The sequence below is a fragment of the Fibrobacter sp. UWEL genome, assembly GCF_900142535.1.
Classification (GTDB): Bacteria; Fibrobacterota; Fibrobacteria; order Fibrobacterales; family Fibrobacteraceae; genus Fibrobacter.
The window spans coordinates 57672-109563 of sequence record NZ_FRBE01000013.1 but is presented as its reverse complement, the minus strand read 5'-3'; the positions used below and the strand labels follow the sequence as shown (position 1 = coordinate 109563).

Below are 51892 nucleotides of genomic sequence, written 5' to 3'. Positions count from 1 at the left end.
TCAGCCTAAAGCACCGCGTACACTTGCCAAAAGCAGGATGACGAACTAACTTTGAATTAAATCACCCGAGCGGACATATTGCCTGAAAATTGCCGGATTTCCAGAAGGAGAAACAAGCAAAAAAAACAAGCAAAAAAAAACAATTTTTTTAGAACAACATACATATTCAAAGCGCCAATTGATTATTCACAACGGTAGAGAAAAACCTTCAATTTTTTTTCTTCCAACAGAAGTGAGTCAATTTTGGGCAATGGGAAATCTCCATCATCAATGACTAAATGCGAAATTTCATTTAACCCACACAAGAATTTCACTCTTGACATTAGTGAATCCCTGTCCAGCAATTTTAAAATTACAGCATTTCGTCCATGTTCTGGATAGACGTTTAAATAATAGGCAGAAGCAGAGTCATCAACACCATAATACAATTTCTGGATTCTCCGATCAACTTCATATTTCTGTCCCTTAACCAAAATACTACCGACATCGTATTGTGTATCATAATACGCACCCGTCAAAAAAGATATTCGTGGTAAATCACGACCATAGCCATTAACAAAATAAAGCATTTTACCACGATTCTCTATATATGGGAAAGGAGGTTGTTCAACAAATTGATTCATTACTTTTTCGTTTTGAAAATCAGAAATGGTTCTACAATCATACGAGAAGATCGTAAATACAATCATGAGTATAATTAAACCATATTGTAAAAATAATTTCTTTTTTGTTATAGATGGTACAAACAATGTCAAAAAACAAACCATTAACAAATAGGGAACCGCAACAGGATCTCTCGGAAAAAAAGATTTGGTATACAAACTAATAGCAATACCAAATAGAGATATTCCCAATACCCAAAAGTCTTTTTTTAAATCTAAAATAAGTAACATTACGCCAACACCAGCAGAGGCGCATAATAAGGATTGTGACCAAAAAGAATAATTTGAAAAGAACGATTGGAAAAGCCCTGAAGGAAGGTTTCTTATCACAACCAGAGCCGCTACAGTTAAAACAATCATCAAAATGACGAGTATTTTCACAAGGATTGTTTCATATTTCTTTATGCACAAAACATAGAGAAATCCAATCAAGAACAAAGAGGTTATAAAGAAACAATCAATCCATAAAAAGGGGATCGTTATACAACATATTATCTCATACGCTGTCAAAGAAACTTGTTTTTTTATCTTTTGACAATAAACATTAAACAAAAAAACACTTTGAAGCAGGAAAGAGACTATACTGCACAACCAAACAACCCTGTACGTTTGAACTTGAAACAGCAAGATATGTCCAGTCAATAAAGACATCCCAAACCAATAAGCAGCAATGGAAACTGCAACACAAGAATATTGAGCAAACTGTCTAAGTGCAGTATTCTTTTCCAACTGTTTCGTAAACAACACCATTACCACAAGATGGCCCAACACAACAATCAAACTTTGGGTCATATATTTAGCAACAGTCGTCACTGGATACCACGTAATAGGGAATGGCGCGAAAGGTTCTTTCCCAATTAGAATCGTAAACGGGAACAAAATAGAACCAATAACAATTGGCAACTTAAATTTCGGAAAATAAAATAGAATCCAAACAGGGATTCCCCAGCCAGCCGTTAGTGGATGAATTAAAAAACCTGAAAATAAAACCGCAAAAGACGTCCATTTGCGCTTTGAAAGTATAAGTCCAACACCAAGCATACCCAAAGCAGCAGAAAGCATTCTCGCCACAGGGAATGCTTCAATCGTTTTCATGGACCATAACATTTCTGTACGATCTTCTCCAAACGAAAATAAGCTTATAAACAGTAACGTCAATATAAATGAAATGTTTTTCGCATGAACTAGATTAGTCCACTTATCAACAAGATAAGCAATAGAGAACGCAGTCAAAGCATGTATCAAAACGCAAAAAACAAAAGAAGCCTGTCCTATCGGAAGTATCTTAATAAAGCAAACATATATTGCAGAAAAAAGACTAAATGAGTCCTGATTTCCAAACATAAACGCAGGATCTCCGATAAAACGTTCTGGAGATATCCGATTTAGCGCCTGGAGAGCGTATAAGATATTATCCTGTGCAAAACCCTCATATCGATTTGCACAGAAGAAAAATACAACCGCAATTAAATACTTTATTTTATCCATAATGAATTAAAAAAGGGCCCGCCCTTGGGCGAGTCCCTTTAAAACAACCTCAACAAAATTACTTGCCGATGTTTGCAAAGTTCGGAGTAAGCGGGCTGCAAGTAGAAGTTGCAGAAGCATCCTTATAACCAGCAGCATACACAATCGGATTACCGGTAGATGCGCTAGTCTTGTTTTCAGCAACAGTGATAACCCAGTTTTCACCAGACTGGCAATCATTCAGCTTAGCTGCGTTAGTAGCAGACCAACCCTGAGTAGCAACAAGTCCCTTGAGAGCAGTAGTAGCCTTGCCTTCAAAACCGTCAGTGTAGCTAAAGTTGTTAGACTTAGGCATGGTGTAACCAATCATGTTCCAGTTACCGATATAGGTACCAGCTTCAGCAACGTATGCGTCCTGCAGCTTGACATAGGTACCAGCGGCGGTGCCGATTTCAGATGCCTTGGACTTTGCGATCATGCCGAACAGCTTAGGAACTGCAACAGCGGCCAGGATGCCCATGATAACGATCACGACCATCAATTCAATAAGGGTAAAACCTTGCTTCTTCATAGTGTACTCCTTGTTTTTGTGACACATTCTTTTGAGATTCACAGCTCTTGAAGCGTTAGTGTTTCAGAGTTGTTTACTCTCGTTTACATTGATAAATATATCTCTTTTTTCACAGAAGTCAATAGATTTGTCAGACTTTTGTCAAACTTTTGTCAGATTTTTCACTAGTTTTTGGAATGATTACAAAATCCTAGTCCCTGACACCTACTGATCTATACAAAAAGTGGTGTATTCACCGTTTTTGATGGTTTCATATATACATAATTTTTTACAAAGGAACGAATTTCCCTAAAAAAAATTACAATTTTCTTATTCCAAGTGAGAATATGCACAATTCGGTACCCTTCGGCAAGCTCAGGGTCCCTGGATTATCTAGATTTCGCACCGGTGTATGGATATATAAAAAAGGTAGGTGTTATGATTAGGATTCGTTCTTTGGCAGCTTTGTCTGCTCTTTCTATTGTGGCGGGGGCCGCGAATGCAGCGACTGTTGCAGTAGATCCGGCCGCCACACAACAGACTGTGGAAGGTTTCGGCGGCGGTAGCGTTTATTATCAGGGCTGGATTACCGGCATGAAGGACGACGCGGTTCGCGAAGCCATGTTCGATACGGCCTTTACGGGCCTGAATTTGTCCCTGCTCCGCGTGGGTAACTGGCTCCAGGCCGACACAGCGGCGGTAAGCGCAGACGATATCGCCATTGTGTCCGCAGGCAAGAAGCGCCTGGGTTCCCACATGAAGATTGAGATGTCTAGCTGGAGCGCTCCGGGCAGCCTGAAGGGCAGCGGCAGCGTCAATGGTAGCGACGGCACCAAGCCCGGCGACAACTCCCTGAAAAAGGTCAACGGACAGTACGTCTACAATGAATTTGCATCCTGGTGGAAGAAGAGCTACGAGGCTTATTCCGCAGCTGGTATCGTTCCGGATTTTATTTCCATTCAGAACGAACCGGATATGAACGCCAGCTACGAAGAAACGCTCTTCGATCCTACAGAATCGGATACTTCTGCTGGTTATGCCGAAGCTCTAAACGCCGTGTATTCTCAGATGAGCACGCTGGCTAACAAGCCTAAGATTCTGGGCCCGGAACCTCTGGGCATTGGCTACAATAACTTCCAGAAGTACGCCAAGGCACTGGACGTCAATAAGCTGGACGGCTACGCCTACCATCTTTATCACGCAGGCAACGGCAACGATAATTCCGGCAACAACTATCTGAAGCCGGAAAACTTCCGTTCCGCCATGAAGTCCATCGGTACTAATTATGGTACCAAGCCTATTATCATGACTGAATTCTGCAACATGCTGGACAAGACCCGCGAAGCAGACATGGTGGGTCTGGCTCATATTATGCAGGTTGGCTTTACCGACGGTAAGCTGTCTGGCTATATCGCCTGGGAACTGTTCTGGGGCGGCAAGATTGGTCAGATGATTGGCGTTTGCGCAGAAGGCTGGGGCGGCTGTAAGGCTGACGAATTCTACGTGAATCCGGAATACCACGCCATGCGTCACTACTCCAAGTTCGTGAACCCGGGTTGGAAGGTGGTTACTTCCGCTGTTGACGACACAACTCTGAAGGCAGTCGCATTTACCAGCGCTACAGGCGATTCCATTTCTGTGGTGGTGATTAACACTAGCGAAACCGCTATTAAGCTGGATAATCCGGCCATTGCCGGTATGGGCATTGTTACCGCCGTTCAGTCTAAGGAAAACGGCTTCAAGAGCAAGCCTGTCACCATTTCTGACTGCACCATGCTTCCCGCACGTTCCGTAACCACCCTGGTTTACCAGAAGGGCGCTCCCGCTGCAGTTGCCGCTAGCTGCGTCGACGAAACCACCGACCCCAACTATGTGGAACCTGTGGTAACCGCAACTGAAGATATCGTTATCGCAGACTTTACCACCGCAGGTAACGCAGCAGACTGGCGCAAGGGCAACAAGCTCCTCCAGGATGTGACTTACGAAACTACCGCTCTGGATGGCATGGCCGCCTACATGAAGATTCCTACTGCAGGTTGCAAGCAGGGCGATTCTGACGATTGCCCGTGGCAGAGCCAGCTATTTGACCTCGACGAATCTCAGGCCAAGGCTCTGGAATCCTGCACCGAACTGGTGTTCACCATGCGCAGTATGGACGACTCCAAGGCAGCCTACATCAACATCGGTGGCGCTAATGGCGGCAGCTGGGTAGACTACAAGTATGGTAATACCGCAGCAGCAGGCAAGTGGATCGAAACCACCGTCCCTCTGGATAACGAAGGCGACAACGGCTCTACCGCTCTTACCTTCAACAGCAATAGCGAAGGCTTCATGATTGCAAAGATCGTTGCAACGGGCTGTAAGTCCACCGCAATCCACGCCGCACGTTACTTCAACACCAACGACAGCCACATGATCGCCCAGGTCTTCGACCTGAACGGCAACCTGGTATGGACCGGCCTCAAGGGCCAGGCTCTGGACGTCGACGGCACCCTCCGCCTCAACATCCGCCAAGGCGCATACATCATCAAGACCAAGCTGGGCGCAGCCAAGGCCATCAAGAAGTAACTAGAACGTCATCCTGAAAAAATGTCATCCTGAGCGAAGCACCAAAGGTGCGAAGTAAATGTCATCCTGAGCGAAGCACCAAAGGTGCGAAGTAAATGTCATCCTGAGCGAAGCACCAAAGGTGCGAAGTCGAAGGATCTTTTCAGGATCGGCATATACGAAAAGTCCTCGGATTCAAATCCGAGGACTTTTTCATTCAAAACAATTTGGGCGGTTTAAATATATTGCGTTATTATTTTTTCTTTGGAGGATTTCTGTAGATTTTAGCAAGATTTCCATCCTTATCCAAGATACCTGCTCCGACTAATCTTTCGAAAGCAGCTTCCTTAGTTTTTTCCATATTTTCAAGAGCCTGTTCGGATATAGCAATCGGGTCAATAATCATAGGACCTCCGAGGATGGATTTTGAATTCATCCTCAAAAATATAATGTTCCACAAGCAATGTCAAGACTAAGCCTTCTCCGTTAGAATATGAATTCCTTACCGAAGTAGAAGCTATGACTGACTAGAGAGCCATTCTGATAGCCGCCAAAGAATCCAGAGGGATGGGTGTAGGTAAATTTTGTGGAGCTAATAAACCCATCTTCTCCACCCGAATAATAATCATCCAGCTGTACTACAAAATTTCCATATTCTCCATTGCGGCCAAGGTGAGAACCAATCCAAAGAGAGGCGCCCAAGGAATGTCCTGATTTTGCATCCGGCGAACTGGCAATCACATGATCCGTACGTTCTAGGTTACGACGCATTCGGTAATATTCACCACCTTCTTGATACCACTGCAGCCCTCCCGCAAGACCAATAATCAAATAAGACCCAGGATTAAAATCAAGGCCAAACATCAATCGTTCTTGAAGAGCCCACGTAGAATAACTATCTCGCCCTTCTGGAGTTTCAAGCCATTCTCTGTACCGTTCGCTATCAGAGCGTTCTTTTTCAGTACAATTTGATGTTGAACAAGAAAAACCGCTATATCCACGGAAAGCGCCCATAGCGAAGTTCATAAATACGGGCGAGAAAAAGCCGCCTAAGTGAAAAGTTGAACTAATATCGCCACCACCAATATCAATATCCTTGATATTATCCATTGCCCCACCGGTATGACCGTAATATCCAGAACCCGAAACCGCAAAATGGGGTTTTTCGTCTTCGGCGTTGGGTCGATGTTGCAACGGGGCAGGCATTAAAGATATTCCCACAGAACGAGTTCTCGGAAAACATCCCGTAAGTACAACGGAAGCAAAGACAGCCATACAAGCTGTTAAAACTAACTTTTTCATATAAACTCCTAGAAAAACCACCTACAAACTAATTTATATAACAAAAAAAACAAGGAAAAAGCCCTCCCCCTATGCATTTTGCAAACTATAGTTGACACGGAGGGAAGGTTTTTCCTAAAAAAGCTATTCTAAGGTAATGCTATCAACCAGACAGCGTTCCCCTGCATTTGATCCACGAAGTACAAACCTCGATGCGGAAATTCCATTATCCGGAGTAAAATTCGTGTTCACAATGCTTTTTAGCGGGATAATTTTCTCAACAAATCCGCCAAAAGCATCTCCATTGGCAAGGTTTACAGCGCCTTTCACGTAGGAATCAAAATACACCTTCGTGGCGCCACAAGTTCCAGGCCAATACAGAACCTTGACATTCTTAAACCGGGAAAGATTCTTTGTCCCACCAAAATCATAGAAGACAAAGTCCCCAATATTCTTGAATTTCAGATCCTGGCCACTTCCTTGAGCATCACTATAAAACTCCACAGAAGCATTTTCGCCAGCAGTCCTTACAGAAACCTTATTGTTGGGATAAATTACAGGATTTGTAATGTATTCCACGTTCTGCTTGGCCATAGTCGCATACACAAGACGAGGCTTCATCACATCCACAGCAGAGCCGCTAGAATTCAGCACCAGGCGAAACCAGCGATAATTGGTAAGGGAGCCCTTGGTTTCCGGCATGGTCCAGCGAAGGGTATGAGCAGCCCCATCCATAGGCACCGTAATTTCCTGCATTTGGATTTGGCCTGTTCCCGCCTTAGTGGTAGTCAGGAGCAGTTCTGCCTTCATCCACCCACTTGCAGATTTTCCAGCCTTAATATCCACTTCAAAAGTGGAACCTTCCTGGATCTTTCCTCCATTATCAAAGACAGCCACTTTATGCCAGCCCGCCGGAACCTTAAAGCGAACAGAATCCTTCGATTCCGTAGCCTTTTCATTATAATCATAACGGGCAAAGGCAAATTTGCGACGTTGCACCACGCCGCTATTTTGGATAAGAGCAGGCATTTTCATAATATCCATACAACTTGCAGTCGGATCAAACACCCCAGAGAATCTCGAATTACGATAGCTTTTACTTGTTACATCATAATCCCTCTTAGCGACTTCACAGAGAATTCGCCACACGTCTGTCTGCATGCCTCGCAAGACATTCAAATCTTGCTGATCGCCCACGCCAGGCATTTCAATATGACGTCCGCTCATCGCTTCATTATAGCGAGGATGGGTCGGATCCACTGCATAGGCCGCATTTGCGGAACTTCGATTTCCCGGCGCTTCAAAAGGGAATCCCTGATGACTTTCCTTAAACGAGCAAGGAACGCCAATAGAAAGTTCCCCGCCGCAAAGCATATCCATTGCACTGGTAGTAGGAATAAAGGTACTATTCGCTTGATACAGAGCATCCTTTTCCCAGGAACCCGTAAAACTTATATTTATCGGGTTACCCCACACATCAAAAAGTTTGACCTTCATATCATTGGGAATTGACGAAACAAAGCCTTCCCTTAAGCTAGAATACATTGTTTTCGCAAAAGGATAAGTACTCCCCTGAATAAAATCATATTCAGTAGAACCAATAATATTCCTCGAAGAATTAAGGGAATCAAAAACGTAAATGCGATTACGAGCAATTTCTTCTTTTGCAAAGTCAGGAGAAGAAAAAGAACTTACCGTACGTCCAAAAACAGCAGTTAGTTTTGTTGCCGTGCGATGCAACTCAAAATATTTCTTTTTATGAGACGGAGAGGCTCCCTTCATTTGGCCCTGAGAAATCAAAACGGAGGGAAATCCCTTGTAATTGGCAGCATTACGATACTTTCCAAAAAGGAATCGCTGGCTCGATTGATCCGCAGAGTAGAAGTCCTTTGTAGAACCATCATCCGCTCCAGAGGGCTGATACAACAGCAATTCACTTGCGCCAGGCCCCCCAATCAATTCATTAAACTTTTCAGCATCATCTGAATGAGCTGCCCAGAAATTAATGGTATAATGCAAACCCTTAGGTATAATAGCGCCCTGATGAGGAGAATCCAGAGACGTATACAAAGTAATAGGCGCGGACCCCGCAGGTCTGGAAATATCGTATAAATAAGAACCGTAGCGGCCTAAGATACCGCCCTGGCTAATTCCCATAACGATAAAGCCATCCTCCGCCTTATCCCTAAATCCAAAATAAGGATTATCATTCATGAACTGGAGCAGACTCTTAAAGTAATTGGAATTTGCTTCTAGTCCCTTGGAAACGGTCTCGGCGAACTGCACCAGAATAGGAGTGTAACCCAGTTCCTGCAACACAGAAATCAACCCGAACTGTTCCGCCTCCCCCATAAACTCAGAAAGTGTACGATTGGATTCCGGATCCAGATAGATGCCGTCTAACACCAGGAAGGGGCGCTGCAGTTCAAAACCAAACAGAGTGTTGCTGGCAGGCGGATCAACGACACGAATACGCACATTATCGCCGGACTTGTCATCAACGGTTACGCCATCGGCAGCAGCCCAGAGGCCATCATACGCAGTCTTCACCAGGAACCTACCTGATTCCGACTGACGGAAATACAGATCGTGAACGCTTGCGAAAGTCGAACCCGCGGCAGCCATAAGGCAAAGCAAGATATGGATAATCCTCATTATTTTACCTCCACGAAAAGAGTCTGTGTGGTTGTGATTCCGCCAGCTGTCAGGCGCACCTGAAATTTCTGAACACCCGCAGCCTCGAACTGGATTTCCATTTCCGATTTAGGCGGCAAGTTTTCCCAAGTCTTTTTAACCTTGATTTCCACCGCGGGGACATCCGTTCTGTTTGTTGTTAAAAAGTAGGGATCATAAAAAATCCTGAATACAGACCCATGAACAATAGGGCTGGGCAATCCCGCCAGCAATAAACGAGCAGGTCGAATGGTCTGAGATTTGCAGGAGGTATCCACGCAGGCGCGATAACCATAATCCACATTTCCTATCAGGAGGGGCATGGCCCTCTTATCGCTGCTGGCGGCAAGCGCTTCCGCCTGGTAGAGTAATTCCTTAGGATTCGCAATAACGCTATCCCTCAGGCGATGTGCCTCCAGTTTATGTAAGGAGGTGAACCACCCATTGCTGGATTCCCGCGGGGTCAATTCCGTCGCTTCCGCATAACGTTTCATCTGGGCGAAGTCAAAGAGGTCCACCACAAAATCAAGACTGGTGGAATCCGCCATACGTTTACGTTCCTTTTGAGAATATGCCGCACTTGTTTCGCTGGCGTGAACATCCCGGAACTTCACCTCTCGAGTAGGGCTTTCGGGCTTGATGTCACTATAGGGATAGGCCACACGCTCCGTCGTGAAAACGCTGCCAGAGGTCCCCGAGGCAGTCCCGCAAGTAAACGTAACGTCATCCACAAACAATGTGGTGTATTGATAAGCGGGAACGTTCAAGAGCCCCACGCCAAATCCAGATACAGTAGCGGTTCCGCCAACACCGAAAGCGGTCATAGGCACCGTCACATTGTACGTCTTGTTGGCAGCCACTTCCATGGAGTACGTGGAGCTTTTTCCAAAGCTTCCCGCCAGCCATAAAACCGCATTTCCCTTCTGGGTAGAGCGCAGCTTCAGCTTCAAGTCACCGCCCTCCACCTGGATAGGCATTCCCTTAAAGAAAAGTTCGCCCTTCCAGTCGCTTTTCGCATCCTTCTGACCAGACAGTCGAACATAGGGCGGCGTCATGCCGTCCAAATTCCCCCAGTTAGCCGTCCACTCCGGCGCTTCCGGGAAGGTAGAGCCATCCATCATCTTACCCGCATCAGCACCATTACGATACAGCGGAATTTCTTCGCATTCTCCCGCGAATGCACCACACGCAAAACCCGATAAGGACAACAAGGCCCCTATCAAGGCAACGCACCTTGACATCCTATTCACGATAGGACCTCCAAAGAAAATTTTTAGATATACGAAAACAAGCGTGGCACTCGCCCGCTAAAAGCATTTACGAACTGGACATCAAACGCACAAAAAAAAGCACACCCCGAGTTAACGAGTATGTGCTTAATAAATTATTTAGTCCGAAGAAAAATTTATACAAACTTGCTTACTTTGTCAAGACCATTTTTAACTTTAACGGACAATTCCGCAATATACGTTTCGTTCTCAACTCGAGTCTCGTATCGGTACATGCCTTCGTAACGAAGTTCCAATCTTTTCTTTAAGGTTGTCAATCCAAGGCCGCCAGAATTTTTAGAAGACTTTCTGGGGAAATTACTATTCTCCACCTTTATAAAAATCTCGTCACCTTGTTGCCTGAGGACTACATGGGCAAAGCTCTTTCCCTTAGGATTCACACAATGTTTCATGGCATTTTCCATCAGGGGCATAAAGAGCAAGGGTTCAACATGAACGTTAGGATTTTCAATTTCCACATCGAAAGCAAAATCAAAGGATTCGTCCAGTCTTAGCTTTTCCAGTTCCGCATATTTTTTCAGGATGTCCGCTTCTTCCTTGATGGTAATGTACTTGTCGCCGGTCTGGTACAACATCACTCGCAACAGCTGGGAAAGTTTGGTCATGGAACTTTCGGCAAGCTTAGGATCAAAGGAAATAAGGGAAGTAATATTGTTCAGCGTATTAAAAAGGAAGTGTGGGCTCAACTGGCTTTTCAAGAAATCCAGTTCGTACTGCAGCGTGGCGCGGCGTTTTTCTCGGACAATAAAAGCACGTATGATTTGACGCGCAAACATGGAAATCAAAATACATACGGCACATACCATCACCTCAACAGCAAAGAAGGACAGAACCACGGAAATGCTAAAGTGTCCGCGAAGATCGGAGTAAGCGTATTTCGTAATGAAAAAGCTCCAGGACTCATCGGCAGTACGGACCATCATAAACGTGAGCAATTCTCTCATGGAAAGAACTGCAAACAACATAAGGGCATTCACCAGCAAAAACAGGAAATACTTTCTCCTAAAGAAAAGTTTAGGAACAACAAAACGCTGGTTCACCAGAAAGATAATCAAGGTTGCAAACAAAGGAACGTAGTAGTTCAGCAAGTCCGTCGCATTTAAAAGATTGCCATTTGGACGAGGCCCCGCAATAATAATCAGCGGGAATAAAATAATGAACAGCCAGACTAGAATTCCAATAAAGAAACCCGGAATAGGAAAGCTGGTGGAAACTTCCTCATCGTCGCCCAAAATTTCAAGTAACTGCTTTTCACCACGTTCAAAACTGGCTTCCTGCAGGGCAGAGAACTTCGAACGGTGTTTTTGGATGACATTTTTAATGATTTGTCGTCTGGATTCATGACAATCTTGTGACATTTCTACCTCATTTAGTACAAAAATAGGCAAAATTCGGACGTTTTTTGCGGGTTTACCCCGGTTTATGACACAAATCTGACAAAAGTCAGTGATTTCCGTGACAAAACTCATACAAAAGTTTTGCAGAACTCAGTGTAATTCGTGACACAAGGAAAATGTCAAAGAGATACATTTACTCATGTAAACAAACAAGGAGGATGTATGAATATGAACACTAAGACTCGCGAAGAAAAGGATGTCTACTTCCAGTATCTGAACGACATCTCCAAATACCCGCTTCTCACCAGAGAACAGGAAAAAGTTTTGCTTAAGAAAGTCCATGAGGGCAACCGCGCCGCTCTGGAAATGTTGGTAAACGCCAACCTGCGTTTTGTGGTAAACATCGCTAACCTCTATAAGGGCCAGGGCCTGGAAGTTGGTGAACTGATCAGCGAAGGAAACATGGGCCTCATTGAAGCTGCCCGCCGTTTCGATTACAATCAGAAGATCAAGTTCATTAGCTACGCCGTTTGGTGGGTCCGCCAGAACATGACTCGCGCCATCGCTGAAAAGGGCCGTATGGTTCGCATCAGCGCCGAAAAGGAACTGGTTCTTCGTCGCTTCGCCAAGAAGGGTGGCCAGATGAAGCAGGTCATCGGAGGCGGCATGGTGATGGATCCCAAGAGCCTTGAAGGTGTTTCCAAATACAAGGCCAAGGATATTGAAAAGATCCTCATGATGGGTAACCGCACCGCTTCTCTGGATGCTCCCATGGGTGATGACGGCGATATGACCTTGGGCGAAACCATTAGCTCCGCTGAATTGGCTTGCGAAATGGCAGAAACCCGCGATCGTTCCGCAGTTTATAACAAAGTAATGAACGATAACCTTTCCGAATTGGAAACTAAGGTTCTCCGCCTTTACTACGGGATGGAATCCGACGCTGACCTGAACCTGAAGGACATTGCTACCATGACGGGTCACTCCAAGGAACGCATCCGCCAGCTGAAGGAAAACGCCCTGGAAAAGCTCCGCAACAGCCAGGTGGAACGCCTGCTGAACGACGCTGCTTAACCTTGGCTTAAGCCTCTCGATTTTTTGTAAGTCTCTCTCTCTAAATTCAATTAAAAACCGGCCTTAATTGGCCGGTTTTTTCCGTTTTATTCCAAATTTCTAAAAATGAAATTGTATTTTTAGGGTATATGAAGTTTCGTAATCTTTTGCTCACTACCGCATCTGCCTTGTGCCTTGCCAATGCATCTTTCGCTGCACAGGACAAGCAGACTCCCCCGGGCGACTTCTACGAGGAAGTATCCCGTTTAAATAAGGTTTTCTCCGAAGTGAACCGCAAGTATGTGGAAGAAGTGAACCCCACAGAACTGACGGACGCAGCCCTCAACGGCATTCGCGACATTCTGGACCCCCATACTACGGTGTTTAGCCCGAAGGATTACGAAAGCCTGAAAGTTTCTATGGAAGGTAAGTTCGGCGGCGTGGGTATTACCATCAGCCTCCGCGACAACATCCTGACGGTGATTTCTCCCCTGTCTGGCACACCCGCTTTCCGCCTGGGTATTCGTGCTGGCGACCGCATTGTGAAGATTGACGGCAAGGAAACCAAGGGACTCTCCCTGGACGACGCCGTAAGCAAGCTCCGCGGTAAGATTGGCACCGACGTTACCGTCTCCATCGCCCGTGAAGGTGTGGCAGACCTGATGGACTTTACCATCACCCGTGCAGAAATCGTGGTTCACGCTGTTCCTTACTACGGAATGGTTTCTAAGGATATTGGCTACATCAAGCTGGCCACCTTTAGCGACAAGACCACCAGCGATGTGGAAAACGCACTGAAGGCTCTGCAGAAGCAGGGTATGAAGAAGATCATCCTGGATATGCGCTACAATCCGGGGGGTCTTTTGAACCAGGCCATCGACATTAGCGAATTGTTCCTGAAGCGTGGCAACACCATCGTGAGCACCAAGGGACGTACCCAGCAGACCGAAAGCCGCGCCCGCAGGGACGGTATCGTGAAGCAGGACATCCCCATGGTCGTGATGGTCAACCAGGGTTCCGCAAGTGCTGCTGAAATTGTATCCGGCGCATTGCAGGATTGGGACCGCGCACTGATTGTGGGTAAGACTTCCTTCGGTAAGGGTTCCGTACAGACCATTTTCCCGCTGGATAACCAGGGCAACGCCCTGAAGCTGACCACCGCATTCTACTACCTGCCTTTCGGCCGCTGCATTAACAAGCCCGAAAACGGCATTAAGGGCCTGAAGATTCAGGAAGAAGAATACGAGAAGGAAGAAAAGAACGAAGCAGATTCTACCGTCGCTAAGGCAGATACGGTAGCCCGCGATACTTTCTATACCAACAACGGCCGTATGATGTTCGGCGGTGGCGGTATTACGCCTGACGTGGAAGTGGAACTGGATCCCATGCCCTGGGTGGTACAGGTGCAGGAACGCATGTCCATGTACTTCAAGTTTGCTGTAAAGGCCCGCCCGGAACTGGAAAAGCAGGGCGTGAAGATTGATTCCGACTGGGAAGTTCCCGATGAACTTTTCACCCAGTTTAAGGATTTCTGCCTCAAGGACACCAGCTTCATGAAGATCAAGTCCAACGCTCTGGTAGGCGTGGACCAGCTGGAAAAGAGCGTCATTCGCGAACAGAACTATATGGGCGATTCCTCCAAGACCGTTACGGACACCCTGCTGTCCAAGCGCATTGCAGAAATGCGAGACGCTCTGGAAAAGAACCGCAATGCCCAGTTTGAAGGCAACAAGGAATACATCAAGGATGGCATCAAGCGCGAATTGCTGACTTCCTTCCTGAACGATTCCGTAAGCACCGCCTTTAGCCTGAAGCGTGACAAACAGCTGAACGAAGCTATCCGCTACTTGAACGACACCGCTCTGTTCAATAAGGCTATGGCTCCCAAGCAGAAGGCTCCCGCAAAGAAGCCTGAAGCCAAGACAGAAAAGAAGGCTTCTAACAAGAAGTCCAAGTAATTTAAGGTGTTCCGCTAATGAACAAGATTGCCGAAGCCCTCGGAAGGTTTATTCGCAAGTTTCTGCACACGGTGGTAAGCTACCTGCATTTCGTGTGGCAGATGTTTAAGAATATTCCCGGAGCATTTAGCAATTTCCACACGACAGTGGAACAGATGCAACAGGTGGGCGTCACCAGTATCCCTGTGGTGCTGGCAGCATCTCTTGCTACAGGCGCTATCATGTCCTGGCAGCTGGCTTACCAGTTTGCCGATATGATTCCCTTGATGTTCGTAGGTATGGCTGTGGGAAAGTCCGTGATGGTGGAACTTTGTCCCATTCTTACGGCAATGGTCCTGGCGGGTCGTATCGGAGCCTCCATGTGTTCCGAACTGGGCACCATGGCGGTGACGGAACAGCTGGATGCATACAAAGTATTGGGTCTTAGTCCTTACAAGTTCTTGTTGGCCCCACGACTCATCGCAACCGTGATCATGCTTCCCATCTTGACCATCATCAGTATCTTCGTAGGTATTGTGGGTGGTTACGAAGTGGCAGCCCTCTATAAGGATGTTTCCTTCTCCGTATTCTTCTACGGCGTGCGCATGTTCTACGAGAACTGGGACTTGTTCGTGGGCTTGATCAAGGCAACCGTTTACGGCTACTTTATCGCTAGCTACGCTTGCTTCTTTGGGTTTACCACCACAGCAGGCGCAGAAGGCGTGGGTAAGGCAACGAAGGCTACCGTGGTGTGCGGCATGACCAGCATTTTGATTGGCGGCTTCGTCCTTTCCAAGATTCTACTTCTTTAAGAAAAAAGGCCGAGGGGAATAGTGCCTAGCTTTGATTTGAAAAGGCGCAGCAAGCACTTCAGCGGGAGCGGTCCCGCTGATATTAGCGTGCTTTTAAAAATGGTTCTGGACAAGAATAAAATCTCCGACGACATGACCTTTTCTACCCTGTGCGAACGGTTTTCGGAAGTGGTGGGAGACCTGATTTTACCCCATGTAAAACTGGTCAGTCTAGAGAAGAATATTTTGGTGCTAAAGGCAGCCAATTCCGCATGGAAGCAGGAGTTGTTCCTGCAAAAAAAAGCTATTATTGACAAGTGTAATTTAGTGTTGGGTAAGCCCGCCGTGCGGGACATCCGACTGGTTTGATAGGTGTAAAAAAGATGGCAGAAAATAACGTTTCTACAGAAGAACTGAAGAAGGCCGAAGAAGATTACAGCGGTTCCAATATTACCGTGCTGGAAGGTCTGGAAGCAGTCCGTGTTCGCCCGGCAATGTACATCGGTTCTACCGACATTCGTGGCCTGCACCACCTGGTGTGGGAAGTGGTGGACAACTCCGTGGACGAATCCCTGGCGGGCTTCTGTAACCACATCGAAATTGCAATTTTGCCGGGTAACGGCATCCGCGTGACCGATAACGGTCGTGGCATTCCGACCGACATCCACCCCAAGGAAAAGGTGGGTACCCTGGAAGTGGTCATGACCAAGCTCCATGCGGGTGGTAAGTTCGACAGCAATTCCTATAAGGTTTCTGCAGGTCTTCATGGCGTGGGCGTGAGCTGCGTGAACGCACTTTCCAACAAGCTGATCGCTACCGTACGCCGTAAGGGCAAGGTTGTAACCCAGACTTTCAGCAAGGGTATTCCTTGCGGTCCCCAGCAGGAAATTGGCACCTGCGCTGATGACGATACTGGTACCACCATCGAATTCTATCCGGATGATACCATCTTCAGCGAAACCGTTTACGTTTACGATACTTTGGCAACTCGTTTCCGCGAACTCGCTTTCTTGATGAGCGGTCTGCGTTTGACCCTCACCGACGAACGTGACGAGAGCAAGCCTTCTGAAACATTCTGCTACCCGGGTGGCGTTTCCGAATTCGTCCGCTATGTGGACGAACATCGTACCCCGCTGTTCAACGAACCCATCCACCTGGTAATGCCCGATGGCCAGTACCCGCTGGAAGTGGCCATGTGGTACAACGATGGCTATCAGGAAAACTTCTTTAGCTTCGTGAACAACGTGAACACCTACGATGGCGGTACTCACGTTACGGGCTTCAAGACTGCATTGACCCGCGTGATCAACAAGTTTGCAGCAGACATGCCCAAGGGCAAGAAGGACATCAGCATTACCGCTGACGATATCCGTGAAGGTCTGACTGCCGTTATCGCTATTAAGGTATCTCAACCTCAGTTCGAAGGCCAGACCAAGCGTAAGCTGGGCAACTCCGAAATCACCAGCTATGTGGCAAGTGCATTTGGCGCCAAGCTGGAAGAATACTTCCAGGAAAATCCCAACGCAGTTCGTGTCATTCTGGACAAGGTTTATAATGCGGCCCAGGCTCGTGAAGCAGCCCATAAGGCTCGTAACCTGGCTCGCCGTAAGAACGTGCTGGAAAGCGGTGGCCTTCCGGGTAAGCTGGCAGACTGCTCTAGCCGCGATCCGAAGGAATGCGAAATGTTCATCGTGGAAGGTGACTCTGCAGGTGGTTCTGCAAAGCAGGGCCGCAAGCGCGAATTCCAGGCAATCCTCCCGCTGCGCGGTAAGATCCTGAACGTGGAAAAGGCAAGCCTCCACCGCGTGCTGGACACCGAAGAAATCCAGAACCTGGTGAACGCTATTGGTTGCGGTCTGGGTTCCGAATGTAAGCTGGAAAAGCTCCGCTACCACAAGATTGTCATCATGACCGATGCTGATGTGGACGGCTCTCATATCCAGACTTTGCTGTTGACTTTCTTCTTCCGCTACATGCGCCCGCTGATTGACAACGGCCACGTTTACCTGGCAATGCCTCCTCTGTACAAGCTGAAGGTAGGTCTGAAGGAACAGTACCTGTTCGATGAAGACGCCAAGGACGAAGCAATGGCCAAGCTGGAAGACAAGAAGAACGTGACGATCACTCGATTCAAAGGTCTGGGTGAAATGTCTCCGGAACAGCTGTTCGAAACCACCATGGATCCGGAACGCCGCTTCCTGAAGCAGTGCTATGTGGAAGACGCTGTGGTCGCTGACCAGATCTTTAGCATGCTCATGGGTGAAGACGTTGAACCCCGCCGTAAGTTCATCGAAAGCAACGCTTACAAGGTTCTTGACGAGTTGGATGTTTAGTTATGATTTCTAGCAACGCAAAGGCAGACTTCCAGACCGTACTCTCCCAAGCGAGAGACCTGGTTCAGGATACCCTTACGCTTACAGAACGTGTTATCGATGACGTGGCGAAGAACGCCCCGTCCGGAATTAGCGAACGTCTTGAATCCCTTTTCCAGCGCAAGGGTAAGCGCATCCGCTCTACCCTTCTGTGCTTGATTGCCCAGAGCGGTGCCGTAAAGCCCGAGCCCTCCCGAGTGGCACACGCTTGCGCCGGCGTCGAAATGCTGCATCTAGCAAGCCTCGTTCACGACGACATTATTGACGGGACGGATATCCGCCGCGGCAAGAAGACGGCCCATAAGGAATGGGGCACTCAGGTGGCTGTCCTTATTGGCGACTACGTTCTTTCCCAGGCAATGCGCTGCGTCATTGACGAAGAATCCCGCGAGATTCCCGTTGAACTTTCCAATGCTGCAGACAAACTGATTGCAGGTGAAATTCTCGAGCTGGACCACTCCGGCGACATGAGCTTGTCTTTTGAAATGTACGACAAGATCATTGACGGGAAGACTGCCGCCCTCATTGAATCAGCCGCAAAGATCGGTGGCATCCTGGCAGGATTTGACAAGGAAACCGCCGCACGTTGTGCCCAGATGGGAGCGCACTTTGGCATTGCTTTCCAGATTGTAGACGATCTGTTGGACTACGGTTTTGGCAGTCAGAATCTGGACAAGGCTAAGTTTACGGATCTGTCCAACGGGCTGATTACCCTCCCGCTGTTGTATTACTTCGATGGCTGTACGGCTGACGAACGTGCCCAGATGGAAGGCTACATCGCCAAGGCATCCGAGGCTGGTATTCCCGAAAAGATCCTGGAATGCCTGAACGCTAAGGACGCTTTCAAGAAGGCGAAGGCCTGCGCTCAGGACCATCTGGAAAAGGCTCTAGAAATCGCCCAGACGCTGCCCAATGGGGACTTTACCGACCAGATCGTCGAAATGATTGCCTCCATGAGCAACCGAGGGAACTAAGCCTCATGGGGCTCCCGCCCCCTGAAACCCCTTACCGAAACTAGCTTTGCTAGTATTCGGGTGTGAGGGGAGTATCCCCTCAACCTCCCCCTTACTGCAAAAATCAGGAGGCTTCACATGTGCGGAGCACATGCTTACCTTCTACTGTTGAGGGGAAGCAAAGCTTCCTCCTCAATTTTGTCTAGATATAAACAATCATGAAAAATCATGATGCAGGGGACTCCCCCTGACTCCTCAAAAAAAGATTACGGCCCACAAGCAAAGCTTGTGGGCCTTTTCTTTTCGTCTGATACATACTAAAGAACAGTATTAAACGTTTTAGTAGGTATCGAATTTTTGGATAAATCAAACTCATACATACTAAACGCCTCGCCAAATCGTTTTAGTAGGTATCCTCAGCAACAAAGCCACCTCGCAAAGGCCTCTCTGTAGTCAGCAGAGCTCATTCCATGCATACCAAACCGCACTTATGTGCGCTTTAGTAGGTACGGGTATTTAAGAGCATCAAAATACATGCATACTAAACGGCATACACAGCCTCTTTAGTATGTATCGCAGACGAATTCAAGGATTCTATGTGAGAGATTTCAGGAAATTCTGGTTACTTCTTCTTGCCCCAGAAGGCCATAAAGACCAACACGGACAGGACACACATGGCGATAATAATCCAGAAGGACATTTCATTGCCACCACTGGCGTCACCGTTCATACCGAAGGGCAGTCGCACGTTCATACCGAACAAGCTGGCGAAGAACGTCGGGAGGCTGATAGAAATGGTCACGATGGTCAAGTTCTTCATCAGCGTATTCACGTTGTTGCTGATAACACTTGCGCGTGCATCCATCATGGACGTCAAAATGTTGGCGTAGATGTTTGCCTGCTGGAGGCTCTGGCCGTTTTCAATCTGGATGTCTTCCAGTAGTTCACGTTCAGCCTCGGTCCAGTTCAGGCTGCGGCCCATCTGGAGCTTACGGAGCAGGGTATCGTTACTGTTCAGAGCGCTCACGTAGTAGATCAAGCCCTTGTTCAAGCTGAACATAGAAAGCAGGTACTTGTTTTCCATTGCAGTACGGAGCTTCTGTTCCAGTTCATCGTTGATGCGGTTGATGATCTTCAAGTGTTCGTTGAAGTGGTAGATAGCGTAGCTCAGGACCTTCAATACGAAGGTGTTCAGGCTGTCAATCTTGGAGAAGCGTTTCTCATCGGTAATAGGAATGTCGGAGTCCGTCAGGAGCAGCACCCAGTCCTTAAAGATGAAGATACCGAAAGATTCCACGCGGAACTGGAAGTTATCCGCCGCAGAATAGTTCTTGGGCTTCTTAAACACGATGGTGGTAAAGTCATCGTCGTATTCTATACGGGAAAGTTCGTCGGAGTCGAATGCAGACGCAATGGTATGCTCAGTGATTTCGTATTCCTTAACCAGCACGCTTCGCTGTTCCTGGCTAAGAGAACCCATCATAACGATGTCGGCCACTTCTTCGTTCGGGGCACTAGCGAGGCGCCCTGATTCGATTTTGTAGTACTTCTTGAGCATAGAGCCCCCTTGATCGAACGGGGGTTAATTTAGAAAATTTCGAGTGTAAAAAAAGGCTCGGAACAAGTCCGAGCCTTAAATTTTTTGCTTTTTTCAGCAGCTGCGAATTATACGCCGCCCTTGAAATGCTTGGAGTACCAGAGCACGAAGGGAGAGCAAACGCATACGGAAGAGTAGGTACCGATGAGGACACCGAACACCATCACCATACCGAAGTCGCGGATGGAAGAACCGCCCATAACGGACAGGACCAAGCAGACGAACAAGGTGGTAAGAGAGGTAATCACCGTACGGCTGAAGCACTGGTTGATAGAAGCATTCAGAGTCTTGTCGAAACCGGTAGTGCCATGGAGAGCGGCGTTTTCACGAACGCGGTCGAACACCACGATGGTATCGTTAACGGAGTAACCGATCATGGTCAGGAGGGAAGCAATCAGAGCACCATCGAAGGAAAGACCGCAGATGGAGATGAAGCCCAAGGTAATGATGGAGTCGTGGACCAGGCCAACAACAGCACCGATACCGAAACCAAGACCAAGCTTACCGAATCGGAACCAGACATAGAGACCAATTGCGATCCAAGCCAGGATGATAGCCAAGATAGCGTCGTTACGGAGTTCCTTACCGATGGTAGGACCAACGCTGTCCTTAGCGACGATTTCAACCTGCTGGTTAGCCTTTTCGAAAGCGTTCTTCATGGTGACTTCGAACTGAGCGTCTTCGGAAGCCTTCATGCTGATCTGGTAAGAGTTAGCGGAGGTACCACCCAGAGAGCGAACCTTAGCACCCTTCACGCCTGCGTCTTCGAGAGCCTTGTTCAGGTCAGCTTCGTGCTTGTCCTGATCCTGGTACTGGACAGTGTAAACCTGACCACCAGTGAAGTCAATGCTGAAGTCGAAGCCCTTGATTGCAACAGAGGCAATGCTTGCAACGATCAGGATGAGAGAAAGCAGACCGAACTTGCGACGGTTGGGAACGATTGCCAAGTTTGCATTGTTAAGAGCCTTGAAGCCGCCACCGATAGAGAGGGTGGTTGCATCCTGCTTAGCAAGCTTCCAGTCGAACACGGCGCGAGTAACAGTAAGAGCGCAGAAGAGAGAAGTGATAATACCGATCATCAAGGTAAGACCGAAACCCTTCACGGAACCGGTACCAATCTTGTACAAAATAAGTGCGGTAAGAACGGTGGTCAAGTTAGAGTCGAAGATTGCGCTGAATGCACGTTCATAACCCTTAGCCACTGCTGCACGAGCGGTGAGACCGCCCTTCAGTTCTTCACGGATACGTTCGTAAATAATCACGTTGGCGTCGAGAGACATACCCAGCACCAGGATGAAGCCTGCGATACCCGGGAGGGTCAGGGTTGCGCTGAACACGGACATGACAGCTGCGGTGACCAAGGTATTGATGATCATACCGAGGCTAGCAATGAAACCACCGAGACGATAGTAAGCAACCATGAAGACCAAGCAGAGGAGAAGACCGATTGCACCGGAACCGAAGCCCTGGACAATGTTTTCTTCACCGAGGGTAGCACCCACGCTGCGAGATTCGATGATGTTCATGGGAGCCTTCAGAGCACCTGCGCGGAGCACAACTGCCAAGCGGTTTGCTTCAGCCATGTCGTCCAGACCGGTAATCTGAGCTTCGCCGTTGGGGATACGTTCGTTAATGCGAGGAGCGGAAATCACCTGGTTGTCAAGAACGATAGCCATCTGCTTCTTAACGTTAGCGGCGGTCACAGCGGAGAACTTCTTAGGACCGATGCCACCGAACTTCAGGCTAACGCCAACTTCACCAGCATTCATACCATCAGACATACGGCGGGGCTGAGCGTCAACGATGTCTTCACCGCCCATTTCAGCACGCTTCTTCAGGAGGTACAGGCGCTTTGCCTTGAGCTTGGAGCCGCGTTCCATGGGTTCCAGACCGCTACCGAAAGCGAACTGAACGTCACGGGGAATCAACTTCTTCACACCGTCGGTTTCAAGAAGCTTCTTGACCTTTTCGATGTTTTCTTCAGCGATGAAGCCACCGTTATAGAAAGCAGTGAAGTAAGAGGACAGAGCTACGCCGACTGCGCTTGCCGGTTCGGCCTTAGCTTCTTCGGCAGGAGCTGCGGAATCCTTAGCAGGAGCTGCTTCTGCAGTCTGAGTTGCGCCACCGAGAAGTTCTTCGTCGGAGAGAGCCTTAGCGGTATCAGCAGCAGGAGCGACGGTAGAGTCAGCAGCCTTTGCGGAATCAGCCTGAGCAGCGTCAGCAGCGATATCCTTAGTCTGGCGGGTCAGGTACTGGTCAATTACGCCAACAACCTGGGGGAAGCGTTCAGCTTCTGCCAGAATCTTAAATTCGAGTTTTGCGGTAGAACCCACGAGAGCCTTTGCAGTGGAATCATCCACACCTGCCAGTTCAACCAGGATTCGGTCGTCACCGCTGGGAGAAATCTGCGGTTCAGAAAGACCATACTGGTCAACACGGTTACGGATGATTTCCAAAGACTGTTCGCGGATATCCTTGATGTCTTCGTTTTCCTTGAGGCCGGACTTATCGATTTCCAGGGTAATGCTGGTACCACCTGCAAGGTCCAAACCGAAGTTGATAGACCTAGAAGCGGTCTTCGGGTTTTCCTTGACGAAGGCTTTCTGTTCTTCACCCTTAAGAGTGTGAACCTGAATAGACGGCCATACAGACCAGGCGGAGATAGCAATCACGAGGAGAATGATAATTTCTCGCATGCCAAATGTATTTTTTTTCATTTCTAATCCCTTAGTAAGGCATTAATCGCATTAGTTGGGCGCAAAGATAGCAAAAACCGGCGGGGTTTTCGAATCCGGAGTCCAATACACGTCTAGTTTGAGGGTACTTTTCCCTTCAGTACGTTCAATAAAAAATCCGGTTTGTGTATTCTGGATGGACAAATCGCCCTGTCGAAGGGCCAAATTGTCCTTTCGCAAGCGGATGAGTTCACGAATCCAGTCAAAAATCGGGGATTTTTTCAATTCAGGCAGTTTTTCCCAGGGAATGGTACGGCGATTGTCGGGATCTTTGCCACCCTGGAGGGCCAATTCGTCCCCATAATAAATACAGGGGGCGCCGGGCATGAAGAAAAGGAGGGCAAGGGCAAGGCGGACGCGGGCCTCGTCGGAGCAGGGCAAGCTCTGAAGGCGGGTGGTGTCGTGGCTACCCAGCAGGTTCATGGGGACGTCGCCGGCAGGCATTTGCCCCAGGTCGCTGTAACGGAACTGCGGGAAGGCGGCCTTCAGGCGGCTGCAATATTCTTCCGTAGAAATAGGGTTCTCGTCAAAGAGGTAGGCCATGGTGGCCTTACGGAACATGTAGTTCATCACCCCGTCGAATTGATCCCCATGGAGCCAGCGGGAGGGTTCGTCCCAAATCTCTCCCACGATGTAGGCGTCGGGATTGATGGCTTTTACCCGACGGCGGAATTCCTGCCAGAAACTGTCGTCATCGATTTCGTTGGGCACATCCAGGCGCCAACCGTCAATACCGCGCTTCATCCAGAATTCAGCCACACTCATGAGGTATTCGCGGACCTCCGGATTGCCCGTATTGAATTTGGGCAGAGCCGGATAGTTCCACCAGCATTCATAATTGGGTTTGCCCGAGTAAGCGTGAAGGGGCCATCCCTTGATGTGAAACCAGTCGACGTAGGGTGAGTTTTTCCCCAACTCCATGAGGCTATTGAACTGGAAGAACCCGCGGGAGGAGTGATTGAATACACCGTCCAAGATTACTCGCAGGCCAAGCTTGTGAGCCTTACGAACCAGACGGTCAAAGTCTTGCAACGTCCCGAGAACTGGGTCGATTTCGAAGTAGTCCACCGTATGGTAGCGATGGTTGGAATTGCTCTTGAAGATGGGGCAGAAATAAAGAGCGTTCACCCCCAGGCTCTTGATATAAGGGAGTTTGCTTTCGATGCCCTGGAGATTACCCCCGAACATATTTTCCCGAGTGGGTTTGGAGTCCCAATCCACGAATTTCCCAGCAGCCTTGTACCGCTGGGATTTGCAGAAACGATCCGGGAAAATCTGATAAAAGACAGCGTCCTTGACCCAGGCGGGAGCGAAATTTTTCATCATAGAATCAACCACAAGAAGAATTGCTTTGAATATATATAAAGCACAAAAAAAGCGCGGACAAGCCGCGCTAATTTATGCAAAGAATTTTGCTCGGGGAGTACCCCTTTAAAATTTCCACAGCGGGCGGCGCTTACGCACATCAACCAACTTGCGGATGTCGGAACTGAGGGAAGAGTAGTCCAGCAATTCGTCTACGGAGCAAGGCAGTCGATAGCACCAGTTTGCACCACCTACGGTACCAGGAATATTCACGCGTTCCTTTTCCGGATTCACCTTGGAAAGGCTTGCGGAAAGGGCGAAGTAATCCTGAGCCGGCAGGATGCAGAACAAACTATTGGAAGTAAACACATGGGTCAGGATGGTGCGAGCCACCGTGGGTGTGATTTCTTCCGGAGCGTTGCCCGGCAGGTGTGCATGAGACCAGTAAAGGTTCTTGTCGAAGTCCGCTTCCTTCCAGAGGCCGCGAAGTGTAGAAGTGTCGTGGCAACTGGTTGCGCAAACGGAAAGACGGGGATATTCATCCATATCGTAGTAAGGAGAATAAGGTGCATTCCAGTTGCGGGCCCAACGTTCAATACGCAAAGCAAGAATATTCAGCTTGTTCAGCACGGTGGGAACGCAAGGCGGCACGGCACCCAGGTCTTCTGCACAAACCAGCATGTCGGTTTCGTTGGCCAGGACAGACAGCAACTTGGTTGCGTTCTGTTCCCACAGACCATTCTGGGCGTTTTCGTTTGCCTTGAGAATTTCCTGAAGTTTCTTCTGTTCGTTTTCCGGCAAGGTGAACAACACCGGCTGGTTGTACCAGTACCAGAAGGGATAGAAAGTATTTTCGTCGCCAGAAGGAATGAACACGCGGTTCCAGTAAACCTTCAGCATCTTGTCCTTCACTTCCTGCGGTTCGTCCATGGCAAGAATTGCCTTTTCGCTGGAGTATTCCGGCTTAAGGATCAGGCGGTCCCAATGGCCTTCCAGCACCTGGAAGCATACGGGAGCCAGACGGTCGGCGTCATCTCCCAGGAATTCACGAAGTTGCTCGATGGAATAGTTGGGACGGCGCAGGTATTCCAGAGTTTCCTTGCAGAAACCAGCGTTCTGGAGTTCGCCCAAGGTCAAAGGAATGCAGGGATTGAAACGTCCCATAATGCCGGTGACTTCGCACTGCGGAATGGACCAGATACGGAAGAAGCCCAGCACATGGTCGATGCGGTATGCGTGATAGAACTTGCTGGCCTGTGCCAGACGGCGACGCCACCAGTTGAAGTTGTCCTTTTCCAGAACGTCCCAGCGATAAGTGGGGAAACCCCAGTTCTGACCGCTGTAGCTGAACATGTCAGGAGGAGCGCCAGCACGATCGTCCAGAGAGAAGTACTTGCGTTCAGACCAGACGTCTGCACTGTCTTCGTTGATCAGGATAGGAATGTCACCCTTGATGCGAAGGCCCATCTTGGAAACTTCAGCAACAGCGGTAGTAAACTGCATTTCGGCAACGCACTGCATCCATGCCTGGAACAAGCAATCCTTCAGATTCTTGGTCCACAGCTTTTCGATGTCCTTTTCAGAAGGATTCTGGTTGTTAGACCAATCCTTCCAGCTGGATTCACCATTCTGAGCCTTCAGGGTGGCGTATACACAGTAAGGCTTTGCCCAGACGTTTTCGTCGATCCAGCGAGAGAGCACCTTGCTCTTCTTCAGGGAGTCGTAGCGGTTGTCAAAAATACGACGGAGGATGGAACGCTTCCAGGTAGAAATCTTATAGTAATCAATCTTACCCAGGGCATCGAATTCATCCTTACCCTTCTGGATTTCTTCCTCGAACTCGGAAGAGCCATCCACGGACTGAACGTTGATGAACACCGGGTTCAAAGCGAAAGCACTACGAGCGCTGTAAGGGCTAGCTTCAGCACCAGTGTCATTCACCGGCAGCAGCTGGATGATGTTGAAATCACAGAACTGTGCCCAACGAGCAAACTGAATCAAGTCCAGATATTCGCCAATGCCGATGCTCTGGCGGCTATAAAGACTGAAGAGGGGAACGGCTACGCCGCTCTGGAAATAAGAAATATCACCATATCGCATGCGTTAAAATTTAGAAACAAATCAGAGGCTAGAGGTTAGAGATTAGAAATTAGAGACTTGAAATTAGGGTATAGGGGACAGGGTATAGGGTACAGGGGACAGGGGATAGGGTACAGATGATTTCGAACCCCGCTGCACTAGCCCCTAGCCCCTAACCCCTAGCCCCTCATTTACTACATTAAGGACCATGAGTTACGAATGCAGAAATCTTCGCGATACATTTTGCGTAAAACGCAACAAGGAATGTGACCCTGGCGCCCCCGGTTGCGTGCTGCGCGGCCGCTTCGTATTTCCCTTCAGCGAATCCGCCCAAGGCAAGGGCAGTGCCCAGCCCGCAAAGAAAAGAGCGAGTAAGAAAAAGACTGATCCTGAAACAAGTTCAGGATGACATTGATGTCACCATATGAAAAAAGTCCCGTCAACGGGACTTTTTCTTTTTTCAAAACACTAGCTTATTATCCTTGCGGACTCAAATCCAAGGATTAAACCCATTCAGACGATCTTTAATCAAGTATTATCAAGCAGAACAAGGCGCGAGTCCCCGTAGCGTATAATAATACGTGAGGGGACGAGTAACGCAGTAATGCGCAGATAAGACGCAGATTAAATCATCCTGAGGATTTCTTGGGTGGTCTGTTCCGCGAAGGTGTTATCTTGTACGAAACGGCGCACTTCCTGGGGATTGATGCGAGCGTATTCGGACAGAGCTCGGCCGATACCATTGCGAATGTAGTAGTCATCGTCCTTGGCACAGGTCAGGCAGAACTGACGGAGCAGCGGCCAGTCGGTACGATCCTTGTACTGAATCTGGAAGATGATGGCGCTACGGCGAACCCATACGTTGGGGTCACGAATCCAGGAAGCGATCTTGGTGCGAAGAGCGGGAAGACGGAGAGCCAGGTCGCCCAGAATGCAGGCAGCCAAGGTGTCCACGGTGTCGCGCCAGGCGCGGGTCTTGATCAGCTTCTTGAGGAAAGTCAAATGCTGGCCACCCAGAAGAGTGCGATGACGGAAGAGGTAATCGCAAGCGGCGTACTGGATTTCACGATAAGGCTGAGCCCACATATCTTCGATGCGGGCAACCAGTTCGTCGCCATCTTTCGGGGGATTCTTGTCAAACAAAGGATAAGTAACTTCACGGCGAGGGACCAGTCGGATTCCGAGGAAGTCGAACTGTTCGCGAGCCTTCTTAGACATTTCGTGCGCTTCCTCTTCATTAGAGATAGCGCGGAGTGCAAGTAGTATATCTTGTGTAAAACGAAGCATTGTAGGCCAAAAATAGCCCAAAAAGAATTTTATTTCTAGACCTTGACAAACACTTTTTTTAATTTTTTTTAGATTTTCATAAAATTTTTTTGATGAATAAAGAAAAATTTACCCTTGACAACGATAAAATCACCCTTGACACCACTTGTATGAGCGATAATTCCTATAACGAAGCCCTAGAAATCATTGAAGTTCCGCCCGAACTGCGCGGTTCGTCCGACGAAGAAATCCTGAAAATGTCGGAAAAGGTTTTAAGGGAAGTTAGCGGCAAGCGTAAGAAAGGGGAAAGGCGCCCGAGCAAGCGCAGACGTCTAGAATTGAAGGCAGAAAAGCAGCTCCAGGAAGCACAAAATGCCGCTAGGGAAATCTTCGGCAATCCAACTCCTAAGATCAACAGCCTCGATGGCCTTGGCATGACCGGCTTTATGACCAGCGCCAACATTTTCTGCGCCGCAGACAGTAGCGCCAAGTATACAAAATCCGTCGAGGAACCAAAGCCCGTCGTAAGACGAGTCCTTAAAGCCTCCTTCGGGAGCAAGATAGCGGAGAAGCCCAAGACAGTCACCGTCTCCGCCGCAGAATTAGCAAAACAAAGAGCCGAGGAAAGAGCAAAGAAAATCCGCGAAGCCCTCCTGGCAAAAAAGAAAGAGATGTAAATAACGAAAAAATCCTCTCAACAGATGTTGAGAGGATTTTTTCAGAGGCAACGATCAGACTCGAACTGATGAATAAGAGTTTTGCAGACTCGCCCCTTACCAACTTGGGTACGTCGCCAAAAGTGAAACGCAATATAGGTAATAAACCTTTTTCTTTCAAGGGTAACACCCTAAAAAAGTTGGATTTTTTATTTTTGATCCTATGGATTTTCCCTCCCTAAAAGTCAGGATCGCATCAAAAATCGTGGAATTATGGCTCCGCAGCCTGCGGATCAAGCTCCACGCGCCCAGCGATTTCGGTCCTGGGGTGCTAGGGCTTTGGCATCAGGACGTTTTAGCAAGCGTAGCCACTTTTAAAGACAAGAACGTCCATATTCTCATTTCTGAATCCAAGGACGGGGAATTTCTGGCAGCAACCGCCCAGCGGCTAGGCTTTCGAGTAGCCCGCGGGTCTGACACCCACGGTTCAATAAACGTCAGGCACGTTCTGGATTCCCTCAAAAAAGGCGATTTTGCGGGAATGGCGCTTGATGGACCGCGGGGACCCGCCATGGAAGCAAAGCCCGGCTCCATCTGGCTGTCCAAGTCCAGCAACCGCCCCCTCTGGCTGCTTAGCCCCCGCTATGGGCTGCACTTCAGGTTAAAATCCTGGGATAAGATGATCATCCCTCTCCCGCTGACATCAATTGACATGAGAATTAATTATTTTTGCGAAAACAAATAATCCAGCCATTGTAAAGACATTTAAGAATATAAAAGGATAATAGCCGTGATTGCAATGCCTCCTAAATTCGTAGCTTTCGACTTGGAAACCACCGGTCTTAGCTTCCAGAAAGATGAAATTATCGAAATCGGTGCAGTGAAGTTTACCGTCGAAGTGAAGGGCGGTAAGGTCGTGCCCAAGCTGGAAAAGGAATTCGAAACCTTCGTGAAGCCCAACCAGATGATTCCTGCCGAAGCCTCCAACGTGAACCACATTTACGACAAGGACGTGCAGGACGCACCGGCTGTGGGCGACGCCATCAAGAAGTTCACCGCCTTCTGCGGACAGTCTTCCATCCTGATTGCACATAACGCAAACTTCGACGCAACCTTTATGCGCAACGCCTACAAGGCAAATCCCCAGATGGTTCCGGGCAATCCCGTGGTGGACAGCTTGGCCATTACCAAGGCCATCATGCCGGAAGCAGGCTCCCACAAGCTGGGCAACCTGGCAGGTATGTTCCTGAAGAGTGGCGAAATCACCATGAACATCGATTCCGCCAAGATGCATCGCGCCGTTTATGACTGCGAAATGCTGATGGAAGTATTCGTTGCCGTGCTCCGCCGCCGCCTGAAGGAAAAGGACTGGGAAATGATGAACATCATGAAGAGCCTTGAAAAGTACAAAGGCGTCCCTCAATTTTTAACTTCTAAATAGTAGCACAAGCACATATTCAAGAATAAATCGTGTGACAGCTTGTGCTACGCGCGGGAATACAACGCGTTAGTTCAAGAGATTGCAGACATCATATCTGGAAATTTTAAAAGTCTCGGATTACTCCGGGGCTTTTTCATCAAAAAATCTGGACTGGAGATCCGGCGGGGTAAAAGAAAAATCCGTCCTCCGAGGGCGGATTTACGGAACGTCCAAATACAGAAAAGACCACCTAATGGTATTGAGCCATTAGGCGGACTTAGTAGCCTAACTCTGCGAGAGAATTAGATGCCCAGTTCCTTAGCAACAGCCAGGATACCGCGCTTATTGATGGTGCGCAGACCGGCGTTGGAGATGCGCAGGGTAACCCAGCGATCTTCTTCAGCGATGTAGAAACGCTTCGTCTGAAGGTTCGGCAGCTGCTTCATCAACTTCTTGCGGTTAGAGTGGGAAACCATGTTGCCCACGAGACCGGCTTTGCCGGTAACTTCACAAATGCGGCTCATAATAAAACTCCGTTGTTTATAACAGAAGCCAATAGTAGAAAAACTTTGGTCTTCCGTCAAGGTAAAATGTTAATCTTGAAGTGCCTTTGGCAAATTAAACTTGGTATTTTCCACTAATTTTACAAAATTCTCGATTTCGATTCCCTGGAATTTCGTTTTCAGCCATTCCACCACTTCCTGAACCAGGATTTCGGGGGCGCTGGCGCCGCTGGAAATACCCACCGTCTGGTGATTTTCGAACCATTCCGGCTGGAGATCCTTGACGGTATCAATCAAGTAGCTGGGGATGCCCTGTTCCAGACCCAACTCCATCAGGCGGCTGGAATTGGAGGAATTCTTGGCGCCCACCACCAGAAGCATGTCCACCTTGGAGCAGAGATCCAAAACGGCAGACTGGCGATTGCCGGTTGCGTAGCACAGGTCGCCCGCATCAGGACCGATGATTCCCGGGAAGCGATCCTTTAGGGCCTTGATGATTTCGCGGGTTTCGGCAACGGACAGGGTGGTCTGGGTGATGTAAGCCAGTTCCTTGTCAGCGGGAACCTGAAGGGTGGCCACGTCAGCTTCGTTGCGGACCAGAGTGATGGCTCCTTCGGGAAGCTGGCCCAGAGTGCCTTCCACTTCAGCATGACCGGCGTGACCAATCATAATGATATGGCGGCCAGCGTTGTAATGCTTGGTAGCGCTGAAGTGCACGCGCAACACCAGCGGGCAGCTGGCATCCAGCACCTGAAGATGACGTTCTTCCGCTTCCTTGTAGATGCGTTCGGCCACACCGTGAGCAGAGAAAATCACCACGGAACCTTCGGGAACTTCGCAAAGATGATCCACGAAAATCACGCCCTTGTTCTTCAGCGTTTCCACCACGAACTTGTTGTGCACAATCTCATGACGGACGTAAATGGGAGTGCCAAACTTTTCCAGAGCCTTTTCCACCACATGAATGGCGCGGTCCACACCGGCGCAGAAACCACGAGGGGTAGCGAGAATTACTTTCTTCATTTCAGGAGCTCCTCAACAAACTTTTTTAATTGACGGTACGAATTTAAAATTTTTTCGCGCTCTTGGGAGAGCGAAGCGACCCCGCAGGCCCTATCCGCTGGTATTTGAGGCCAGGAGCCGTCCGCGGGAATACGAACGAGGGCGCCCTGCCCCACCAGGTTTTGAACCGCACTTTCAGCGCCACGACAAAACGGCCCCACGAAGGTAGGTACGCCCATTTGCAGCGGTTCCCAGAAGTCGTGAATACCCAAGCTCTTGTGAAAGGATCCGCCTACGAATGCAGATTCACTGCGGGAGAGAATCTGGCGGACTTTTCCAAAGGTATGGACCAGAGAGATGTGGCCGGGGGCCGTGGCAGGCCATTGGATCACAGGAACATTCTGGCGACGAAAAGCGGATTCAAACTGCGGGATTTCTTCCAGACGGCGCGGGGCAAGAACCACAGTCTTATTCAGGGCAATCAGCTGCCTCATGATTTTTTCCAGGAAGGGAAGTTCCTCAACGTGAAGCGATATAAAACTTGTTACGTCGGGATTGACGCTAGCCGCGGGTTGGCCGCTTATCTCAGATTGGCCGCAGGTGGTTTCCGCCCCGCGGGCCCACTTCAGCAATTTCCAGTTCCCACCCTCGTGGATAGAACCGCGGAAACTTCGGGCAGCAAACCTCTGGAAGCGGGTCAGATCCGCGGAGGTCTGCATAGCCGCAAATCCAAGTCCAGAAAAATCCATACCGGGAATAGCCTTCTGGAAGCGTCCCGACACCAGCGCTACCGCAGGCTTTTTCGCGAAGCGTTTCACACCCGAAAGATATCCCGGCCATAATTCGTTTTCCCCCAGGATAAGACCCACAGGCTGAACGCGGTGCAGGAACTTCTTCATCGTCCAGGGAACATCTGCGGGAGCTAACGCCACCTCAAGTTTGCCGCAGTTCTGTCCCGCGACGCCCTGAGTCAAGGAACTTTGAAGATGTAGAACTACTTCAGGCTTTTGTGTGGTGATTAAAACCTTCGGCAGGTTGGGAACATCCTTCTGCAGTGCCTCCGCAAGATTCAAAAGCATCTTGCATTCGCCCATGCTGGCGCCGTGCATCCAGAGGAACGGTCCCTCGGGAAACGGACCGTGGAGACGAGTCCCTATACGGAAGCGCCTATCCAGAGGAGGAATGCGACTAGCAATTTCCGCCACCTGTCCCAACGCAATTCGGCCTAGATGGATAACGCCCTTGCCCATGATTTAGCAACCTAGAAGTTCCAGGATATTGAAATCCAAAACAGTCTTACGCAGGATAATTAACGTAATAGCAAACGCAAGCCAGAACCAGGTGGAAATGTCCGCACGAGCAGCCGCCCAAAAACTGCGAGGAGGCCGCGCACCGGCAGACTCAGGAGGCAAGGGCGCTACAGGTTCGCCACAAATCTTTTCAGGAGGCAAGGTTGCCGCCTTTTTCTTCCGTTTCCCACTTCCGGAGAATGCAGGCGTCACTGCAGCCCACTGGCGCCATTCATCGCCAAAACGTTTTTCCAGATAGCGGTCTTCCATCTTAGAAAGCAGTTTTTCAAAATAATAAAGTACAACTATAAAGAGAATGGCCCACCAAGATTTCCCTAGGTGGAGAACGATAAGCATCATTCCAATTCCCCAGTTAGACAGATAAAGGGGATGGCGTATTCTAGAATAAATTCCTTCCGTCACCAGGCGATCCGCATCGTGCGTAAAGCCGCGGGTATGTTCCCCGATAACGCGACGGGCCTGGACGCGTATCGCGGCAAAAATCAGGAGACCGAGAGCAAGCATCGGCAAACAATACAGCCAACCGCGGGACATGGGAACACCAGGCAGCAACAACATGAGGATTGCCAACGCCCCAAGAATCCAACCGCGATAAGTGTAGAGCTTATTCATCACGCCTCCTGAGCATTTTCGCTGGTAGTTGCTGCGAGTTCTTCGCTGGTAGTTGCGTCGCCGAAATTTACCACACTGAATCGCGCTTCCATTTCGGGAGAAAGAACATCGTGACTGACAAACACCACCCACTTTCCCAGAGCGGCGGCGCAATCCAGAAATTCCGCCAGCAGCGGCTCGCGATCCACCAATGCGATGGATGCAAAAGGTTCATCCAGCAGGATGGTCTTACTGCGGGAAGCGAGAGACCAGAGGAGAGCTACCTTGGAACGTTCTCCGCCGGAGAGGCCAGTCTTGTGGAGAAGCGGCGCGACGTTTGCAAATTGCAGGAAGCGGGAAATCGCGGAATCGCCTGTCGGGATGGTTGCGGGATTGTTCTGCGCCGCACCCGCTGCTCTCAAAAGCTGTAGCAGCAACCTGCGGGGCGGCAGTTCCAGATCCTGCGCCAAGAAGAAAACGTTACGTTCACTTCCAGACAGGGACGCACTGCGCCAGCCGTCATCCCACTGTTCAAGACCTGCCAGAAGACGCAAGAAGGTAGACTTCCCTACCCCATTTTTCCCGCGGACAAGAACGGGCTTTTCCTGAGACCAGTTGATGGAAAAACCAGAGAAAACCGGACGTTCCGAGCCCTCGTACTTGAAAGACTTTTTATCCACCTGAACGTCTTTTAAACTCGGGCTTACACCACCTGCGGATTCATATTCCGCAGATTGTCTAGGCAAGTTTTCAAAGGCATTCAAAACATTCAGCGCACTCACGAGGGAACGGTATTGTGGCATCACGCGGGCACATTCCTTCACGGGTTTGTAACTCAGGAGAACTGCGGAGCAGAAGAGGACTAGGGAGGTACCGTCCATCCAGCCGCGTTGAATCAAGAGGGCGCAAAAGCCCAGCACCAGGACCATGGCCAGGACGGAAACCGCTTCCGTAATTTGGGAGAGGCCTTGTTTGCGGATGGATGTTTCCGCACCGCGTTCACGGAGGTTCCGGTTGCTTTTCAAGAGGCCGTCGGAAAGGGCGATTCGCTCGTTGGCGGAACTCCACTGTCGGAAAAGGCGGCGGGCCTGCGTCAGGTCTCCGCGGAAATTGGAACGGTCCCACAGGAGGGATTCTTCGGCAGGTCCCATCTTGTGGAGTTTCCGCTGAAGGACGCTAACTAACGGGACGATGACGGCGAACAGGAACGCGGTCAGCTGCCAGGAGATATAGCAAAGCACCGGCAGGAATACCACCAGCTGGAGGATCGCCTGCACCGCCTGGAAAAGAACCCCACCGTTATTCTGAAACACTTGGGTGGATTCGTAGGTGGCCTCCACTTTCTTGTCGCCGTCCTCCGTATGGAAGACTCGGGGAGACAAGTTCCGCAGTCCATGCAGGAACCAGGCCATCACGCGACTGCTGGTATGGTACAGCCATCGCTCGGAAGTTCGCACCTTCAGGTAAAGGAACACCAGGCGGATCACCGTCAGGGTGACCATGAGCGAAATCCAGAGGGGCAACGTCACAGGACCTTCCCCGCCGAGGATGTCCATAAAGGATTTTATTCCATAGAGAATGGCCGCATCCGCCCCGCTGGCCACCAAAGCCAGAGGGAAAAAGCGGAGAATTCCGCCTAAAAAGGATTTTTTCAGCCATTTTCGTAGGAACATCGGGGCAAATGTAATTTTTTTTGTTTCGCCCCCCTTTACAGAATTACAAACCTTACCTATATTTGGCCTACCTAAACGCCTCCATCGTCTAGTGGCCCAGGACTCGGGATTTTCATTCCCGCAACAGCGGTTCGAAACCGCTTGGAGGTATTAAGTAACTTAGAGTTGATCGCTTGCAGTTCCGTCTGGGCGATGAAACGAGATCAAAGCTAGGTTTAGAACATACGCCTCCATCGTCTAGTGGCCCAGGACTCGGGATTTTCATTCCCGCAACAGCGGTTCGAAACCGCTTGGAGGTATACAAGAAGAGCTCGCTGAAAAGCGGGCTCTTTTTGTATCAACCGCACAAAAGCGTAGAAAAAGGATCCATCTTTCGATGGATCCTTTTCAACTTCGCGAAATTAGGAAGTCGCGACACTCACCTTGCTAATAGTGGCGCTCTTCGAGCGCATTAGCTGCGGTTCGGTCATGCCAGAATGCAAGCATTCTGTCGCGACGCTCACCTTGCTAATAATTCTCAGCGTTCACTTCGAAGTAGGACTGGGGGTGGGCGCAGGTGGGGCAGACTTCGGGAGCCTTGGTGCCCACAACGATGTGACCGCAGTTACGGCATTCCCAAACCTTCACTTCGCTCTTTTCAAAGACTGCGGCAGTTTCCACATTCTTCAACAAGGCGCGATAGCGTTCTTCGTGATGCTTTTCGATGGCGGCCACCAGGCGGAACTTCTTGGCGAGAGCGGCAAAGCCTTCTGCTTCGGCGGTCTTTGCGAATTCTTCGTACATGTCGGTCCATTCGTAGTTTTCGCCATCGGCGGCGGCCTTCAGGTTTTCTGCGGTATCGCCAATACCGTTCAGTTCCTTGAACCACATCTTGGCATGTTCCTTTTCGTTTTCTGCAGTCTTCAGGAACAATGCTGCGATCTGTTCGAAGCCGTCCTTCTTGGCGCGGCTTGCAAAATAGGTGTACTTGTTGCGGGCCTGGGATTCGCCTGCGAATGCGGCTTCCAGGTTCTTTTCAGTTTGGGTACCGGCATACTTGTTTGCCATGGTGTCTCCTTGCCTTTTCCTGCGTCTGGTGTAGCGATATTGCCGTTTGCAAATCGTAGAACGCTTATACGGAACAGGACTTTTTTGGGAATAAATATATTCAAAATCACATGGATATGCCAAGAGAAAATGCGAGTCTATTTGCGTTCCAAACCCAATCGTAACTGTACTTGAGTTCAAAGTTCGCGCTGTATTTCTCCGAACCGGAATACAACATATAGATTCCCGCACCAACCTCCCTGAAACCATAGGAATAAGGTTCCTTAACGTCATCAAAGCCAGCGGTGTAGAACCCCCAAGACTGGGAAACAAACTGCATGAGACCTAATTGCATTTTCTGTACAGGAGAAATCTGCTCCATGACACTTACGCCCGCCCCCATGGATTTAAATCCAGCAAGGATACGCCAATCCGTCCATCCCATCACCCCAAAATGGTCCGAGGCAAAACCCATGGTCACATAGGGGTTCATCCACTGGAAACCCGCCCCAATTTCGAAATGTCTAATAAAATAATGCAGAGCGAAATTCAAATCCACAGTCCACTCTTCGGCGACCACATCGTCCCAATCCCAGTGATCGTAGCCTGCCTCCGCCATCGTTGTAGAGTCAGGCTTGAAGGCGTGGTATTTTGACGCAAAGAAACTCACCCTCGGTCCGGAGGTGCCGTTTCTAGTTTGATAAGCCCCCATGAAAGCACTTGCGGAAGGAGGGCGCATGGTACACCCCGCCAGCAATAAAAAAGCAAGAATCAATAAGAACTTCATAACCCCGAACCTCATAGCCAAAATGTAATAACAAAGTTCGCAATGAGGAGAAAAAATTACGGGGAGCGAGGGTTCTCATCCCCATTTCATCATTATGAAACAAATAGGGCGCCTTTACGGCGCCCTATTTGTTTCAAAGGAGGGTGAGGGATTCGAACCCTCGGTCCTGTTACAGACTCCGGATTTCGAGACCGGCCCAATCGACCACTCTGGCAACCCTCCGAGTTTTCCGCAATTTAGTATAATATTTTGGGATTGTCTATCTCTTATACGCTTTCCCGCCGCGTTGCGCCGGGGAGGGTGAGGGATTGTGCAAAAAGTTTCACTTCGTTTCAACTTTTTCCCTACGGGTTCGCCGCTTCGCGACGAAGCATTGATTTCGCTGTGTTCGCTTCGCTCTCGCGAAATCAATGAACCCTCGGTCCTGTTACAGACGACCGATTGCGAGACCGGCCCAATCGACCACTCTGGCAACCCTCCGAGTTTTCCGCAATTTAGTATAATATTTTGGGATTGTCTATCTAAGACATTTATAACCTTTGATTTCAATTCTAAAATTTCTAAATTGCGGCGCAACATTGAGTTAGGCGACCTAACGAACTTCAGGTTTTTCAAGCGCGAGTGCGCTTCGGGGCTTATTAATTCGCTTTTTGCGACAAGATGACGCGGCATGGGCCGCAGATGAAGTTTACGGTCCCCGAAGGTGATATATGAAGAATCCTGAAAATCAGGGTGCGGAAGAACGCATCCCCGAAGAAACTATTGACCCCAAATCCGCAATTGCACGGGAAGCAGACGCCTTTTTGGCTGCTTTCGCCAATGGTGGCGATGAGGACGAAGCTGACGAAGCCGCTTTCCTGGCATTGAATCCCGATGGAATCGTCATTGACGATGATTGCAATGTGGTAAAGACCGGCAAGGATGCAAAGGCAACCGTAGGCGAAGCCATTGAATTTGTGGATGGCGAGGAAGAATCCAACGACTCTGAAAATAGCCAGATTCCCGGTCGAGCCGAGAATGACGAAAACGACGCCGGGAATGACAAGGTCGACGTTCAGGATGACGCCAGCGAAGAAGAAGAGGAAGAAGAACTGAGCGACGCCGAAGGCGATGAAGCCCTGGTGACTTTCGAAGACCTTGATTTGGCAGAACCCGTTCTGGATGCCATCAAGGCCATGAATTACATTACGCCCTCCCCCATTCAGGTGAAGGCTATCCCCGTTCTGCTTCAGGGCAACAACCTGCTGGGTACAGCACAGACCGGTACCGGCAAGACTGCAGCATTCTCCCTGCCGCTTTTGTCCCGCTTGAACTTCAACGGTCACGAAACCTCCATGCTGGTTCTGACCCCCACCCGCGAATTGGCAATTCAGGTGGCCGAAGCCATCCAGCAGTATTCCGTGAATATGCCGAAGGTTCACGTGGTTCCCGTCTATGGTGGTCAGGATATTGCCATCCAGATGCGCGCCCTGAAACGTCAGGCTAATATTATTGTGGCAACTCCGGGTCGTCTAATTGACCACATTAAGCGCGGCTCCATCGTCCTAAGCGGCGTGAAGGCAATCGTCCTGGACGAAGCAGATGAAATGCTGGACATGGGTTTCGAAGAAGATGTGGAAACCATCCTGAAGGAAATTCCTTCTGATGCACAGCGCGCACTCTTCAGCGCCACTATGCCCAAGAAGGTGAAGGCCATCATCGACAAGTATCTGGGCGAATACGACGAAGCTTGCATCGAAAGCAAGACCACCACGGTGGAAAACATCCGTCAGCGCTATTTGATGGTGAAGAACGAGCATAAGATCGAAGCCCTGGCCCGCGTGCTGGAAGGTGAAGATTTTGACGGCGTCCTGATTTTCGTACGCACCAAGCAGAACACCACCGAGGTAGCTGAAAAGCTGGAAAGTCGCGGCTTTACCGTGGCACCTCTGAACGGTGACCTGGCACAGTCCATGCGTGAGCGCACCATTAACCGTCTCAAGATGGGTAAGCTTGATATTGTGGTAGCAACTGACGTGGCTGCCCGTGGTATCGACGTGGATCGTATCTCCCTGGTGGTGAACTACGACATTCCTTTCGACACAGAATCCTACGTCCATCGTATTGGCCGTACAGGTCGTGCAGGCCGCAGCGGTAACGCCATCCTGTTCATCACGCCCCGCGAAAAGCGCATGCTGAAGATTATCGAACGCGCTACCCGCCAGCCTATTGAAGTGATGGAAATGCCCACCGGCGAAATCATTAGCCAGAAACGCGTGGCAGCCTTCAAGCAGAAGGTGAAGAGCGTTGCAAGCTATGGTCAGCTGGACAAGTTCAAGGATCTGGTAAAGTCCCTGATGGAAGAAGGCTGCAACATGACGGACGGTGTGGTCAACGAAGACGGCACAGTGAACCCGCTGACTGCAGAAGATATTGCAGCAGCGGTCATCAAGATGTACCAGAAGAAGCAGCCCCTGTTCCCGGAACTTGCTCCTCTTGAAGCGCCCCGCGAAGCACGCCGCGCCAAGGAACGTGACGAACGTTCCGGCAAGGAAAAGGGCGGTCGCGACTTCATCGGCGCTGGTACCGCAGGCTTTGACGTAGAAGACCGAAAGCGTCTGAACAAGGAACGCAAGGAAGGTATGAACGGTGTGGAAGAAGGTTTCCTCCGTTACTATCTGGGCGTTGGTCGTTTCGACCACGTTTCTCCCAAGGATATCGTGGGCGCCATCGCCGGCGAAGGCAATATCAGCAGCAGCAACATCGGTCGTATCAAGCTGTTTGACAAGTTTAGTACGGTTGAACTTCCGGAAGCTTTGCCTCAGGATGTGCTGGATATTCTCTCCGGCATTACCATCCGCGGTAACGACGCACGCTTCCGCCTGATGACCGACGAACCTCCCACAGGTCCCGCTCCTGGCACTCGTCCCCGCGAAAGCCGTAGCTTCCATCGTGAAGGTCGCGGTAATCGTGAAGAACGTCGCGGCGGATTCCGCAAGGAACGAGGCTTCGGCGATCGTGACCGCGGTTTTGGCGGTCGTGAAGATCGCGGTGGCCGCGGTGAACGTGGTAGTTTCGGAGGCGAACGTGGCAATCGTGAAGAACGCCGTCGCGAAAAGTTCGGAGACAAGCCTTTCCGTAAGGATCACGACGAACGTGACTTTGGTGACAAGCCCTTCCGCAAGACCCGTCGTTTCGGTCGTCATTAATTGCGTCAACGACGCCACTTCAAAAGAGTTCGCTTCCAAGCGAACTCTTTTTTCTTATACTTTCGCCATGACTACGACCATCGTTACATTACTTGCGGTAATCGCCTTTCTGGCTTTCGTCTTTTTCAAGACGAAGGCTGACAGAAAGCCTTCCGGCAAGTTTCATAACGATGGTCGCCGCAAGTCATTTAAAGATTTCCAGAAGGAACAACTGGAAAATGATCCTGACGGATTATACGGCGAGGCGGCAGCGGCTCGCATGATGGCTAAAATCTGCGATGAAGACGGTCGCATGTACGGCGTGATGAAAAATCTGTACCTTCCCAGCCATGGCGGCACCACCGAGGTGGACGCACTGGTCCTGCACCAGTCCGGCATTTATGTTCTTGAAAGCAAAAATATCTCCGGCGAAATTACCGGCGGGTTGGAAGATGAACGTTGGAACCAGCGGCTTAATGCCAGGACGGAACACACCTTCCACAACCCCATTCAACAAAATGCGGGACACATTCGGGCCCTGAAACATTTCCTGAAGGACAACTACTCACGAACCGAATTGAACGTAGACGAGCTCCCGATTTTTTCCATCATCGTCTTCAGCGATCGTTGCGTTTTCAGGAGGATTCCCGCCCGAGGTGAAGACTGGATAATTCTGCATCTGTTCCAGATGAAAGAAAAAATCACAGGCGTATTGAATTCCCGACGGGTCCTTTTCAATAAATCCCAATTGGAAGATTTATACGCCAAGTTAAAACCCTGCACGCAAACAAGCGCAAGGGTGAAAGAAGAACACCGGGACTACATTAAGTCCGCTCACCTCCATTAAAAATCATTCCGGGAAAGTGGAGAGATCCACCTCCCCCGCCAGGATATCCCTGGCCAAGCTCGCAATGGCATAGTAGGAATTATCCGCATAACTCAGTGGATCCAGCGTCACTTTTTTCGCAATCATTTTTCCCAATTCCAAACCAGACATCAGGCGAGTTTCAGAACCAGAAGACTTGCAAAATTTTTTCATCAATCGCAAAGCCGCTTTCAAGCCATTCGCTTGACGTTCCAGATAATCAATTTCCGAACGCAGGTCCTCAAGAGTTACATCCTTTGACGGTCTGGAAAGAACTCCATTGAAAATATTGGTACGGGGACAATCCATAAATTCACATTTTTCCACGGAAACATCCCCAGGGGTCAGAAGGTTGGACAACGCCAGCAATTTGTCTTCCAAGCTACACTGTGGATTATCCCCAATATTGCTAGCTATCTGAATAAATCGTTCCTTCCAATCTCGCGGTTTCAAAAAGACCTTGGCAGAATACCCATCAGCAAATCCATCGAAATCATCCCTATGATTGAGCAAGTCCCATAGAAACTGCTTTCTATCCAGCTCGCGAATGTTGGTTGGATACAAGTAGGGATCCCGACAGAAAACCTTATTCGGTCCATAGCACATCTGAACCGAGGTATCAAAGAAGCAATCAAAGGAGTATCCATCCGGATTCCTCGGAGAGCGCACCTGACGCTTATTCTTGATCGCAAGACTGTTGTCGTCAAGTGTAAACTGAGTCCCAGGCAGGAAGCCTTTCATCCAGGTATTGATTACGAACCTCACTGCTTCTACCACACTTTTTTCGTCATCCGGAAGAAAGGACCTAGTGGTGAAAATATGCATGTAATTATCCTGGACAGTGAGCTTTTCTCCAGAAAGAAACTGTAGCAACTCCGTACAATCCTTAGGCTGGATGTTTCCTTGAATCAATCGTTGCACAAGAGTACAATACTGAATTGAATCGTTTAAGGCAGAATCCGTTTTACAAGCAGCGGGAATTTCACAGGATCCCATGCACAATTGGGAGGATGACAAACTAGACGCTGTTAACGTCAATGAAAAATCCAGTCTTAGAAAATCATACGGGTCAGCCATCCTATCTCCTTTGTTACCTACATTGGGGATATCGGTGTTTCGCCCCATTTTGTCAAAACAAACAGCTGCGTTTTCGCGACTTTTTTATATTAAAGAACGTAAAAAAGGTATGATATGGAAACCTATATTTTTCAACATGTTGAATTCGAAGGTCCGGGAATTCTCTACCCGCTACTGAAGGCCCGCGGTCATAACATCCACATTGTAAAGCTTTTCGCGGGTGACCCTATTCCCCACGAAGACGACATTGATTTTGCCATTATGCTGGGCGGCCCCATGAGTGTGCTGGACGAGGCAAACTATCCCTACTTCGTTCGCGAAAAGGAACTGTGCAAGGACATGGTTCAGCTAGGCAAGCCCCTCCTGGGAATTTGTCTGGGCGCACAGATGATCGCAAGCGCCTTCCGCGCCGCCATCCTCCCCTCCCCCGAAAAGGAAGTGGGCTGGTTCCCCGTCAAATGGAGCGACTGTTGCTGCAATCACGGGACCGGCGTAGAAACCATTAACGCACTCCATTGGCATGGACAGATGTTCAAGATTCCCAAGGAAGCCACCAAGCTGGCCGAAAGCGAAGGCTGCGAAAATCAGGCATTCAAACTGGGCAGCGCCATCGCCCTGCAGTTCCATTTGGAAGCCAATCAGGAATCTGTGGAAAGCCTTTTGAAGAACGCCAAGGAAGATTATAACGGCGTTTCAGGCAAGTTCATTCAGAATGAAAAGGAAATACGAGACTTTACCGCACAGTACATGCAGGACGCCAATGAGTTCATGAAGAAAATCATTGACGGCATGTTGAAAAAGCATTAGTGGGATCAGGAGCATTTCATGAAGGTCATTAGCAAGCAGCACAACAGCAAGATGTGCATGATGTGCGGTCTGGATAACGAATACGGCGTCCGCGCGCCTTTCTACAACATGGAAGACGGCAGCGTCATGAGTCTTTTCCAGTATCGTGAACAACACCAGAGCTATCCCGGCCGCGTTCACGGCGGACTCATTACCGCCATGCTGGACGAAATGGGTTTACGAGCCGTGTGGGCCAAGGAAGGCGGAAACGAAAACATCTGGGGCGTCACCATGTCCCTGGAAACCAAGTTCCGAAAGCCCGTACCCTACGGAGTGCAGCTCATTGGTCGCGGCGAAATCATCAAAATCACCTCCCGCTTTTTCGTTACCCACGCAAGCTTGATGGATATGGACGGAACCGTTCTCGCCGATGGGGACATCAACTACATCCATCTGGATCCCAAGGCGATTTCAGAAGGCGTGGTCATTCACGAGGAAATGCCCTACCTCATAGAAGACGGCGTGACGGAAATCGGGTAACAGTTATGAGACTTCGGGTTTGAGGCTCAGGTGACGCTTTTCTATATTTTCGCCACGTTGGATTGGACCATACAGAATTAGTCAGACCAACCCTAAGGAGTTTTTATGTCTTTCGTTCAGGAATTGAAGAACAAGATCTTAAATGAAGATTACGTCACCACTCGTGAAGACGCAATCAAATTGCTAGATGCAGATCTGGACGAACTGACCGCAGCCGCCAACGAAATTCGCGAAAAACTTCACGGAAACGATTTTGATTTCTGCTCTATCGTCAACGCACGAAGTGGCCGCTGCTCCGAAAACTGCAAGTACTGCGCACAGTCCAGCTTCTACCACACAGGCGCTCCGGAATACAAGCTTCTCAGCGCCGACGAAATCGTAGCCGACGCAAAAAAGAAGGAAGCCGCAGGTATCCCCCGCTATTCCATCGTTACCTCCGGCCGCACCCTCACTAATAGCGACGTGGAGCAGATTTCCGCAACCATCAAGCGACTGAAGGCAGAAACCAAGCTTTCCGTCTGTCTCAGCAGCGGCCTTCTAAACCGCGAACAGTTTGATAAGCTGAAGGCTGCAGGCCTTACCCGCTTCCACAACAATCTGGAAACTTACCGCAGTCACTTCCCCGACGTTTGCACCACCCACACTTACGACGACAAGATCGGGGTACTGCAAAACGCATTGGCCGCAGGTCTTGAAATCTGCAGTGGTGGCATCATGGGTCTTGGCGAAACCATGGAAGACCGCATTGACATGTGCATCGACATTCGCGATCTGGGCGTAAAGTCCACGCCCATCAACGTTTTGAACGCCATCCCGGGCACACCCTTCGAAAACCTTCCCAAGGTGACCAACGACGAGTTCTGCAGAATCGTCGCCATCTATCGCTTTATCAATCCCAAGGCTTACCTCCGCTTAGCAGGAGGTCGCGGCGTTCTGGGTGACTACGGCGAAAAGGCCTTCAAGAGCGGCGCCAACGCCACCATCACCGATGACATGCTCACCACCGCCGGCGTAAACAACAAGACCGACTTTGAATTAGTCCGCAAGCTGGGTTTTGAACCCCACGGTTTCATCGGCTAATTATTACATTTCTTTCAATGGCGAATCTTTGGAAGAAATCAGGACTGGCAGCACTTGCGCTGTTCCTAAGCATTGTAATGCTTACGTCCTGTTCCTTCCCCACTCGTACAGGTTATAGCCGCAAGCTGGGCGCCTACAAGCCCGTTCCCACCGTACAAAAACAGGAACCCACCCAGGCAAGCGCGTCTGCCACAACACCAGCAGCACAAGCCAGCGACTCTACGAAAGTAGCCAAGGCCGCAAATCCCGCCACACAGCCTGCCCCCAAGAAATCTACGGCACCCGCCAAGCAACAAACGAAAGCTAGCGGTGGCAAGAAGTACTCCACCCTCAAGGAATACACGGACAGCTGGAAAGGCACTAAGTACGTCTACGGCGGATCCAGCCGCAAGGGCACGGATTGCTCCGGCTACATCATGAACGTGTTCCGAGACTTCTACGGAGTCTCCCTGGACCACAAGGCCGCCGCCATTTACAAGGACACCCGATTTACCCAGGTGAGCCGCAGTTCCCTAAAGGAAGGGGACCTTGTTTTCTTCGGCGACTTCTGGGGCATCAGCCACATTGGCGTCTACCTGAGCGACGGAAACTTCTCCCATGCCAGCACCAGCAAGGGCGTCATGATTTCCAATCTTGAAGAAAAGTATTTCGATTCCCGCTATAAGGGAGCCCGCCGATTGATCCGCTAGTATTTCAAAAATTGTATTTTTGAAGACGAAAAAAAACTTTCTGAAATTTTAAACCTTTTGGGATTTATGAAGAAAATTGCATTCCAAGGCCGTAAGGGCGCATACAGTGATTGCGCAGCCCACTACCTGTTTGGCGAAGACATCGAAACTTTGCCTATGGACACCTTCGAGGAAATTTACCAGGCAATTGAAAATGGTGAAGCCGACGGCGGTGCAATTCCCATCGAAAATTCCACTGCAGGTTCCATCGAGGCTAACTACGACTTGCTTTACAAGTGGCGCCACCGCATTGTAGGCGAAGTGATGCTCCGTATCGAGCACACCCTCTGCGTCATGCCCGGCGTGAAGGTTGAAGATCTGAAGCGAGTCTACAGCCACCCCCAGGCTCTGGCACAATGTTCCAAGTTCTTCGCAGAAAATCCCCAGATCAAGGCAGTCCCCGCATTTGATACCGCAGGCTCCGCAGAGGAACTTGCTGCTCGCGGGAACCGTGACGAAGGCGCCATCGCCAGCGCATACGCCGCAAAGATTTACAATCTGGATATTCTGAAGGCAGGTCTGGAAAATCTCCGCGGTACAAACTTCACCCGCTTCTACGCCATCCAGAAAACTCCCGCAGACTTCGCCGAAACGGAAGGCGCCAAGACAACGCTCCTGCTGGAGCTGGCCCATTCTGATTCCGTAGGCGCACTCTATAACGTTCTGGGCTGTTTCGCCAAGCGTGGCATCAACTTGACCCGCTGCGAAAGCCGTCCCCATCCGGACAAGCCTTGGGAATACATCTTCCACATCTCCTTCGAAGCAAACGTCAGCGACCCGAGAGCAAAGGAAGCTCTGGCCGAACTGAAGAACTACACCAGCTTTGTCTACATTCTGGGAACCTTCAAGAAGGGCGTCGTGGAAACGTTGAAATATTAATGAAAATGAAAAATGAAATATGAAGGATGAAGGATGAAAAAGCTTTACGTAGTGAATCTTCTTCTCGCGGTTGTTGCAATCGTAATGCTAGCCAGTTCCATCCTCATAGAAGTTCTTCATGGTGCCGATTGGCTGGGCATGGCAAATCATTTTTGGGTTGCTCTCCACGCAATATTCGGCATCCTCATGGCAATTCTGGTCTTTGCCCATCTGCGTTTGAACTGGGCCAGAGTTTCTGCATGGCTTACCCGATTCAAGAAAAGTTCCAACAAAGTGACCAAGGCTTTGGTTATTCTAAGCATTGTCGCCTTTATCAGTGGCTTCGCCGCTATCTTTACATTTTTCACCAGCGGCCACGGCCCTGTAGGCGGAATCCACGGGAAACTAGCGCTAGTATTTTTAATCATCGGTATCGGGCACTTTATCAAGCGCATCAAATGGTATTTTAAGAAATAGAGGTTTAAATGACTTACGAACGTACTGACAGAAAATTTGACGAATACAGAAACCTGAAGATGACCACGGGCTTTATCAGTTCCGCTGATGGTTCCGTCCTTATCGAGATGGGCCGCACCCGCGTCATCTGCAACGCAACGCTCCTCCCGAAAGTTCCGGACTGGCTGGCTGGCCGCGGTACTGGCTGGATTACCGCAGAATATTCCCTGCTCCCCCAGAGCACCGGCAAGCGTGTGGAACGCGAACGTAAAGGCGCCAGCGGTCGCACTCAGGAAATCCAGCGTCTGGTGGGCCGCTCCCTCCGTGGCGCCGCCAATCTCGCCGCCCTGGGCGAGAACGCAATCGTCATCGATTGCGACGTCATCGAAGCTGACGGCGGCACTAGAACCGCAAGCATCATCGGCGGTTTCGTCGCTCTCGCAATCGCCCTCAAGAAGATTAAGGCTCGTCTCGGTCTCACCGAACAAATCCTCCAGCACGGCATTACCGCAATCTCCGTTGGCGTCGTGGACGGCAAGCCCCTCTGTGACCTCTGCTATGTGGAAGATTCCGCAGCCGACGTAGACATGAACGTCGTCATGCAGGACGCCCAGAACTTCATCGAAGTCCAGGGCACCGGCGAACACGCAAGCTTTGACCGCAAGATGCTGAACACCCTTCTCGATCTCGGCGAAAACGCCTGCAAGGACATCTACAAGAAACAGATGGAACTCATCGGCGGCGAGTTACCTTAAGAGACTCCGCATTTTGCATTCGTCTGGATAAGAACCTACGACGCAAAATGCTCCGCGCTACTACGGCTCGTTAATACGAGCCGCATCCGCTTGGCGGGAGACTCCGTATTTATCAGGATGCAAAAAAGGTCACGACTCAACGTCGTGACCTCTTTTTTCACAGAACAAATTTTTATTCGCCACACTGGTCGTAAGAACCTACGGCGTCAATGAAGAATTCGCCTTCCTCAGGGAACATGATTCTCAACTGGGAAATCACACCAAGAGCGGACTCAATGCCACTATCAGATTCGCCTTTATATCTAAAGACATCCCATCCAATTTTCGCCCAAACCATTTCAGAGGATGACATCAGTGTCACATACCAGTAATCACTGGGATAAGTCACATCACCGGTAATCGCCACCTCTATAGACATCGTAGACTTGTAGCGAATGCACAAGCCGCCCCAGGAGCTAATGTCCGCCAGCAAGTTTTCGCCAGCAACGTTAAAGCCAATGTATGGATTTGTGCCTGAACGACCTTCTTCAGCTTTGATGGTTCCCTTGAAGCCCTTGGAATTTGTCAGGAAGACTCATGATGTTTAAGCTGCCCAGGGAAACGGTCCAGTATCCAGAAGGACCACCCAACTGATTTCCAAGATCGACAACACTCATTTCTTCGGAACTGCTGGAGATTTTTTCGGAACTACTGGAGGATTCTACGGAACTACTGGACAGCGATTCTTCAGAAGACGAACTAGAAAAGTCAGAATTGTCCTCGTATTTTCCCACACGATTAATACTGAAATTACCCGTTTCACCAGATTCACCAGCAAACATCAAACGCACTGCGCGAACCGTCATTGCAGCAACTTCGCCCATCAAATCGGAATGTTTGGTTCTGAATGAAGACCAACGATGGCAATGAGTTTCCACACCGCTGATGGTCTTGTGCATGCTGACAGAGGGATAATCTTCGTCAACAGCATCATTGACAAAGTCTCCCATATCCAACTGAACTTCCACTTCAAAGTCAGACTGGTAAGCAATGCACAAACCTTCACTCAAATCCAAAAGATTTGCAGGTTTGCCTTCTTCAGAGACATCAAATTCAAGGCCTGCACGAGCAAGGCCATCGGCAGACGGCTTACCGAGGGTAACGCGACCTGCAAGAGCCTTCTGATTCTGCTTATCCAGTTCGATGGCGTTACCTTCAATCACAGCCCATTTGTCGAGGTCGCCATCCAACATAGCAACTGCATTAATTGCATTGGTTTCTTCTGTGGTACCAGCAGTATCAGTGGTACAGCCGATGAACAGCAAGGGCAAAGCAAATATTGTAGCTAAAAACTTTCTCATAGGTCCTCGACAATTTCCCCAAAATAGCTAGTGATCCCCTTCGGGGACCTCCTTAGAAAGCGGGAACATCTGCAAGTTCAAACGATAGACCTGATTAGGCTTCTTGCTCATATTTGCAATAGCCACAATCTTTCGTCTGCAGGCTTCCAGTTCACGCACAATCTGTTCGTAGGCATCACGGTCAACACCCATGGTAACACCCGTGATGTTACGATCCTTCGGATCAAATTCATCAATAGACTTCTGGGCAAAGCCCGCCATTTCACGATGCATGGAACGCACGGCCAACGGCATTACCTCAGATTGTCCAATCAAGGCTTTGTCCGTCTGAACATACACGTTCTCGGATTGCTGTTGGAGGATACCCACCCGGACCATAAAGTTCAAGGAACTACGGACTTCATCAGCAGTAACAGGCTGCCAGCACATTGCAGCAACAGCCTCGGGAGTAGCACCCGGCATCATGGCCACCAGTTCACGCAATACAGGATTTTTCCAAGATTCAAAATAAGAGAAAGCATCGCCATCCACTACACGGATCTTATTTGCCTCGGCGATGTTCCGCATGCTTGCGAAGGCACTCTTCTTCGTCTCGTCGTCCTTCGCCTGGTTGAACCGCACCAAGTAGCGGAAATAAACCAGTTCAAAGCCACCCAGACTCATGGCGGCGGCAACCTTTTCCACCCCCAGCTCACTTAGGCTACTCTTGTTTTCGCAAACCAACTTCAAGTAGGTCGGCGATGTGAATCCTGCCAAACGGGCATACTCACGCCACGTAAACGAACTGGTTCGCTTACGTTCATCATAGAAATCCTGCATATAGCAGCGATAGTCTTGATACTCCGTGATTGGCTTCATAAAAATTTCTTCCCCAAATTTAGCCAAAAAAGACGGAAGCGACCTTTCTCCTAACCCCTGGTTCCTAACCCTTTCGGTCACTTCCGTCTTTATGTTACATAATATACCTCTTTTTGTATCATACGTCAATAGTTTTATGATACAAAATTAAAAAAAAATTTTGGGACTGCAGGCTTCACCCACGGTCCCTATAGTTAAAACTTTAGATTTTCGCTCAAATTCGCCATTTTTAGATTTTCCAGTCGCAGAAGTTCTTCAGCATGGCAAGTCCAACGTCGCCACTCTTTTCCTGATGGAACTGGGAAGCGATCAGGTTGTCCTTACCGATCAGACCCTGGAAAGTCTGGGTGCCGTAGGTAGTTTCTGCGAAGCTGTATTCTGCAGGCACCACCGGATGGTAGGAATGCACATAGTAAAAGTCGCAACCGCTGCGGATGCCCTTCATAATGGGATGCTCGCGGGTGAAGTTCACCTGGTTCCAGCCCATGTGGGGAATCTTCAGGCCCGGTTCATCCTTAAAGCGCACAGCCTTACCAGGAATCAGCCCCAAAGTCTTGACGCCGCCATCTTCTTCAGATTCTTCCAGAATGATCTGGCAGCCAATGCAAATGCCAAGAACAGGATTGCCGGCATTCACCACCGTCTTGATAGCATCCCCGATACCCGTAGTAGTCAAGGTTTCCATGGCAGAAGCCGCAGCGCCAACGCCCGGGAAAATCAGGCGGTCCGCCTTGGCGATCACCTCGGGATCACGACTGGAAACAGCATCAGCGCCGATACGTTCCATAGCGTTCATCACGGAAGTCAAGTTACCTGCATTGTAGTCGACTACGATAATAGACATAGAAACCTCGTTTTTACGGGGTAAAAGATAGTTATTTCTTCAAGGAGTCCAGAGCCTCGCCAGCCAGCTCCACACAGCGATTGCAGGGAATAACCGCATTAGGTCGAATCTCTTGACAGCGAGTACAACCCTTGGCGCCCTGCTGGAAAATTTCAACCAGCTTTGCCGCATCCTGGGGAGCCAAAAGCTTGGCAGCATGCAAAGCACCGCAAGTTCCATCGGGTGCACGACCGCCGCTAAACTGCTTGACCTCCATGGCTAACGCCAGAGCCTCTTCTTCGGACTTTCCCTGAGCACGCCAATAGCCATAAGTCACGGATACAGCGCAGTTGCCGTGTTCCTTGTGATAAACCTTTGCAATTTCAGAAATCTTTTCAGACATCAAACACCTCATGTTTTAATGATCACCAGACAGCAAAACAGAATGCCTACGCTGATAGTCTATTTTCTTCTGGTTAAAGAATCCGGCCCGAACTGAATAAGTATTCGAAACGATATCAAAGCCTATACTAAGTCCAAATCCAACTAAGCCAGCAGCCAAAATGGCGGAACCCGCATATGTATATACGTCGCCATGTCCTGTCAGTCCAGCACTCAACAAGCCCAATCCAGCTAAGGTGGCACCAAGCCCTGACCAATTCGATATCAAAGCGGCCCGTAGGAACCCATCACGCTTGTTGATATTATAGACATAATCTCTCTGGTAAATAGCCACGCTATCCGCAAAGCCTTCAGAATCCGCATTCCAGTTCAAGCTCACCCCAGAATCTTCTACAGAAGAATCCTGCGGGGTAACAACCTGCGTTTCCGAGGAGGCATCTCCCTTATACAAAACCAGTCCGTTTGGAACAAGTTGCGCCTGGGCAAAGCCCACGAACAACAGCATCACTAACCCACAAATAATCGTTTTCATGCACCAAATATACAACAAATAAAAATGCTAAACCAAAACAATCCCGCCGAATTTAGTTATCTTCAACACATGCCTAATGAAAACAACAAAGAAGAACTGGATCTGGAAGCCATCATCAACAACATGAGCTCCATCAATAGCGAAGACTATTGGTTTACCAAAGTGTCCAACATCGAAGAACACGACGAAAGCACTACCCAGCCCGACAACCAGAGCAAGTAACGAAGTCAAAACATTTATACAAAAAGAGCCTCTCGTTCATCACGAGAGGCTCTTTTTTATATTCCATAAATGAAACATTTCCTAAACCAGGAAATAAATTTTGTTTCAGAGGCTAGCGAGACAAGGGGTCGGGGCCTCACAAGCAAAAAAGAACCCGATTTTTTCATCGAGTTCTTTTTGACAATATTCCAAAGTATGGAATTCACTTAGAACCGAGAGAGGCAAGGCGTGAGCCCCCGTAGCGTACTAATCGTACGTGAGGGGGCGAACAACGCAGCATCTCGATGCGTTATAAGTGAATTACTTATCGCTCAAGAAGGCGACGCCCGGCAATTCCTTACCTTCGAGCAATTCGAGAGAAGCGCCACCACCGGTAGAGGTGTGGGTGACCTTCTTGTCTGCGCCGTACTTCTTAGCTGCAGTAGCGGTATCGCCACCACCGATCACGGTGATTGCGCCAGCTGCGGTAGCTTCGACGATAGCGTCAGCCATAGCCTTGGTTGCCTTTTCGAAAGCTTCGAATTCAAACACGCCTGCAGGA

At 49.4% G+C, this 51892-nt stretch carries 48 protein-coding genes and 4 tRNA genes (1 of these 52 running past the window's edge); 23 read left to right on the top strand and 29 right to left on the bottom strand.

Annotation, left to right across the window (positions count from 1 at the left end; translation table 11 throughout):
* Nucleotides 1-182 precede the first annotated feature (182 nt).
* A complete protein-coding gene (locus BUB59_RS09785; RefSeq protein WP_073229278.1) occupies nucleotides 183-2150 on the bottom strand; it encodes a hypothetical protein in 1968 nt (655 codons plus the stop codon).
* 58 nt (nucleotides 2151-2208) lie between these two features.
* Entirely contained in the window at nucleotides 2209-2700 is a 492-nt protein-coding gene (locus BUB59_RS15765) for a type IV pilin protein (protein WP_073229275.1), read from the bottom strand.
* 417 nt (nucleotides 2701-3117) lie between these two features.
* On the opposite strand from BUB59_RS15765, the gene BUB59_RS09775 reads away from it, so the two are divergent.
* Nucleotides 3118-5247 carry a glycoside hydrolase gene (locus BUB59_RS09775; protein ID WP_234980020.1) on the top strand — a complete coding sequence of 710 codons (2130 nt, stop codon included), beginning with the start codon at nucleotides 3118-3120 and terminating at the stop codon, nucleotides 5245-5247.
* Nucleotides 5248-5479: 232 nt separating this feature from the next.
* Here BUB59_RS09775 and BUB59_RS09770 read toward each other — a convergent pair whose 3' ends face one another.
* The 5 genes from BUB59_RS09770 to BUB59_RS09750 form a co-directional block, all read right to left on the bottom strand.
* On the bottom strand, nucleotides 5480-5662 hold the full coding sequence (locus BUB59_RS09770) for a hypothetical protein (protein WP_073229273.1): 183 nt from the start codon (nucleotides 5660-5662) through the stop codon (nucleotides 5480-5482).
* A 50-nt stretch (nucleotides 5663-5712) separates the two neighbouring features.
* Nucleotides 5713-6528, bottom strand: a complete 816-nt coding sequence (locus BUB59_RS15205) for a hypothetical protein (protein ID WP_143160327.1) — start codon at nucleotides 6526-6528, stop codon at nucleotides 5713-5715.
* Nucleotides 6529-6651: 123 nt separating this feature from the next.
* Nucleotides 6652-9162: a hypothetical protein gene (locus BUB59_RS09760; protein WP_143160326.1), complete on the bottom strand. Its 2511-nt coding sequence runs from the start codon at nucleotides 9160-9162 to the stop codon at nucleotides 6652-6654.
* A complete protein-coding gene (locus tag BUB59_RS09755; RefSeq protein WP_143160325.1) occupies nucleotides 9162-10430 on the bottom strand; it encodes a hypothetical protein in 1269 nt (422 codons plus the stop codon). The genes BUB59_RS09760 and BUB59_RS09755 overlap by 1 nt, the downstream gene beginning before the upstream one ends.
* Before the next feature lie 155 nt (nucleotides 10431-10585).
* Entirely contained in the window at nucleotides 10586-11827 is a 1242-nt protein-coding gene (locus BUB59_RS09750; RefSeq protein ID WP_073229262.1) for a sensor histidine kinase, read from the bottom strand.
* 201 nt (nucleotides 11828-12028) lie between these two features.
* Here BUB59_RS09750 and BUB59_RS09745 point away from each other — a divergent pair, with 201 nt between their 5' ends.
* The 6 genes from BUB59_RS09745 to BUB59_RS09720 all read left to right on the top strand — a co-directional run bounded on the left by BUB59_RS09745 (nucleotide 12029) and on the right by BUB59_RS09720 (nucleotide 18933).
* Nucleotides 12029-12880 carry a sigma-70 family RNA polymerase sigma factor gene (locus tag BUB59_RS09745; RefSeq protein ID WP_234980019.1) on the top strand — a complete coding sequence of 284 codons (852 nt, stop codon included), beginning with the start codon at nucleotides 12029-12031 and terminating at the stop codon, nucleotides 12878-12880.
* Nucleotides 12881-13008: 128 nt separating this feature from the next.
* Nucleotides 13009-14817 (top strand): S41 family peptidase, encoded by a 1809-nt coding sequence (locus tag BUB59_RS09740; protein WP_073229260.1) that lies wholly within the window; start codon nucleotides 13009-13011, stop codon nucleotides 14815-14817.
* 17 nt (nucleotides 14818-14834) lie between these two features.
* Nucleotides 14835-15608, top strand: coding sequence for an MlaE family ABC transporter permease (locus BUB59_RS09735; protein WP_073229257.1), 774 nt, complete (start codon nucleotides 14835-14837; stop codon nucleotides 15606-15608).
* 21 nt (nucleotides 15609-15629) lie between these two features.
* Nucleotides 15630-15956, top strand: a complete 327-nt coding sequence (locus BUB59_RS09730; protein WP_073229252.1) for a DciA family protein — start codon at nucleotides 15630-15632, stop codon at nucleotides 15954-15956.
* A 14-nt stretch (nucleotides 15957-15970) separates the two neighbouring features.
* Nucleotides 15971-17920 carry a DNA topoisomerase (ATP-hydrolyzing) subunit B gene (gene gyrB / locus BUB59_RS09725; protein ID WP_073229250.1) on the top strand — a complete coding sequence of 650 codons (1950 nt, stop codon included), beginning with the start codon at nucleotides 15971-15973 and terminating at the stop codon, nucleotides 17918-17920.
* A gap of 2 nt (nucleotides 17921-17922) precedes the next feature.
* Nucleotides 17923-18933, top strand: a complete 1011-nt coding sequence (locus BUB59_RS09720) for a polyprenyl synthetase family protein (RefSeq protein WP_073229247.1) — start codon at nucleotides 17923-17925, stop codon at nucleotides 18931-18933.
* A 601-nt stretch (nucleotides 18934-19534) separates the two neighbouring features.
* Here the strand turns inward: BUB59_RS09720 and BUB59_RS09715 are convergent.
* From BUB59_RS09715 to BUB59_RS09700, 4 genes are all read right to left on the bottom strand, one after another.
* A complete protein-coding gene (locus tag BUB59_RS09715) occupies nucleotides 19535-20470 on the bottom strand; it encodes a magnesium transporter CorA family protein (RefSeq protein ID WP_073229243.1) in 936 nt (311 codons plus the stop codon).
* Between the two features lie 107 nt (nucleotides 20471-20577).
* A complete protein-coding gene (locus tag BUB59_RS09710) occupies nucleotides 20578-23226 on the bottom strand; it encodes a protein translocase subunit SecDF (protein WP_073229238.1) in 2649 nt (882 codons plus the stop codon).
* Nucleotides 23227-23256: 30 nt separating this feature from the next.
* Nucleotides 23257-24570, bottom strand: a complete 1314-nt coding sequence (locus BUB59_RS09705) for a glycoside hydrolase family 13 protein (protein WP_234980018.1) — start codon at nucleotides 24568-24570, stop codon at nucleotides 23257-23259.
* 105 nt (nucleotides 24571-24675) lie between these two features.
* Entirely contained in the window at nucleotides 24676-26649 is a 1974-nt protein-coding gene (locus tag BUB59_RS09700; protein ID WP_073229235.1) for a 4-alpha-glucanotransferase, read from the bottom strand.
* Nucleotides 26650-26836: 187 nt separating this feature from the next.
* On the opposite strand from BUB59_RS09700, the gene BUB59_RS09695 reads away from it, so the two are divergent.
* Nucleotides 26837-27037, top strand: a complete 201-nt coding sequence (locus BUB59_RS09695; RefSeq protein ID WP_073229232.1) for a hypothetical protein — start codon at nucleotides 26837-26839, stop codon at nucleotides 27035-27037.
* A gap of 215 nt (nucleotides 27038-27252) precedes the next feature.
* On the opposite strand, the gene BUB59_RS09690 is transcribed toward BUB59_RS09695, so the two are convergent.
* Nucleotides 27253-27915, bottom strand: a complete 663-nt coding sequence (locus tag BUB59_RS09690; protein WP_073229229.1) for a DNA alkylation repair protein — start codon at nucleotides 27913-27915, stop codon at nucleotides 27253-27255.
* Nucleotides 27916-28007: 92 nt separating this feature from the next.
* Between BUB59_RS09690 and BUB59_RS09685 the strand changes: the two genes are divergently transcribed.
* Entirely contained in the window at nucleotides 28008-28571 is a 564-nt protein-coding gene (locus BUB59_RS09685; RefSeq protein ID WP_073229227.1) for a hypothetical protein, read from the top strand.
* A 45-nt stretch (nucleotides 28572-28616) separates the two neighbouring features.
* On the opposite strand, the gene BUB59_RS09680 is transcribed toward BUB59_RS09685, so the two are convergent.
* Nucleotides 28617-28689: transfer RNA gene (locus tag BUB59_RS09680), tRNA-Cys, on the bottom strand.
* An 84-nt stretch (nucleotides 28690-28773) separates the two neighbouring features.
* Between BUB59_RS09680 and BUB59_RS09675 the strand changes: the two genes are divergently transcribed.
* Entirely contained in the window at nucleotides 28774-29295 is a 522-nt protein-coding gene (locus tag BUB59_RS09675) for a lysophospholipid acyltransferase family protein (protein ID WP_073229224.1), read from the top strand.
* Between the two features lie 54 nt (nucleotides 29296-29349).
* A complete protein-coding gene (locus BUB59_RS09670) occupies nucleotides 29350-29991 on the top strand; it encodes a 3'-5' exonuclease (RefSeq protein ID WP_234980021.1) in 642 nt (213 codons plus the stop codon).
* 281 nt (nucleotides 29992-30272) lie between these two features.
* Here BUB59_RS09670 and rpmB read toward each other — a convergent pair whose 3' ends face one another.
* The 5 genes from rpmB to BUB59_RS09645 form a co-directional block, all read right to left on the bottom strand.
* Nucleotides 30273-30494 (bottom strand): 50S ribosomal protein L28, encoded by a 222-nt coding sequence (rpmB, locus tag BUB59_RS09665; protein ID WP_073229219.1) that lies wholly within the window; start codon nucleotides 30492-30494, stop codon nucleotides 30273-30275.
* Between the two features lie 69 nt (nucleotides 30495-30563).
* On the bottom strand, nucleotides 30564-31496 hold the full coding sequence (gene ispH / locus BUB59_RS09660; protein ID WP_073229215.1) for a 4-hydroxy-3-methylbut-2-enyl diphosphate reductase: 933 nt from the start codon (nucleotides 31494-31496) through the stop codon (nucleotides 30564-30566).
* Complete coding sequence (locus BUB59_RS09655; protein WP_073229213.1) at nucleotides 31493-32725, bottom strand: 3-deoxy-D-manno-octulosonic acid transferase; 1233 nt, start codon at nucleotides 32723-32725, stop codon at nucleotides 31493-31495. Before BUB59_RS09655 ends, ispH begins: the two co-directional genes overlap by 4 nt.
* A gap of 3 nt (nucleotides 32726-32728) precedes the next feature.
* Nucleotides 32729-33397, bottom strand: a complete 669-nt coding sequence (locus BUB59_RS09650; RefSeq protein ID WP_073229210.1) for a methyltransferase family protein — start codon at nucleotides 33395-33397, stop codon at nucleotides 32729-32731.
* Nucleotides 33397-35049: an ATP-binding cassette domain-containing protein gene (locus BUB59_RS09645; protein WP_073229207.1), complete on the bottom strand. Its 1653-nt coding sequence runs from the start codon at nucleotides 35047-35049 to the stop codon at nucleotides 33397-33399. Before BUB59_RS09645 ends, BUB59_RS09650 begins: the two co-directional genes overlap by 1 nt.
* A 77-nt stretch (nucleotides 35050-35126) precedes the next feature.
* Between BUB59_RS09645 and BUB59_RS09640 the strand changes: the two genes are divergently transcribed.
* Both BUB59_RS09640 and BUB59_RS09635 read left to right on the top strand, forming a co-directional pair.
* Nucleotides 35127-35199, top strand: a tRNA-Glu gene (locus BUB59_RS09640).
* Between the two features lie 76 nt (nucleotides 35200-35275).
* Nucleotides 35276-35348: transfer RNA gene (locus tag BUB59_RS09635), tRNA-Glu, on the top strand.
* Between the two features lie 208 nt (nucleotides 35349-35556).
* Here the strand turns inward: BUB59_RS09635 and rbr are convergent.
* The 3 genes from rbr to BUB59_RS09620 form a co-directional block, all read right to left on the bottom strand.
* Nucleotides 35557-36096: a rubrerythrin gene (rbr, locus tag BUB59_RS09630; protein WP_073229204.1), complete on the bottom strand. Its 540-nt coding sequence runs from the start codon at nucleotides 36094-36096 to the stop codon at nucleotides 35557-35559.
* A 106-nt stretch (nucleotides 36097-36202) separates the two neighbouring features.
* Nucleotides 36203-36862 carry a hypothetical protein gene (locus tag BUB59_RS09625; RefSeq protein WP_073229202.1) on the bottom strand — a complete coding sequence of 220 codons (660 nt, stop codon included), beginning with the start codon at nucleotides 36860-36862 and terminating at the stop codon, nucleotides 36203-36205.
* A 137-nt stretch (nucleotides 36863-36999) separates the two neighbouring features.
* Nucleotides 37000-37084, bottom strand: a tRNA-Ser gene (locus tag BUB59_RS09620).
* Nucleotides 37085-37572: 488 nt separating this feature from the next.
* Between BUB59_RS09620 and BUB59_RS09615 the strand changes: the two genes are divergently transcribed.
* Both BUB59_RS09615 and BUB59_RS09610 read left to right on the top strand, forming a co-directional pair.
* The gene (locus tag BUB59_RS09615) at nucleotides 37573-40050 is read left to right on the top strand and encodes a DEAD/DEAH box helicase (protein ID WP_073229198.1); all 2478 of its coding nucleotides are present in this window, start codon (nucleotides 37573-37575) and stop codon (nucleotides 40048-40050) included.
* A 67-nt stretch (nucleotides 40051-40117) separates the two neighbouring features.
* Nucleotides 40118-40876, top strand: coding sequence for a nuclease-related domain-containing protein (locus BUB59_RS09610; protein ID WP_073229194.1), 759 nt, complete (start codon nucleotides 40118-40120; stop codon nucleotides 40874-40876).
* 3 nt (nucleotides 40877-40879) lie between these two features.
* Here the strand turns inward: BUB59_RS09610 and BUB59_RS09605 are convergent, their stop codons facing one another.
* The gene (locus tag BUB59_RS09605) at nucleotides 40880-41815 is read right to left on the bottom strand and encodes a hypothetical protein (protein ID WP_143160323.1); all 936 of its coding nucleotides are present in this window, start codon (nucleotides 41813-41815) and stop codon (nucleotides 40880-40882) included.
* Between the two features lie 270 nt (nucleotides 41816-42085).
* On the opposite strand from BUB59_RS09605, the gene BUB59_RS09600 reads away from it, so the two are divergent.
* From BUB59_RS09600 to rph, 7 genes are all read left to right on the top strand, one after another.
* Entirely contained in the window at nucleotides 42086-42778 is a 693-nt protein-coding gene (locus BUB59_RS09600) for a type 1 glutamine amidotransferase (protein WP_073229188.1), read from the top strand.
* 18 nt (nucleotides 42779-42796) lie between these two features.
* Nucleotides 42797-43297: a PaaI family thioesterase gene (locus BUB59_RS09595; RefSeq protein ID WP_073229184.1), complete on the top strand. Its 501-nt coding sequence runs from the start codon at nucleotides 42797-42799 to the stop codon at nucleotides 43295-43297.
* Between the two features lie 105 nt (nucleotides 43298-43402).
* Nucleotides 43403-44377, top strand: coding sequence for a biotin synthase BioB (gene bioB, locus BUB59_RS09590; protein WP_073229181.1), 975 nt, complete (start codon nucleotides 43403-43405; stop codon nucleotides 44375-44377).
* A gap of 17 nt (nucleotides 44378-44394) precedes the next feature.
* Nucleotides 44395-45066: a C40 family peptidase gene (locus BUB59_RS09585; RefSeq protein WP_083540270.1), complete on the top strand. Its 672-nt coding sequence runs from the start codon at nucleotides 44395-44397 to the stop codon at nucleotides 45064-45066.
* A gap of 66 nt (nucleotides 45067-45132) precedes the next feature.
* Complete coding sequence (gene pheA, locus BUB59_RS09580; protein ID WP_073229177.1) at nucleotides 45133-45984, top strand: prephenate dehydratase; 852 nt, start codon at nucleotides 45133-45135, stop codon at nucleotides 45982-45984.
* A 33-nt stretch (nucleotides 45985-46017) separates the two neighbouring features.
* Nucleotides 46018-46440, top strand: coding sequence for a DUF4405 domain-containing protein (locus BUB59_RS09575; RefSeq protein ID WP_073229173.1), 423 nt, complete (start codon nucleotides 46018-46020; stop codon nucleotides 46438-46440).
* Nucleotides 46441-46448: 8 nt separating this feature from the next.
* A complete protein-coding gene (rph, locus tag BUB59_RS09570) occupies nucleotides 46449-47174 on the top strand; it encodes a ribonuclease PH (protein WP_073229170.1) in 726 nt (241 codons plus the stop codon).
* Between the two features lie 172 nt (nucleotides 47175-47346).
* On the opposite strand, the gene BUB59_RS09565 is transcribed toward rph, so the two are convergent.
* The 6 genes from BUB59_RS09565 to BUB59_RS09540 form a co-directional block, all read right to left on the bottom strand.
* Nucleotides 47347-47616, bottom strand: coding sequence for a hypothetical protein (locus tag BUB59_RS09565; RefSeq protein WP_159433358.1), 270 nt, complete (start codon nucleotides 47614-47616; stop codon nucleotides 47347-47349).
* 85 nt (nucleotides 47617-47701) lie between these two features.
* Nucleotides 47702-48514 (bottom strand): hypothetical protein, encoded by an 813-nt coding sequence (locus BUB59_RS09560; RefSeq protein ID WP_143160322.1) that lies wholly within the window; start codon nucleotides 48512-48514, stop codon nucleotides 47702-47704.
* 27 nt (nucleotides 48515-48541) lie between these two features.
* The gene (locus BUB59_RS09555) at nucleotides 48542-49372 is read right to left on the bottom strand and encodes a TIGR02147 family protein (protein WP_073229161.1); all 831 of its coding nucleotides are present in this window, start codon (nucleotides 49370-49372) and stop codon (nucleotides 48542-48544) included.
* A gap of 229 nt (nucleotides 49373-49601) precedes the next feature.
* Nucleotides 49602-50216 (bottom strand): imidazole glycerol phosphate synthase subunit HisH, encoded by a 615-nt coding sequence (gene hisH / locus BUB59_RS09550; RefSeq protein WP_073229158.1) that lies wholly within the window; start codon nucleotides 50214-50216, stop codon nucleotides 49602-49604.
* Nucleotides 50217-50247: 31 nt separating this feature from the next.
* Nucleotides 50248-50598: a hypothetical protein gene (locus tag BUB59_RS09545; RefSeq protein ID WP_073229156.1), complete on the bottom strand. Its 351-nt coding sequence runs from the start codon at nucleotides 50596-50598 to the stop codon at nucleotides 50248-50250.
* A 15-nt stretch (nucleotides 50599-50613) separates the two neighbouring features.
* Nucleotides 50614-51129 carry a hypothetical protein gene (locus BUB59_RS09540; RefSeq protein ID WP_143160321.1) on the bottom strand — a complete coding sequence of 172 codons (516 nt, stop codon included), beginning with the start codon at nucleotides 51127-51129 and terminating at the stop codon, nucleotides 50614-50616.
* Between the two features lie 69 nt (nucleotides 51130-51198).
* Here BUB59_RS09540 and BUB59_RS15510 point away from each other — a divergent pair, with 69 nt between their 5' ends.
* Nucleotides 51199-51351 carry a hypothetical protein gene (locus BUB59_RS15510; protein ID WP_200778827.1) on the top strand — a complete coding sequence of 51 codons (153 nt, stop codon included), beginning with the start codon at nucleotides 51199-51201 and terminating at the stop codon, nucleotides 51349-51351.
* A gap of 300 nt (nucleotides 51352-51651) precedes the next feature.
* Here BUB59_RS15510 and pgk read toward each other — a convergent pair whose 3' ends face one another.
* Nucleotides 51652-51892: the 3' portion of a phosphoglycerate kinase gene (gene pgk, locus BUB59_RS09535; RefSeq protein ID WP_073229298.1), read on the bottom strand. It continues 1016 nt past the right edge of the window; 241 of the gene's 1257 nt are visible here — the last part of the coding sequence; its start codon lies off the right edge, out of view; it ends in the stop codon at nucleotides 51652-51654.

Excerpts from the sequence above, each read along its gene's own strand:
- BUB59_RS09785 (WP_073229278.1), bottom strand. The coding sequence starts at position 2,150 with ATGGATAAAATAAAGTATTTAATTGCGGTTGTATTTTTCTTCTGTGCA.
- BUB59_RS15765 (WP_073229275.1), bottom strand. The coding sequence starts at position 2,700 with ATGAAGAAGCAAGGTTTTACCCTTATTGAATTGATGGTCGTGATCGTT.
- BUB59_RS09775 (WP_234980020.1), top strand. The coding sequence starts at position 3,118 with ATGATTAGGATTCGTTCTTTGGCAGCTTTGTCTGCTCTTTCTATTGTG.
- BUB59_RS09770 (WP_073229273.1), bottom strand. The coding sequence starts at position 5,662 with ATGAATTCAAAATCCATCCTCGGAGGTCCTATGATTATTGACCCGATT.
- BUB59_RS15205 (WP_143160327.1), bottom strand. The coding sequence starts at position 6,528 with ATGAAAAAGTTAGTTTTAACAGCTTGTATGGCTGTCTTTGCTTCCGTT.
- BUB59_RS09760 (WP_143160326.1), bottom strand. The coding sequence starts at position 9,162 with ATGAGGATTATCCATATCTTGCTTTGCCTTATGGCTGCCGCGGGTTCG.
- BUB59_RS09750 (WP_073229262.1), bottom strand. The coding sequence starts at position 11,827 with ATGTCACAAGATTGTCATGAATCCAGACGACAAATCATTAAAAATGTC.
- BUB59_RS09745 (WP_234980019.1), top strand. The coding sequence starts at position 12,029 with ATGAATATGAACACTAAGACTCGCGAAGAAAAGGATGTCTACTTCCAG.
- BUB59_RS09740 (WP_073229260.1), top strand. The coding sequence starts at position 13,009 with ATGAAGTTTCGTAATCTTTTGCTCACTACCGCATCTGCCTTGTGCCTT.
- BUB59_RS09735 (WP_073229257.1), top strand. The coding sequence starts at position 14,835 with ATGAACAAGATTGCCGAAGCCCTCGGAAGGTTTATTCGCAAGTTTCTG.
- gyrB (WP_073229250.1), top strand. The coding sequence starts at position 15,971 with ATGGCAGAAAATAACGTTTCTACAGAAGAACTGAAGAAGGCCGAAGAA.
- BUB59_RS09720 (WP_073229247.1), top strand. The coding sequence starts at position 17,923 with ATGATTTCTAGCAACGCAAAGGCAGACTTCCAGACCGTACTCTCCCAA.
- BUB59_RS09715 (WP_073229243.1), bottom strand. The coding sequence starts at position 20,470 with ATGCTCAAGAAGTACTACAAAATCGAATCAGGGCGCCTCGCTAGTGCC.
- BUB59_RS09710 (WP_073229238.1), bottom strand. The coding sequence starts at position 23,226 with ATGAAAAAAAATACATTTGGCATGCGAGAAATTATCATTCTCCTCGTG.
- BUB59_RS09705 (WP_234980018.1), bottom strand. The coding sequence starts at position 24,570 with ATGATGAAAAATTTCGCTCCCGCCTGGGTCAAGGACGCTGTCTTTTAT.
- BUB59_RS09700 (WP_073229235.1), bottom strand. The coding sequence starts at position 26,649 with ATGCGATATGGTGATATTTCTTATTTCCAGAGCGGCGTAGCCGTTCCC.
- BUB59_RS09695 (WP_073229232.1), top strand. The coding sequence starts at position 26,837 with ATGAGTTACGAATGCAGAAATCTTCGCGATACATTTTGCGTAAAACGC.
- BUB59_RS09690 (WP_073229229.1), bottom strand. The coding sequence starts at position 27,915 with ATGCTTCGTTTTACACAAGATATACTACTTGCACTCCGCGCTATCTCT.
- BUB59_RS09685 (WP_073229227.1), top strand. The coding sequence starts at position 28,008 with ATGAATAAAGAAAAATTTACCCTTGACAACGATAAAATCACCCTTGAC.
- BUB59_RS09675 (WP_073229224.1), top strand. The coding sequence starts at position 28,774 with ATGGATTTTCCCTCCCTAAAAGTCAGGATCGCATCAAAAATCGTGGAA.
- BUB59_RS09670 (WP_234980021.1), top strand. The coding sequence starts at position 29,350 with ATGCCTCCTAAATTCGTAGCTTTCGACTTGGAAACCACCGGTCTTAGC.
- rpmB (WP_073229219.1), bottom strand. The coding sequence starts at position 30,494 with ATGAGCCGCATTTGTGAAGTTACCGGCAAAGCCGGTCTCGTGGGCAAC.
- ispH (WP_073229215.1), bottom strand. The coding sequence starts at position 31,496 with ATGAAGAAAGTAATTCTCGCTACCCCTCGTGGTTTCTGCGCCGGTGTG.
- BUB59_RS09655 (WP_073229213.1), bottom strand. The coding sequence starts at position 32,725 with ATGGGCAAGGGCGTTATCCATCTAGGCCGAATTGCGTTGGGACAGGTG.
- BUB59_RS09650 (WP_073229210.1), bottom strand. The coding sequence starts at position 33,397 with ATGAATAAGCTCTACACTTATCGCGGTTGGATTCTTGGGGCGTTGGCA.
- BUB59_RS09645 (WP_073229207.1), bottom strand. The coding sequence starts at position 35,049 with ATGTTCCTACGAAAATGGCTGAAAAAATCCTTTTTAGGCGGAATTCTC.
- rbr (WP_073229204.1), bottom strand. The coding sequence starts at position 36,096 with ATGGCAAACAAGTATGCCGGTACCCAAACTGAAAAGAACCTGGAAGCC.
- BUB59_RS09625 (WP_073229202.1), bottom strand. The coding sequence starts at position 36,862 with ATGAAGTTCTTATTGATTCTTGCTTTTTTATTGCTGGCGGGGTGTACC.
- BUB59_RS09615 (WP_073229198.1), top strand. The coding sequence starts at position 37,573 with ATGAAGAATCCTGAAAATCAGGGTGCGGAAGAACGCATCCCCGAAGAA.
- BUB59_RS09610 (WP_073229194.1), top strand. The coding sequence starts at position 40,118 with ATGACTACGACCATCGTTACATTACTTGCGGTAATCGCCTTTCTGGCT.
- BUB59_RS09600 (WP_073229188.1), top strand. The coding sequence starts at position 42,086 with ATGGAAACCTATATTTTTCAACATGTTGAATTCGAAGGTCCGGGAATT.
- BUB59_RS09595 (WP_073229184.1), top strand. The coding sequence starts at position 42,797 with ATGAAGGTCATTAGCAAGCAGCACAACAGCAAGATGTGCATGATGTGC.
- bioB (WP_073229181.1), top strand. The coding sequence starts at position 43,403 with ATGTCTTTCGTTCAGGAATTGAAGAACAAGATCTTAAATGAAGATTAC.
- BUB59_RS09585 (WP_083540270.1), top strand. The coding sequence starts at position 44,395 with ATGGCGAATCTTTGGAAGAAATCAGGACTGGCAGCACTTGCGCTGTTC.
- pheA (WP_073229177.1), top strand. The coding sequence starts at position 45,133 with ATGAAGAAAATTGCATTCCAAGGCCGTAAGGGCGCATACAGTGATTGC.
- BUB59_RS09575 (WP_073229173.1), top strand. The coding sequence starts at position 46,018 with ATGAAAAAGCTTTACGTAGTGAATCTTCTTCTCGCGGTTGTTGCAATC.
- rph (WP_073229170.1), top strand. The coding sequence starts at position 46,449 with ATGACTTACGAACGTACTGACAGAAAATTTGACGAATACAGAAACCTG.
- BUB59_RS09560 (WP_143160322.1), bottom strand. The coding sequence starts at position 48,514 with ATGAGAAAGTTTTTAGCTACAATATTTGCTTTGCCCTTGCTGTTCATC.
- BUB59_RS09555 (WP_073229161.1), bottom strand. The coding sequence starts at position 49,372 with ATGAAGCCAATCACGGAGTATCAAGACTATCGCTGCTATATGCAGGAT.
- hisH (WP_073229158.1), bottom strand. The coding sequence starts at position 50,216 with ATGTCTATTATCGTAGTCGACTACAATGCAGGTAACTTGACTTCCGTG.
- BUB59_RS09545 (WP_073229156.1), bottom strand. The coding sequence starts at position 50,598 with ATGTCTGAAAAGATTTCTGAAATTGCAAAGGTTTATCACAAGGAACAC.
- BUB59_RS09540 (WP_143160321.1), bottom strand. The coding sequence starts at position 51,129 with ATGAAAACGATTATTTGTGGGTTAGTGATGCTGTTGTTCGTGGGCTTT.
- BUB59_RS15510 (WP_200778827.1), top strand. The coding sequence starts at position 51,199 with ATGCCTAATGAAAACAACAAAGAAGAACTGGATCTGGAAGCCATCATC.